Source organism: Burkholderia sp. SJZ089 (assembly GCF_007828315.1).
GTDB lineage: Bacteria > Pseudomonadota > Gammaproteobacteria > Burkholderiales > Burkholderiaceae > Burkholderia > Burkholderia gladioli.
This window is the reverse complement of record NZ_VIUM01000003.1, coordinates 457,120-514,260: the sequence shown is the minus strand read 5'-3', so window position 1 is coordinate 514,260 and position 57,141 is coordinate 457,120. Positions and strand designations below refer to the sequence as shown.

The 57,141-nt window shown below is 71.4% G+C and carries 44 protein-coding genes (2 of these 44 cut by a window edge); 10 read left to right on the top strand and 34 right to left on the bottom strand.

Going from position 1 to position 57,141, the window contains the following annotated elements:
* Positions 1 to 753: the 5' portion of a hydroxymethylglutaryl-CoA reductase, degradative gene (locus FB600_RS08130; RefSeq protein WP_013689226.1), read on the bottom strand. The gene continues 531 nt to the left of window position 1, outside the view; only the first 753 of its 1,284 coding nucleotides appear in the window; the start codon lies at positions 751 to 753; its stop codon lies beyond the left edge, outside the window.
* Positions 754 to 921: 168 nt separating this feature from the next.
* Between FB600_RS08130 and FB600_RS08125 the strand changes: the two genes are divergently transcribed.
* Entirely contained in the window at positions 922 to 2,334 is a 1,413-nt protein-coding gene (locus FB600_RS08125; RefSeq protein WP_096752975.1) for a PLP-dependent aminotransferase family protein, read from the top strand.
* 26 nt (positions 2,335 to 2,360) lie between these two features.
* On the opposite strand, the gene FB600_RS08120 is transcribed toward FB600_RS08125, so the two are convergent.
* Positions 2,361 to 3,275, bottom strand: coding sequence for a helix-turn-helix domain-containing protein (locus tag FB600_RS08120; RefSeq protein ID WP_145756506.1), 915 nt, complete (start codon positions 3,273 to 3,275; stop codon positions 2,361 to 2,363).
* Between the two features lie 166 nt (positions 3,276 to 3,441).
* Here FB600_RS08120 and FB600_RS08115 point away from each other — a divergent pair, with 166 nt between their 5' ends.
* Together FB600_RS08115 and FB600_RS08110 are read left to right on the top strand one after the other, a co-directional pair.
* Positions 3,442 to 3,777, top strand: a complete 336-nt coding sequence (locus FB600_RS08115) for a hypothetical protein (protein WP_145756505.1) — start codon at positions 3,442 to 3,444, stop codon at positions 3,775 to 3,777.
* Positions 3,778 to 3,810: 33 nt separating this feature from the next.
* Positions 3,811 to 5,190, top strand: coding sequence for an SLC13 family permease (locus FB600_RS08110; protein WP_096752426.1), 1,380 nt, complete (start codon positions 3,811 to 3,813; stop codon positions 5,188 to 5,190).
* Between the two features lie 753 nt (positions 5,191 to 5,943).
* On the opposite strand, the gene FB600_RS08105 is transcribed toward FB600_RS08110, so the two are convergent.
* From FB600_RS08105 to FB600_RS08085, 5 genes are all read right to left on the bottom strand, one after another.
* A complete protein-coding gene (locus FB600_RS08105) occupies positions 5,944 to 6,300 on the bottom strand; it encodes an EamA family transporter (RefSeq protein ID WP_145768424.1) in 357 nt (118 codons plus the stop codon).
* Between the two features lie 291 nt (positions 6,301 to 6,591).
* Positions 6,592 to 7,518 (bottom strand): anti-sigma factor family protein, encoded by a 927-nt coding sequence (locus tag FB600_RS08100; protein ID WP_098182481.1) that lies wholly within the window; start codon positions 7,516 to 7,518, stop codon positions 6,592 to 6,594.
* A gap of 265 nt (positions 7,519 to 7,783) precedes the next feature.
* Positions 7,784 to 8,851, bottom strand: coding sequence for a catalase family peroxidase (locus FB600_RS08095; RefSeq protein ID WP_145756503.1), 1,068 nt, complete (start codon positions 8,849 to 8,851; stop codon positions 7,784 to 7,786).
* 120 nt (positions 8,852 to 8,971) lie between these two features.
* Positions 8,972 to 9,922, bottom strand: a complete 951-nt coding sequence (locus FB600_RS08090) for an anti-sigma factor family protein (protein ID WP_145756502.1) — start codon at positions 9,920 to 9,922, stop codon at positions 8,972 to 8,974.
* A complete protein-coding gene (locus FB600_RS08085; protein WP_013689217.1) occupies positions 9,919 to 10,470 on the bottom strand; it encodes an RNA polymerase sigma factor in 552 nt (183 codons plus the stop codon). The genes FB600_RS08090 and FB600_RS08085 overlap by 4 nt, the downstream gene beginning before the upstream one ends.
* 459 nt (positions 10,471 to 10,929) lie before the next feature.
* Here FB600_RS08085 and tssA point away from each other — a divergent pair, with 459 nt between their 5' ends.
* The gene (gene tssA / locus FB600_RS08080; RefSeq protein ID WP_145756501.1) at positions 10,930 to 12,003 is read left to right on the top strand and encodes a type VI secretion system protein TssA; all 1,074 of its coding nucleotides are present in this window, start codon (positions 10,930 to 10,932) and stop codon (positions 12,001 to 12,003) included.
* A 60-nt stretch (positions 12,004 to 12,063) separates the two neighbouring features.
* Here tssA and FB600_RS08075 read toward each other — a convergent pair whose 3' ends face one another.
* The 22 genes from FB600_RS08075 to tssB all read right to left on the bottom strand — a co-directional run bounded on the left by FB600_RS08075 (position 12,064) and on the right by tssB (position 42,239).
* Positions 12,064 to 12,462: a hypothetical protein gene (locus tag FB600_RS08075; RefSeq protein ID WP_145756500.1), complete on the bottom strand. Its 399-nt coding sequence runs from the start codon at positions 12,460 to 12,462 to the stop codon at positions 12,064 to 12,066.
* A 158-nt stretch (positions 12,463 to 12,620) separates the two neighbouring features.
* A complete protein-coding gene (locus FB600_RS08070) occupies positions 12,621 to 15,461 on the bottom strand; it encodes a serine/threonine-protein kinase (protein WP_145756499.1) in 2,841 nt (946 codons plus the stop codon).
* A gap of 10 nt (positions 15,462 to 15,471) precedes the next feature.
* Positions 15,472 to 16,194 carry a PP2C family protein-serine/threonine phosphatase gene (locus tag FB600_RS08065; protein WP_060003990.1) on the bottom strand — a complete coding sequence of 241 codons (723 nt, stop codon included), beginning with the start codon at positions 16,192 to 16,194 and terminating at the stop codon, positions 15,472 to 15,474.
* Positions 16,191 to 17,864, bottom strand: coding sequence for a type VI secretion system-associated protein TagF (tagF, locus tag FB600_RS08060; protein ID WP_145756498.1), 1,674 nt, complete (start codon positions 17,862 to 17,864; stop codon positions 16,191 to 16,193). Before tagF ends, FB600_RS08065 begins: the two co-directional genes overlap by 4 nt.
* Positions 17,861 to 21,466: a type VI secretion system membrane subunit TssM gene (gene tssM / locus FB600_RS08055; protein WP_145756497.1), complete on the bottom strand. Its 3,606-nt coding sequence runs from the start codon at positions 21,464 to 21,466 to the stop codon at positions 17,861 to 17,863. The genes tagF and tssM overlap by 4 nt, the downstream gene beginning before the upstream one ends.
* 4 nt (positions 21,467 to 21,470) lie before the next feature.
* Entirely contained in the window at positions 21,471 to 22,880 is a 1,410-nt protein-coding gene (gene icmH, locus FB600_RS08050; RefSeq protein ID WP_145756496.1) for a type IVB secretion system protein IcmH/DotU, read from the bottom strand.
* Positions 22,877 to 24,214 carry a type VI secretion system baseplate subunit TssK gene (gene tssK, locus FB600_RS08045; protein WP_036033054.1) on the bottom strand — a complete coding sequence of 446 codons (1,338 nt, stop codon included), beginning with the start codon at positions 24,212 to 24,214 and terminating at the stop codon, positions 22,877 to 22,879. The genes icmH and tssK overlap by 4 nt, the downstream gene beginning before the upstream one ends.
* A gap of 68 nt (positions 24,215 to 24,282) precedes the next feature.
* Positions 24,283 to 26,337 carry a type VI secretion system-associated FHA domain protein TagH gene (gene tagH / locus FB600_RS37490; protein ID WP_222432915.1) on the bottom strand — a complete coding sequence of 685 codons (2,055 nt, stop codon included), beginning with the start codon at positions 26,335 to 26,337 and terminating at the stop codon, positions 24,283 to 24,285.
* Positions 26,334 to 26,882: a DUF6931 family protein gene (locus tag FB600_RS08030; protein ID WP_013689207.1), complete on the bottom strand. Its 549-nt coding sequence runs from the start codon at positions 26,880 to 26,882 to the stop codon at positions 26,334 to 26,336. Before FB600_RS08030 ends, tagH (FB600_RS37490) begins: the two co-directional genes overlap by 4 nt.
* A complete protein-coding gene (gene tssI / locus FB600_RS08025) occupies positions 26,879 to 28,765 on the bottom strand; it encodes a type VI secretion system tip protein TssI/VgrG (protein ID WP_145756495.1) in 1,887 nt (628 codons plus the stop codon). The genes FB600_RS08030 and tssI overlap by 4 nt, the downstream gene beginning before the upstream one ends.
* Before the next feature lie 37 nt (positions 28,766 to 28,802).
* Positions 28,803 to 29,024, bottom strand: a complete 222-nt coding sequence (locus FB600_RS08020; RefSeq protein ID WP_036054682.1) for a hypothetical protein — start codon at positions 29,022 to 29,024, stop codon at positions 28,803 to 28,805.
* Positions 29,025 to 29,221: 197 nt separating this feature from the next.
* Positions 29,222 to 30,568 (bottom strand): tetratricopeptide repeat protein, encoded by a 1,347-nt coding sequence (locus FB600_RS08015; RefSeq protein WP_145756494.1) that lies wholly within the window; start codon positions 30,566 to 30,568, stop codon positions 29,222 to 29,224.
* Positions 30,565 to 31,212: a hypothetical protein gene (locus tag FB600_RS08010; RefSeq protein ID WP_145756493.1), complete on the bottom strand. Its 648-nt coding sequence runs from the start codon at positions 31,210 to 31,212 to the stop codon at positions 30,565 to 30,567. Before FB600_RS08010 ends, FB600_RS08015 begins: the two co-directional genes overlap by 4 nt.
* A 33-nt stretch (positions 31,213 to 31,245) precedes the next feature.
* Positions 31,246 to 32,244, bottom strand: a complete 999-nt coding sequence (locus FB600_RS08005; RefSeq protein WP_017921800.1) for a TcdA/TcdB catalytic glycosyltransferase domain-containing protein — start codon at positions 32,242 to 32,244, stop codon at positions 31,246 to 31,248.
* Between the two features lie 116 nt (positions 32,245 to 32,360).
* Positions 32,361 to 35,207 (bottom strand): type VI secretion system ATPase TssH, encoded by a 2,847-nt coding sequence (gene tssH, locus FB600_RS08000; protein WP_145756492.1) that lies wholly within the window; start codon positions 35,205 to 35,207, stop codon positions 32,361 to 32,363.
* A gap of 94 nt (positions 35,208 to 35,301) precedes the next feature.
* On the bottom strand, positions 35,302 to 36,318 hold the full coding sequence (gene tssG, locus FB600_RS07995; RefSeq protein WP_013689202.1) for a type VI secretion system baseplate subunit TssG: 1,017 nt from the start codon (positions 36,316 to 36,318) through the stop codon (positions 35,302 to 35,304).
* On the bottom strand, positions 36,282 to 38,171 hold the full coding sequence (tssF, locus tag FB600_RS07990; RefSeq protein ID WP_145756491.1) for a type VI secretion system baseplate subunit TssF: 1,890 nt from the start codon (positions 38,169 to 38,171) through the stop codon (positions 36,282 to 36,284). Before tssF ends, tssG begins: the two co-directional genes overlap by 37 nt.
* Positions 38,172 to 38,177: 6 nt before the next feature.
* Positions 38,178 to 38,681: a type VI secretion system baseplate subunit TssE gene (tssE, locus tag FB600_RS07985; RefSeq protein WP_036033063.1), complete on the bottom strand. Its 504-nt coding sequence runs from the start codon at positions 38,679 to 38,681 to the stop codon at positions 38,178 to 38,180.
* Positions 38,682 to 38,694: 13 nt separating this feature from the next.
* On the bottom strand, positions 38,695 to 39,516 hold the full coding sequence (locus tag FB600_RS07980; RefSeq protein ID WP_105849359.1) for a type VI secretion system accessory protein TagJ: 822 nt from the start codon (positions 39,514 to 39,516) through the stop codon (positions 38,695 to 38,697).
* A gap of 74 nt (positions 39,517 to 39,590) precedes the next feature.
* Entirely contained in the window at positions 39,591 to 40,082 is a 492-nt protein-coding gene (locus FB600_RS07975) for an Hcp family type VI secretion system effector (protein WP_226285078.1), read from the bottom strand.
* Between the two features lie 133 nt (positions 40,083 to 40,215).
* Complete coding sequence (tssC, locus tag FB600_RS07970; protein WP_025098239.1) at positions 40,216 to 41,709, bottom strand: type VI secretion system contractile sheath large subunit; 1,494 nt, start codon at positions 41,707 to 41,709, stop codon at positions 40,216 to 40,218.
* An 8-nt stretch (positions 41,710 to 41,717) separates the two neighbouring features.
* The gene (gene tssB, locus FB600_RS07965; protein WP_013689196.1) at positions 41,718 to 42,239 is read right to left on the bottom strand and encodes a type VI secretion system contractile sheath small subunit; all 522 of its coding nucleotides are present in this window, start codon (positions 42,237 to 42,239) and stop codon (positions 41,718 to 41,720) included.
* A 419-nt stretch (positions 42,240 to 42,658) separates the two neighbouring features.
* Between tssB and FB600_RS07960 the strand changes: the two genes are divergently transcribed.
* Genes FB600_RS07960 through FB600_RS07950 form a run of 3 tightly spaced genes read left to right on the top strand, consistent with a single transcriptional unit; the run spans position 42,659 to position 45,983 of the window.
* Complete coding sequence (locus FB600_RS07960; protein WP_145756490.1) at positions 42,659 to 43,630, top strand: hypothetical protein; 972 nt, start codon at positions 42,659 to 42,661, stop codon at positions 43,628 to 43,630.
* A complete protein-coding gene (locus FB600_RS07955; RefSeq protein WP_096752408.1) occupies positions 43,627 to 44,547 on the top strand; it encodes a DUF3365 domain-containing protein in 921 nt (306 codons plus the stop codon). Before FB600_RS07960 ends, FB600_RS07955 begins: the two co-directional genes overlap by 4 nt.
* Positions 44,544 to 45,983, top strand: a complete 1,440-nt coding sequence (locus tag FB600_RS07950) for a serine/threonine-protein kinase (protein WP_098151592.1) — start codon at positions 44,544 to 44,546, stop codon at positions 45,981 to 45,983. Before FB600_RS07955 ends, FB600_RS07950 begins: the two co-directional genes overlap by 4 nt.
* Before the next feature lie 102 nt (positions 45,984 to 46,085).
* Here the strand turns inward: FB600_RS07950 and tagH (FB600_RS07945) are convergent, their stop codons facing one another.
* The 4 genes from tagH (FB600_RS07945) to FB600_RS07930 all read right to left on the bottom strand — a co-directional run bounded on the left by tagH (FB600_RS07945) (position 46,086) and on the right by FB600_RS07930 (position 51,066).
* Positions 46,086 to 47,312 (bottom strand): type VI secretion system-associated FHA domain protein TagH, encoded by a 1,227-nt coding sequence (tagH, locus tag FB600_RS07945; protein ID WP_186467851.1) that lies wholly within the window; start codon positions 47,310 to 47,312, stop codon positions 46,086 to 46,088.
* A 147-nt stretch (positions 47,313 to 47,459) separates the two neighbouring features.
* Positions 47,460 to 49,064 carry a hypothetical protein gene (locus FB600_RS07940; protein ID WP_145756488.1) on the bottom strand — a complete coding sequence of 535 codons (1,605 nt, stop codon included), beginning with the start codon at positions 49,062 to 49,064 and terminating at the stop codon, positions 47,460 to 47,462.
* Positions 49,065 to 49,264: 200 nt separating this feature from the next.
* A complete protein-coding gene (locus tag FB600_RS07935) occupies positions 49,265 to 50,098 on the bottom strand; it encodes an alpha/beta hydrolase (RefSeq protein ID WP_096752404.1) in 834 nt (277 codons plus the stop codon).
* Positions 50,099 to 50,121: 23 nt separating this feature from the next.
* Positions 50,122 to 51,066: a dTDP-4-dehydrorhamnose reductase family protein gene (locus FB600_RS07930; protein WP_098151589.1), complete on the bottom strand. Its 945-nt coding sequence runs from the start codon at positions 51,064 to 51,066 to the stop codon at positions 50,122 to 50,124.
* A 252-nt stretch (positions 51,067 to 51,318) separates the two neighbouring features.
* Here FB600_RS07930 and FB600_RS07925 point away from each other — a divergent pair, with 252 nt between their 5' ends.
* The 3 genes from FB600_RS07925 to FB600_RS07915 are packed head-to-tail and all read left to right on the top strand — an operon-like array spanning position 51,319 to position 56,734.
* On the top strand, positions 51,319 to 51,927 hold the full coding sequence (locus FB600_RS07925) for a DUF2760 domain-containing protein (protein ID WP_042284737.1): 609 nt from the start codon (positions 51,319 to 51,321) through the stop codon (positions 51,925 to 51,927).
* Positions 51,924 to 53,774 carry an Hsp70 family protein gene (locus FB600_RS07920; RefSeq protein ID WP_096752401.1) on the top strand — a complete coding sequence of 617 codons (1,851 nt, stop codon included), beginning with the start codon at positions 51,924 to 51,926 and terminating at the stop codon, positions 53,772 to 53,774. Before FB600_RS07925 ends, FB600_RS07920 begins: the two co-directional genes overlap by 4 nt.
* A complete protein-coding gene (locus FB600_RS07915) occupies positions 53,774 to 56,734 on the top strand; it encodes an Hsp70 family protein (RefSeq protein WP_145756487.1) in 2,961 nt (986 codons plus the stop codon). Before FB600_RS07920 ends, FB600_RS07915 begins: the two co-directional genes overlap by 1 nt.
* Before the next feature lie 22 nt (positions 56,735 to 56,756).
* Here the strand turns inward: FB600_RS07915 and FB600_RS07910 are convergent, their stop codons facing one another.
* Positions 56,757 to 57,141, bottom strand: the final stretch of a protein-coding gene (locus FB600_RS07910; RefSeq protein ID WP_098182469.1) for a GAF domain-containing protein. It continues 734 nt past the right edge of the window; only the last 385 of its 1,119 coding nucleotides appear in the window; its start codon lies off the right edge, out of view; it ends in the stop codon at positions 56,757 to 56,759.

Sequence of the window (57,141 nt, the reverse complement as noted above, 5' to 3'; positions counted from 1 at the left end):
GGCGTCGATCACGCCGTCGATCACCGCCTCGCCCGAATACTCGCGCGTGGCCAGCGTGGCCGCCGAGTAGCGCACGTGCGCGCGGGCCAGCCGCAGGTCGGCCAGGTTCGACAGGATGCGCAGCCGCACGGTGCCGCCGGTGAGCGCCTCGATGCGCCCCGCCACCGCCTCGGCCATGGTGTTGACGGTATTGGCGCCCATCGCGTCGCGCACGTCGACGATCAGGTGCGCGACCACCATCGCGCCGCGCGGCGTGTCGGGGAACACCTGCACCTCGATGTCGCGGCAGCCGCCGCCGAGCTTCACCAGCACCGCGTCGCGCGCATTGGCCAGCTCGATCAGTTCGTCCCTGGCGGCCAGGATGGTCTGGCGCGCGCCATAGGGATCGTCGATGCCGAGCACCTGCACCTGGGCGCGCATCAGCGGCCCGGTGCTGGAAGTGCGGAAACCGCCCGCCTCGCGCGCCAGCTTGGCCATGAAGGAGGCGGCCGCGACGATCGAGGGCTCCTCCACCGCCATCGGCACCAGCACGTCCTCGCCGTTGATGCGGAAGTACCCGGCCACCGCCAGCGGCAGCTCGAAGGTGCCGATCACGTTCTCGATCATGCCGTTGGCCACCTCGATCGGCAGCGCGCCGGGCTTGGCCAGCAGCGCGTGCTGCGCGTCGTCGAGGCCGGCGGCCGCGGCGATGCGAGCCAGGCGCTCGGCGGGAGTCAGGGAACGGAAATCGGGCAGGGCGGAATCGATGGGCATCGCGGGCGTCTCCATGTCGGATGGCGCGGCCCCGCGTTTTCCGGTGTTGCGGGGCCGCTTCGAATGGACGAATAATAGGCGCGCTGTACCTTAATGAAAGGTACAGTTCCCCACAACACTCGATGCACTGTACCTGGCACAGTGCGCCGGCCCGACGGAGCGGACGCGATGATACGGCGTGCAGGAACCACCTTGTCCGAGGGGATCGCGGACAATCTCGCCAGACAGATCGAGGAAGGCATCCTGCCGGCCGGCAGCAAGCTGCCCTCGATCAGGGAATACGCCGATGCCTCGGGCTGCTCGAAGAACACGGTGGTCAGCGCCTTCGACATCCTGACCGCCAACGGCCTGATCGAGCCGCGGCGCGGCTCGGGCTTCTTCGTCTGCCGGCGGCCCGGTGCCGGCAGCGGCGCGGCGGCCGCGGCCATCGCCGAGAGCGAGGGCAGCGCCACCACCCTGGACCGCGCGATGGACGTGGTCTGGCTGATGCGCGAGCAGCTGCACGAGAGCGCCAACGTGCTGAACCTGGGCGAGGGATTCCCGCCCGTCGACTGGCTCGCCAAGACGCGCCTGGACCTTTACCACCAGCGCGTGGTGCGCACCGGCGTGGCCTCGCTGTTCCGCTACGGCAGCCGCTACGGCTACCTGCCGCTGCGCCAGTCGCTGCAGCAGAAGCTGGCCGGCTACGAGATCGACGCGCAGCCCGCGCAGATCGTGCTGACGCACGGCGCCAACCAGGCCATCGACATCGTGCTGCGCTACTTCGTGCGGCCCGGCGATGCGGTGCTGGTCGACGATCCCGGCTACTACCCATTGTTCGGCAAGCTCAAGCTGAGCGGCGCGCGCATCGTCGGGATCCCTCGCGAGACCGACGGTCCCTCGATCGCCGCGCTCGAGGCGGCGCTCGCCGAGCATCGCCCGCGGCTGTTCTTCACGCAGTCGGTGGGCCACAACCCCACCGCCACCGACACCAGCGCCGCCAAGGCGCATCGCATCCTGCAACTGGCCGAGGCGCACGACCTGATGCTGGTGGAGGACGACGCGCTGGCCGACCTGAAGCCGCGCACGCTCACGCGCATCGCCACGCTGGACCAGTTGCGCCGCACCATCTACGTGGGCAGCTTCGCGAAATCGGTGTCGGCCGCGCTGCGGGTGGGCTTCCTGGCCTGCGAGGCGGGCCTCGCCAGCGACCTGGCCGACGTCAAGATGCTGATGCACGTGAGCAGCTCGGAATACTGCGAGCGCACGCTCGACGCGATCGTCAGCGACGGCCATTTCCTGCGTCATACGAATTTCCTGCAGGACAAGCTGCGGCGCGCCACCGAGGCCGGCATCCTGGCGCTGCGCCGGCTGGGCGCCGAGATCTTCCGAGAGAGCGAGCAGAGCCTGTATCTGTGGGCCTCGCTGCCGGGCTGGCCCGATTCGATGCAGCTCGCCCAGGCGCTGCTGGAGCGCGGCGTGATCCTCGCGCCCGGCGCCGTGTTCGCGCCCGGCGCGGACCGGCTCTCGGCCTATTGCCGCTTCAACGTGGCCTACCTGGCGGACAAGCGCTTCGTGGCGGCGCTCAAGGCGGTCGGCTGAGCGAAGGCACGCCGACGCCGCCCCACCTACACGCGCTCCAACAGGTCCCGCAGCAGCTTCGCCCCGGCCCGGCCCTTCGCCGCGTCGGCCCACAGCCGGTCGATCATGCGCCGGTACATCGCCACGGCATCGGCCGAGGTGGTAATGGTGGCGATGCCGGTGCGGATGTTCGGCAGCTCGCCGAGCCGGAACGGCGAGACCGCGACCTGCGCCTCGTGCTCGCCCTCGAAGATCTGGAAGGTCTCGTTCGGCAGCGCGTCGGCGACGATGCCGATCCGCACGCCCGCCGTCTCGTCCTCCAGCATCCCGACGATGCGCATCACCTCGCGCCGCGCCGCGAGCTTGCGCTCGAGCTGCACGCCCGGCGGCAGGCCGAGCCGGCCCACCAGCCCGTGATGCAGGAACTGCTCGATCTGGCGCAGCCCGATCAGGCTGGTCACGTCCAGCGGCGTCGCGCGGTACGCGGCCTTGCGCTCGGCGAGGATCGCCATCACCTTCGACAGCGTCTGCGTCCAGGCCGCGTCGGCCAGCGCCGGCGGCACGCTTTCCTCCAGCATGCGCCGCAGCCAACCGGCGTAATCGTCCGAGGTCAGCAGGAACGAGAAGGGATCGAAGTGCGCGACGATGCGCCGTGAGCGCCGCTCGATCTGCCGCATCCGCTCGAAATAGCTGATCGCCGAGTCGTGATACTCGACCTCCACGCCCAGCAGGTTCGCCAGCGACACGCCGAACAGCGTGGCCAGCCGCTCCAGCGTGTCGATCTTGACGATCTCGCCGCGCTCGAGCTTGTAGACGGCCGCGCGCGAGATGTCGAGCCGCTCGGCCAGGTCCTCGCTGCGCAGCTCGGCCGCCATCCGGTAGGCGCGCAGGCGCTCGCCGATGCTGTCGAAATCGAAGCGCGCGCCTCGAAGACGCTTCCTGCGGGGGCCGGCTGCGGGCATGCGGGACCTTGGGGGCTCGGAAAGGAAAACGGCACGATATTACGCGAAAGCGCCGCGCGAAACGCGCCGGCCCGGCTTCCTCGTGCCCCGAAAAACGGCGCTTGCATTCGTCGCCCGCCGCAGTTAGTCTAAATATTTAGACGACAGGCACAAGCAAAGGCAAACCATGAAGCTTTCCGAAGGGGTGCAATGGCTGGCGCGCGAGATCGCCGGTTTCGCCGAGCTGGAGGCCTTCGAGGCCTGCTGCCGCGACGCGGCCGGCAGCGCGGGGCGCGAGGCGGCGGCGCTGCTGTTGATCGCGCGGGCCACGGCGGCCTTCGCCGAGCGGCAGGACGGCGTGGCCGTGCAGGCGGCCACGATGCACGCGTTCCTGACTCGCCTGCATGCCGAGGCGCAACAGCTGAACGAGGCGAGCGAGCGCTCGGACGCGGCCCTGTTCGAGGCCCTGAACCGCTTCGCCGCCAATCTCTCGCGCGCCGATTTTTGTCTCAATTGTCTATAAAAATAGACAACCACCCTTTCCAGCAGGAGTGCCATGCAGGCCAGACTCGCCACCCTGAACACCGGCGCAAACATCGCCCTCGCCCTGCTCGCGGCCGGCCTGGGCGCGATCGCGATGCTGGCCGCACGCGGCACGCTGGCCCCGCACGACGCCCGCATCGTCGCGATCGTGTTCGCCTGCATCGTGCTGTGGGCCACCAACGCGATCGCCAGCCTGTGGATCTCGCTGCTGTTCTTCTTCCTCGCGGCCACCTGCACCCGCGTGCCGGCCGCCACGATCTTCTCGGGCTTCGGGTCCAGCGCGTTCTGGCTGGTGTTCAGCGGCGCGGCGATCGGCTTCGCGCTGAAGGACAGCGGCCTGAGCGCGCGGCTCGGCGGCGCGCTGGCGCGACGCATCGGCGCCGCCTATCCGCGCGCGCTGCTGGCTTTCGCCGTGCTCGGCTTCGCGCTCTCGCTGGTGATGCCCTCGACCTTCGGGCGCATCGCGATCCTGGTGCCGATCGCGCTCGGCTACTGCGAGGCGGTCGGGCTCGGCCCCGAGTCGAACGGCCGGCGCGGCATCCTGCTGCTGGTGATCGTCGGCGCCTATGAGCTGGCCGCCGCGGTGCTGCCGGCCAACCTGCCGAACGTGATCATGGCCGGCATCCTGGAGCAGTCGCATGGGCTGCGGCTGCGTTTCTCCGACTATCTCGCCTGGTTCTTCCCCGCCGGCGCGATCCTGCGCGGCGCCGTGCTGGTGCTCGCGGCCTGGCGGCTGTTTCCCGATCGGATCGACACGGCGGGCGCGGCCGCCACACCGCCGGCCGCGCTGTCGCGCCGCGAATGGCATGCCATGACGCTGCTCGCGATCACGCTGGCGGGCTGGTTCAGCGATGCCTGGCACCACGTCGCACCGGGCTGGATCGGGCTCGGTTTCGCGCTGGTCTATTTCGCGAGTTCGCCCGCCGACGCCCTGGAGCGCTTCACGGCCTCGCTGAAGATGGAGTTGCTGTGGTTCATCGCGGCCATCATCGGCTTGACGGCCCTGGTCGACCAGCTCGGTGCGCGCCTGCCGGGCATGGCCGCGCTCGACGCGCTGCGCGACAGCCCGATGCTCGCTTATGCCGCGCTCAGCGCCTTGTCGATCCTGCTGTGCTTCGCGGTCACCTCGAATGCGGAGCCGGCGCTCTATATACCGATCGCCTCGCAGGCGCTCGCGCAAAGTGTCTACCTGAAGGCCGGCTTGCTGGCGCAGGTGATGGGCTACGCGACCACGGTGCTGCCTTACCAGTCGCCGCCGATCGTGTTCGGCATCGCGCTGGCCACGCTGGAGCGGCGCGCGGCGCTGCGCTATTGCGTGGTGACGGCGGGATTGGGCGTGCTGTGCGTGATCCCGTTCAACGCGCTGTGGTGGCGATGGCTCGGGGTGCTGTGAAGGGAAAGCGGGGATGCCGCGTGTGATCGCGGCGATGGGATGCGTTCCTTCGACGAAGGAACAGGGCAATGCGGGAAAAACGCCGCTGCGCGAAGCAGGCGAGGCTGGCTGCCCTGCCCGCTGCCGTCGCGGCCGATCGTCGAGCGGTTGCCGGTTCGCGCCGCATCCATCGAGAGGATGCTGCCCCGACGGGGACGATCGGCAGCGCGCAAGCTTCGCGCTACCGGCTGGCGCAGGCCATGGCGAGCAAGGCCTGGACTGCGCGGAGCCCGGAACCCGAATTCAGCCCCGGACTCGATACGCGGCTTCGGTACCACGAGGATTCGATACGCCGTCGCAGCCAAACGCCGCGCCGCTCCGTATCGCCCCGCCGGCGGCCGAGCCGCCCGCCATTACATGCGGCGGTGTGCTTCGGCGATCAGTTCGCAGGTACGGACGTGGATTTCCCACGCGCGGGCCAGACCGCTGCGCAGTTGAGTAAACCATTGGACCAGAGCAGGAGTCGATGCAGTCGCAGCTTTCATGATGACCTCAGGGTTAGTGCCTAGGGGAAAACCCGTATTATACGGATCGCTCGCTGCACTGCAACAGGCAATACCCTTTTTGCAACAGATTGGCTGCGGCAGGGCGCCGCAGCCGCCAAGCCAGGCGACGTCTCGCCGGATTGGGCCCGCTTTCTCCTGAAAATGGGGATGAATTGCGCGCCCGGACGGGAAGCGGGCGCGTGGCCCGCGCGCCGCGCATCGGGCCCGCTCAGGCAAACACCGCCGGCGTCACTTTCAGCAGCACCACCCCCACCAGAATCGCCGCGATCCCCAGCCACTGCGCCGCGCTCGGCCGCTCGTGCCGGATCACGAAGCCGAGCAGCACCGTCACCGCGCTGGCCAGCGAACTGAGCACGGTGACGATCGCCACCAGCAGCCCCGCGTCGAGCGCGCCGATGCGCAGCCAGGCGGGATGGAAGGCGAGCACGACGCTCAGCAGCAGCAAGCCGATCGACTGGCTGTAGAACAGCGAGCGCGTCACGCCCACCCGGCGCGCCGCCTGCCCCGCCATGAAGTCGGTACTGCCCCAGCACAGGGCCGAAATCAGCCCCATCAGGATTGCCATGTGGTTGTTCGCTCCGCGCGAGGCGATGACGGCGACGATGGGTGCTTGCCTCGCCATCGCCGTCACCGGATTGGGCCGGCCGCCAGTATCGATTCGCGCGCGCAGCCACGGCAAGCACGCGGCTCGCGAGAAATTCTCACAAGGCCGGCAGCCGCGCGGCAGCGGCGTCCCGGACGAGCGAACGAGAAAAACCCTGTCGCCGTATCGGCGACACGCGCATCAGGAAGGGAAGGAAAACCGACGGGAAGGTGCTGCATCGGCCGCGCGGGGACACGCGGCCGGAACGGAACATCAGCCGAGAAAATCGACGCGCGCCTCGCGCACCGCGAACATCGCATCGACATGGCTGCCGGAGATCTGCCGCGCGATGGCCTCGAGATCGCCTGAATCGGGCTTGCCGATCAGCGCGTAGGACAGCTCGTTCTGGCGCCAGGCCACCACGGTCATGCCGTGCATCTCGTGCTTGGCGATGCCCTGGTCGGGCCGCGCATCCTTCATCACGCACAAGGCGACCGGCACGCCGTGCTCGGGCAGGTAGACGATCTGGACCAGCGGCTTGCCGTCGTAGCGCAGGCGGTCGATGGCCTTGAAGCGCATGCCGGCCATGCTGAGGTCGGGCACGCGCAGGCGGATGCCGTCGTCGCTGCGGATCTCGCCGACGATCTTCGCGGAGACGGCCGGATCGGGCGTCAGGTTCGCGACGGTATCGCGCGTGTAGAGCTGCTGGTAGTCGGCCGCGACGCTGATCCACGGCTTCTTCGCGCCGCTGGCCGCCAAGCTCGGGCCGCTGCCGCCGCCGAAACCGCCGGCCGCGAACTGCTGCACCAGCCCCGCGCAGAACGCGCCGGCCACGAAGGCCGCCGCCAGCCACAGCATCGGGCGATTGCGTCGCGCCGGCAGGGGCACCACCTTGGCCGAGGCCGGCACCGGTTCCTGTTCTTGTCCCTGTTCGCGCGGCTGAGCCTGGGCTGCCGCCGCCGCCGACTGCGCCTGCGCGGCGCTCGCCATCGCCTCGATGCGCAGGCGCAGCGCATCAGGCAACGGCGGCAGCTTCTGCGCGGCGAACGCGTCCTGGTACGGCAGGCGCGACGCACGCAGGCGCGCCACGCTCTCCCGCAGCTCGGACGATTCGGCCAGCGCCTGCTCGACCGATGCCGCGCCGGCCGCATCGAGCTCGCCGTCGGCATACGCGATCAATGTGCTGTCGTCGGGTTTCATGGACGAAGAGGAAACTCAGGTGGGCCCAGATAGACCATTTGTATCGGTAACATCACCGACCGGCCGGTCTTGTTAGCAAACCTCTATGATAACCATAGTTCCGCTTTATGAGCATATCGACAGGGAAGCGGAACAGCTTTCCGACCCTGCCTGCCGGGCCGGTATTCGTAGGACGATCTTCAGCATCGCCAAACAATTTGCATGATGCCCGTTTGCGCGCGTCGCTGCACGCTCGCGGGCGCCGCATCATGCGCCCGGCCCGGCCTCAATGCGCGCGTGCCTCCTCGCGCGTGCGCCGGTCGTAGGATTCGCGATAAGTCGAGGAGCGCGCGGCCAGCAAGGGATCGCGCGAGGGCGCGAGCCCGTCCGGCAGGATGGTCGGATCGAACACGATATCGCGGCAGGGGCCGTCGAGCTGCGCCTGCGCACGCTCGATCACGAAGCTGCCGGCATCGATGCGCAGCCGGCGCGGCGAAGGCGCCCAGGCCTGGGTCGAATCGTCGAGCGGGTCGCCCGGCATCGCCACGTTCAGCATCAGGTGCCAGCGCAGCGGGCCGTTCGCGAGCCGCATCGCCAGGTCGTAGGCGAGGAAATCCGGGTCGCGCTGCTCGCGCAGGTCGACCGGCCGGTACGGCGCCTCGGGCACCACCTCCCAGCGCACATGGCGGCGGATCCGGTGCGCGTCGCTGGTCACGAAGCTGCTGATGCCGTAATAGGTGGCGTTGTCGAAACGCGAGGACGGCGGATGGCGCTCCACGTAGGCGCGAAACGCACGCGCCTCGGGATGGCTGGCGAGGAAGGCCTGCATCCTGGCCGGATCGGCGCGGCCCGTGCGCGGGTCCCGCGCGTCGGCACGCAACTGCTCGTAGAGCGCCTGCGGCGTGCGCACCGCGAAGATCGGCGCCGAGTTCATCGCCAGGCGCCAGTCGGCACCATGCGGCAGGCTCACGCGCAGCGCGAAGCTGCGCACCATGCCGGCGCTGTCGTCCTGCCCCGGATCGCTGCCCGGCATCGACAGGCGCCCCACCACCGGATAACGGCCCGGCGCGAACACGCTGGCGCGCGACAGCAGCTCGCCGCGTCCGTTGCTGTCGAAATGGCCCGTCACGCAGATGCCTTTCGCGTGATTGCGGCGAAAGCCCGGATGCGGGGTGCTGGTGGCCTCGAAGGCGTCGACGATGCGCGCGGCCGTCAAACGTCCGCTGAGCCAGCCGCCGCACCAGGCGAACAAGCCGACCAGCAGGGCCGGCGCGCCGAGCACGAGCGCCCAGCGCCACACCAGCGAGAAGCCGCGCGGCGTCGCGACGCGCGAATCGGAACGAGGGGGCATCATCGATCGCCGGCCGCGAGCGCGACCCGATCGACGCGCGCAGCCGCGCGCGGAAGAACGAAGGAAGCGGCCGGCGCGGCGGCTAGCGCCACGGCCGGCTCCCTCCCGTCGAGGACAGCTTGCTCAGGACGCGGAGCGTTCATGCACCCCGGTATCGGCGGCGCTGATGGTGGTCGACACCTGGCCGTTGTAGAGCTGCTTGCCGAGCGCATCGAGATCGACGTCGCCGGGCGCGGCGATCAGTGCATAACCGAGCTGGCCGCGCCGCCACGACACCACCGACATGCCTTCCACCTGCGCGCTCGAAGGCGCGGCATCGGCCTTGGCCTCCTTCAGCACGCACAATGCGACCGGCTTGCCCTGCTCGGGCAGGTAGACGATCTGCACCAGCGGCTTGTCGTGGAAACGCAGCCGCTGCACGCGCTTGAAGGTCAGGCCCTGGCTGCGCAGATCGGGAATCTGCAAGGCCAGCTTGTCGGCATCATGGATATCGGCGACGGTGGTGGCGGTGGCGCCCATGTCGGGCTGCAGCGCCGCGACGGTGTCGCGCGAATAGAGCTGCTGGTAGCCGGCCGCGGCCTTGATCCAGGGCGTCATGCCGGAATCGTTCGAGGCGGTGAGCAAGCCGCCGCCCGACAGGCGCGGCGCGAACTGCAGGGCCAAGCCGCAGCAGAAGGCGCCGGCCACGAAGGCCACCGCCAGCTTCGGCCAGGAGAAGCTCGGCAGGCTGCGCGTGCGCGGCTTGAGGCGATGCACGTTCGGCCCCAGCGATGCTTCGGAATCCTCGTCATCGGCGTTCGCGGCGGCGGTCGCCTGCGGTGCCGCGACCGACGCGCCCTCGCCGGCCAGGTGGCGGCGAATCAGTTCGTCGACGCTGCGCGTGAGCGATTCCGGCACCGGCGGCAGCGACTGCTGGTCGAAGGCCTCGCCATAAGGCAGTTGCGAGGCGCGCAGCATGGCCACGCGCGAGGCCAGTTCCTCCGAGGCGGCGATCGCCTCCTCGATGCGGGCGTTTTCCTGCGGCGTCAGTTCGCCGTCCACATAGGCCAACAGGCTGGCGTCGTCGATCTTCATCGCGCAGCTCGCTGGTTGGCGGTGGAACGGGGGCTCGCCTCGCGCTGGCCGAACTGCGCGCCGATGGTCTGGCGGGCGCGCGACAGGCGGCTCATGATGGTGCCGATCGGCACGCCGAGCACCTCGGCCGCCTCGGCATAGCTGAGGCCTTCGACGGCCACCAGCAGCATCACGATGCGCTGCGCCTCGGGCAGCCGCTCGACCGCTGCGATGATCTCGCCGTTCATCAAGGTTTCCTCGGGATTGCGCGCGCCCGGATCGGGCACGGTCTCGAGGAAGTTGTCGTCCCATTCCATGCTTGAGCGGCTGCGCACGTTGCGCGAGCGCAGCTCGTTGATCCAGGTGGAATGCACGATGGAGAACATCCAGCTCAGCGGGGAAGTACCGGGCTGCAACTGGTGGGCGCGTTCGAGACCCCGCACGCAGGCGCGCTGGAGCACATCCTCCGCGTCGTGCTGATTCCCGCAAAGGCGCAGGGAGAACGCCCAGAGCCGCGGCAACATGCCCGGCAGCAGACTGGGCAGACTCTCGACATCTGCTGTTGACATGGTTGACTGGCTGAAGACAGGATTGCCGGCTGGCACACCGGGCGAAAACTGGCCGTTTCCGGCTGGTTGACTGGCTCGCGGATTGTACAACGTCCGATTAACGTTTGCTGTTGCAAAACAAAAAGAACGAACTGACAACATAGGCAGTTTCCGTGACATTCGCAAGCGGCATCCATCGTCCCAAAGCCGCGCCGGGCGCGACATCCGCCACGCCAGCCTACGGCCAACTAAACAATTCGATTGCACGACGCCAAACGATCCGGGCCGCCGCGCACCAGGCTGGCGCGGCGATTCGGTTGTAGATACATGAATTCGGCTCAACGCGGCATGGAATGCCGTTTGGCTTTCGACTCGATGACAGAACACGCGATGCGCCGGAATATTCCATCGCCATCGATCGTTCTGCATGGAGCGCCCTGTTTCCGGGGCACCGTCACGCAGGACCGGAGCGAAGCCACCATGACCCATTCCGACTCGACCGACCCGAACCCGCTGCTCGCCGCGATCGACGACGCGGCGCCCACCGGCCCCGATCTCGAATACGACCCCGCCTTCACCGATCTCGAGCGGATCGCCATGCCCACCCCCGAGCGCGCCATGGGCGACAGCCTGAAGGCCGCCCAGGAGCCCGACTGGGACAAGGTCGCGCAAGCGGCCGAGGCGCTGTTCGCGCGCACCAAGGACCTGCGCGTGGCCGTGCACCTGACCGCCGCGCGCACGCGCCGCCAGGGCCTGGCGGGCTGGGCCTCGGGCCTGGCCCTGGTGCGCGAGCTGCTGGAGCGCTACTGGGACGACGTGCATCCCCGGCTCGACGCCGAGGACGACAACGACCCGACCGCGCGCGTCAACGCGGTGATGCCGCTGGGCGACCCGCAGGGCACGCTGGCCTATTTCCGGGTGGTGCCCTTCGTGCAGTCGCCGCGGCTCGGCCGCTTCTCGCTGCGCGACCTGCGCGTGGCGACCGGCGCGATCACCGCCGCGCCCTCGGCCGACGGCTCGCCGCCGCCGACCCTGGTGGACCTGGAAGCCTGCTGCCTCGACTGCCCCGAGGAGCAGTTGCCGGAATCGGCCGCGCTGCTGGCCGCCGCGCAGGATCACGCCAACGCGCTGATTGCCCTGCTGCGCGAGCGGCTCGGCACCGCGAGCCCCGATTTCGGGCTGCTGGCTGCGGATATTGCCGAGCTGAGGAAATTCGTCGATGCCCAGTTGTTGCGCCGCTTTCCCGAGCGCGCCGCCGAGCTGGCCGCCGCCGCGCAGGCGGACGGCGCCGACGGCGAGATACCGGCCGATGTGGCAGCGGCAGCCGCGGCCGTGGCACCGCCGCCCGGCAAGATCTCGGGCCACGACGACGTGATCCGCCGCCTCGACGAGATCTGTGAGTATTACGAACGAATCGAGCCGTCCAGCCCGCTGCCGATCCTGCTCAAGCGCGCGCGGCGCCTGGTCGGCAAGAGCTTCGTCGAGGTCCTGCGGGATATCGCGCCGGGCGGGCTGTCGGAGCTGCAGACGCTGTCGGGGCCCGAGGCCGATTGAGCCAGCGCGCCGGCCGGGCCGGCCGAGGCCCGGCCCGGGCTCGCTTCGCATCGGCCACGCTCAACTCATCATCATGAACCAGTAGACCGCGGCCACCCCGAAGGCCATGCCGAGCAGCACCACCAGCCAGGTGGTCGCGCGCCCGGCATTCGCGGCCCGCGCGCGCCGCTTGCGCGGCAGCTTCGTGGCCGCGGCCGACACCAGGCGCGCCTCGCCGGCGCCGTCGAATTCCTGCGCCGGCACGGTGCGGCGCACCGTATCGCGTCCCGGTTCCCGCCCGATCGCGGCCAAGTCCTCGCCGGCCGTCACCGCCGCCTCCCCCGCGCCCGAGGTATCGCCGAGCGCCTCCAGCACGGCGCGCCGGCGCTGCCGGTAAGCCTGTCGATCGATCTCGCCGTGCCGGTGCATGTCGTCAAGCACACGCAATGCCTGGTTCGCCTGCTGCTCGCGTACGCCCATCGTCCCTTCCCTCATCGCCGGCCGCGCTTCGTCGCGACGCGAGCCAGCCTCGCTCGCGCCGCGCCGCGGCCTGTTGCTTCTCCGGCGGAGTCATCCGCCGATTTGTCCATCGATCCGGCCATCGACTCGGCTACCGATTTGCCCGCCATCGCGCCCGCTCAGCCGCCACTGCCGCTGCTGCCGCCCACCACCTGCGGCTCGGCATCGGAGGCCGCGCCGCCCTGCGCGCGGATCTGCTCCAGCACCGCGCCCAGGCCGCCCTGCGGCAGCGCGGCGCCCGCACCGAGATCGCGTTCGAGCTGCTGCATGCCGGCCGCGTCGGCCGACAAGGCCGCCTGGTAGCGCGCATGCAGGTCCTGGTAGTCGGGATCGGCGAGCGGCTTGCCGCGCGCATCGAGAATCGCCGCCGCCACCAGGTAGCGCTGCGCGGCCGCGCCGAGCCGCGCGTCGCCCGGCACCGCGTCGGCGCCTTGCGAGACCAGCGCGGCCGCGTCGGCCAGCCGGCCGCGCCGCGCCAGCACGCGCGCATTGCCGAGATAGGCGCTGGCCACCAGTTGCGGCGCGGCGCTCGCCAGCACCGCGCTGCCCGGCTGCAGGCTGCGCAGCCGGTTCAGCGCCGCCAGCGCGCGCGGGCCGTCGTTGGCCGAGGCCGCCAGGCGCAGCGCATCCACCTGCGCGGCCGGATCGCTGCTGGCGATCTGCTGGTCGATGCGCTGCTGTTGCAGCAGCATCAGCATGCGGTCGCGCTGCTCGGCCAGCCCCGGCGAATGCGGCGCGTAGCGCAGCCCCACCTCGACCAGGTCGAGCGTCTGGTGCGCCAGCCCCGGATCGCTGACCTGGGCCGCCGCGGTGACGATGCCGTCGGCCAGCGCATCGATCGCCTTGCCGGTCTCGGGCGCGTCGTCGCCCTGCAGCGAGGCCATCGCATTGGCCACGCCGTCCAGCCAGGCCTTGTTGGTCGACGGATTGGCGGCCAGCTCGGCCAGCGCGTGCCGCGCATCGGCCACGTTCATCGCGGCGGCCTGCGGGCCCGGATGCGCGGCGGCCGAGGCCAGCTCGGCGGCCAGTTGATCGCGGCGGCGCTGCAGGCGCGACGAATCGGGGAACAGTTGCAGGCCCAGCGCGATCCGCGCGCGCGCCTCGTCGTACTTGCCCAGGTCGATCGACTGGCCGATCGCGGCGTCGTACTTCAGTTCCAGGCGGTTGCCGCGCAGCAGCGCGCTGCCCGGGTCGAGCAGGCGGATGCGCTGCAGGATGTCGGCGGCGCTGCCGGGCTGGTCCTCGAACAGCGCATCGCGATCGACCGCCTCGTCGAGGCTGCCGCCGAGCCGGGCCAGCATGCCGGTGCGCTCGTCGTCGATCTCCTTGCGGCGCGCGTCGAAGGCCGGCGAGAACAGCTTGAGCTGGTCGCGCAACTGGAACACGTGCTGCACGGCGGCGTAGTCGAAGCGGCCGAGCGGCGGGCTCCAGTAGGCGTCGAGCCGCTCGGCGAGGTAGTGCAGGATCACGTCGCTGCGGGTCAGCACCAGTTGCTGGCGCGCATCGGCGCCGAGCGCGTCGAGCGCGGCCATCGCCTGGTCCTCGCTGGCGTAGTGCTGCGGGTTGCCGTCGGCGAAGCGCTCGATGGTGGTATCGAGCTGGCGCTGCCGGTAATGGCCGTGCAGGGCCACCGCGCCGGCCGCCACCGCCGCCAACGCGAGCAGCGCGACCAGGTAGGGCGCGACGCGCTCGCGCGGCCGGCGCGGACGCAGGCTCTCGACCAGCGCGCCCACCGTCTGCAGCCGCGCGTCGCCCTCGAAGGCCACCGCCTCGGCCAGCGCGCGCGCCTGGCGCCGCGACAGCCCCGGCACCGCGGGCGGCGCGGCGTTTTCGTTCATCGCCAGCTCGGCGCTGCGGCGCTCGAAGGGATGGCGGCCGGTCAGCAGTTCGTAGATCACGCAGCCGAGCGCATAGACGTCGTCGCGCACCGCCGGATCGGCGCCGCGGATCATCTCCAGGCTCGCGTAGGCCGGCGTCAGCGCGCCCAGCGTGCCGGCGTCGAACACCGTCTGGTCGCCGGCCGCGCCCGCGCGCGCGTTGCCGGCGCGGGCGATGCCGAAGTCGAACACCTTGGGCACGCCGTCGCGCGTGACCATCACGTTGCCCGACTTGAAATCGGAATGCACGATGCCGCTCGCGTGGGCACGCTGCAGCGCGCGCGCCATGCCCTCGATCAGCGGCCAGGCCTCGCGAAACGGCATGCCCGACGGCCGCTCGCGGATCAGCGTGCGCAGGTCGGTGCCGTCGATGTACTCCATGGTCATGAAGACGATGGTGCCGTCCTTGTCGAAATCGTAGACATGGACGATGTGATCGTCGGCCAGGCGCTGCGCGCGGCGGGCCTCGCGCTGCAGCGCGATCAGCGAATCGGGATGGCGCCGGAACTCGTCGTTGAGCACCTTCACGGCCACGAAGGGATCGCGGTCGCGCGCCTCGACCTTGCGCTCGTCGCGCGCCAGGTAGACCACCCCCATGCCGCCGCGGCCGAGCTCGCGCTCCAGCAGGAAGCGGCCCTTGAGCAGGGTGCCGACGCTCGCGTGATCGCCGCCCTGGGCGTTCGCCACGCGCTGCCAGCTCTCGCGGCTCAGGCTGTCGGACTGGGTGCTGCCGGCGGCCGGCGCGGGGCGCATCACCACCGTCGCGTCGGCGTCGAAGCCGGTGGTGCCGGTGACGCCGGTGGCGCTGGCGGCGCCCACGGTGCGCAGCGTGCGCACGGTTCGCTCGCCGCGCCCGGGATGGGCGGTCTCGTCATTGGCGGGGCGCGAGGACAGCACCACGGTCAGGTCGCCGTCGGCGGGCACCGCGCGCCCGGCGGTGGTGGTGACCGCGCGCGCGGGGCCGCCGCGCGGCGCGGCCGAGGGCAGCGCCGGCTTGCCGCGGCGCATGGCGCGTTCGACGAAATCGACCAGCCGCTGCCATTGCAGGCGGCCGGCGTTCAGGAGGGCGTGAGGATCGTTCATCGGGAATCTTTCACGGAGCTTCGAGCCGCACGATCACGGCGGAGATGTTGTCGCGCGCGCGGCGCGACATCGACAGTTCGAACAGGCGATCGACGCGCTGCCGGGGCGGGGCCGGCTCGCCGAACAGCACGGCGAGTTCCTCGTCGCCGAGTTCCTTGTTGACGCCGTCCGAGCAGAGCAGGAATTCGGTGCCGGCCCGGCTGCCGGCCACGGCCCAGTCGAGGAACAGCACGTCCTCCACGCCGACCGCGCGCGTGAGCACGCCGGCGCCGGCCGAGGGCGGCGCCGGCAGGCCGCGTACATGGGTGATGTCGACCGGCTGGCCATGCACGTGGTCGCGCGTGAGCTGGGCGAAGCCGCCCTGCTCGCCGACGTAGACGCGGCTGTCGCCGACCCAGCCGCACAGCACGAAGGCCGGATCGTGGATCAGCAGCGCGACGGTCGAGCCGATCACGTCGACCTGCCGCGCGAGCGCCTCGGCGCGCAGCTCGAGATTGACCTGCTGCAGCGCCTCCTCGACCGCGATCGCGAATTCATGAACATCGCCGTCGCGGGTGAGCGCGCCGAGCCGCTCGACGATCAGCGCGCTGGCGTAGTCGCCCGCCGCGTGGCCGCCCAGGCCGTCGGCCACCACCCACAGGCCGAGGTCGTCGCGCACCAGGATCGCGTCCTCGTTGCGGCGTCGCACCTTGCCGGTCTCGGTATGGCCGGCGGAAACATAGGAATGGGTCATGCCTGCACCTCCACCACCGCGAGCGGCCAGCCGGCCGAGGCGCCGGCGAGCCCGGCGTGCGCGGCCAGCGCCTCGCGCGCCGCCTCGCAGCCCGGCAGCGCCAGCGCCGCGGCCAGCGCCTCGCGCGGCAATTGCGTCATGGCGCGCGTGGCCAGCAACAGCAGCCGGTCGCCCGGCGCGAGACGGATCGCGACCGATTCGCAGTCGGGCTCGCCGGCCGCGCCGATGCCCGGCATGTCGAGCCAGGCGTCGCCGAACAGCAGGTCGTCGAATTCGCCGCCGGCGCCGGCCGCGCGCTCGACGAAGGGCGCACTCAGCACGCCTTGCCGCCAATGCCAGACGGCGGCGGCGCCGAAGCGCTGCACCAGGGCCGTGGCACCGTCGAAGCGGGCCACCAGCGCGGCGCCGTTCTCCCGCGTCGCGCCGCCCTCGCGCAGGCGCGCGTGCACGCCCAGCAGCGCGGCGCGGATCGCCTCGGGCGCCGCGGCGCCGGCGGCGGCCGCTTCGCGGATCTTCCGCGCCGCCAGGCGGCGCGTGCCGTCGGGCGGCATGTCGTCGGCGCTGAGCACCAGGGTTCGGCCGTCGTCGAGCCAGATCGCGGCGCTGTCGGCGCCATGATCCGCATCGAGCGGGGCCGCCGTGCCTGGTCCCGCATCCGCGGCGAAAGGCGCCTCGATCGCCTGCGCGCCGATCGAACCATCGGCCAGCGCTTCGGCATGCGCGCGCGGCAAGCCAAGCGGCAGCGAGGCGGCCGGCCGGACGCTCTCCACGGTGGCGTCATCGTCATCGTCGAGCCAGTCCTCGTGGATCGTCGCGGGCGCAACCGCGGCCGGCGCCGCGGGTCCCGTCGGCGCCCAGGATTCGGCGGCGGCGGCATTCGCCAGCCCCGGCGCAGCACCGATCGCATCGAACGCATCGAACGCATCGAACGCATCGAACGCATCGAACGCATCGAACGCATCGACGATGTCGTCGGCGATCCCACCCGGGCGAGCCACGCTTGCGGCCTCGCCCGGCGGCGGCGCGTCGAGCAGCACCGCATGGCTGCGCGGCAGGCCGCGCGTCGCGAACAGGCGCGTGGCGTTGCCGGTCCACCACAGGCACCAGGGCCCGGGGCGCAGGCACAGCTGGCGCCAGGCCTCGGTCAGCATCACGCCGGCGGCGGCCGCGCCCGACATGTCGAGCCGCCATTGCCCGCTGTCCCAGGGCAGCCCGCGCCACAGCGCCGAGAGATCGCCCGCCTCGGCCAGCGGCCGCGGCAGCACGGCCACCCGCGCGTCGAAGGTCTCGACGCTGGCGGCCTCGTGCTGCGCCTGGCGCCAGACGCGTTCGAGCGCGTCGAACCAGTCGCTGTTGCCGAGGATGCGCGCCACGTCGCCCGTGCAGGGCGCGGCCAGCACCATCGGGAAGGCGCGGCCGAGCCGGTCGACAGCGGGCCCGGTCAGGCCGCACCAAGCGCCGCTGCCGCACACCTGCGGCGGCAGCACGAAACGCCAGGCCGGGCCGTTGCGCCAGGCCTCGCCCCAGCGTTCGCCGAGCTCGCGCCGGCCGGTCTCGACCGCGCGCTGGAAATGCCGATCCCAGGCCTCGATGAAATCGACCGGCAGGCGCCGCTTCACGAAATCGCCGGCGCCCGGCAGCTTGCCGTAGAACCCCACGCCGCCGCTCATCGCGGGCACCTGAAGCGACGCACCGCGTCATTGAGGAAGGGGTTGCGCAGGCTGGCGGGCTGGATCGTCAGCTTCACGGGATGGCCGGCGAAATCGTAGCTGGCCGTGAAGCGCAGCTCGCCCTCCTTCTGCAGGCGCCCCGCGTCGAGCGCATGGAACAGCGACCAGTCGCCGTCGAACCTGTAGGGCGTGCCGACCGGGTGGTTGGAGCCGTCGAAGGCGCTGATCACCACATGGCCGGGCTGCGGGCCGGGCCAGCTCATCGAGCTGGAGGCCACGCTGGCGGCATTGGCCGTGAAGTCGTACTTCTGGCCGTCCACCTCCACCACCACGCGCGCGATCGCGGTGTCGAACTGCGGCGCGAGCAGGGTGAAGCCCACGTGCACCTGGGCGCCGCCGCCGAAGTAGAGCTGGCGGATCTCGTCGGCCAGTTGCGCGCCGGCCAGCACGCCGCTCGGGCCCGGCGGCAGGTTCGGCTTCCAGCGCCAGGCGCTGCCGCCGGTGTCGACCCGCGCGGCCAGCGCCGACTTGAAGAAGGCGTCGAAGCGCCCGCCGCCGCCGAACAGCTCGGTGAAGTTCTGCAGGGGGATGTCGGTGGCGCCGCCCGAGGCGAACGGGTAGCGGCCGTCGACGAAGCTCGCGCAGTCGTTGCCGGCCGCCGCGCGGAACTGGTCGGCCAGCGCGGCGCTGCCGCCGCTGGCCACCAGGTCGGCGCTCTTGCCGGTCAGGCCCGAGATCAGCCCCGCCACCTGCGGCGGCAGTTGCTGCGCTTCCTGGCGCGCCGACAGCAGGGCCGGGTTGTTCTGCGCGCTCGGGTCGCTGAGGTCGTTCATGGTCAGCAGGGTCTTGCCGAGCTGGTCGAGCACGCCGATCGTGTGATCGAGCGGCGTGGCGCCGGGCGAGCCCAGGCTCAACTGGTCGATCTGCGCGAAATGCGCCTCGATCGCCGCGCCCGGCTGGCTGCCCGCGTCCTGGCCGCCGCCGTGGTTGCGCGAGGCCAGCGTCACGCCATAGGGCAGCGGCGCGCCGGCCGTGCGCAGCTCGCCGGCCAGCCTGGTGTTGAGCGCGCGGCGCGCGGCGATGTTCTCGCCGATGGTCTTGGCCTGCTCGCCCGCCTCGGCGCCCGAGACACCCGCCACACCGGCCACGCCGCTCGCGCCGTTGGCGCCGGCGGGCCCGCTGCGCAGCAGGTCGCTGGTGTTGTCGCGCACCAGGTTCAGCAGCGCCTTGAGCGGCGAGCTCGGCCCCGACAGCTTCGCGGCCAGCGCGCTGGCATCCTGGATGCTGAGCACCGGCTGCAGCTGCAGATCGCCGAGCAGGCCGTCCCAGTTGCGGATGTAGTCCTGCTCGTAGAGCGTGAGCACCTGCTGCGCGTAACGCGAGCGCGCCAGCGGATCGACGCGGCCCGTGTCGAACACCCAGTAGTCCTTGACGAAGCCGTCCACCGAGCGATCGAGCCCGCCGTTCACCTCGTAGGCGAAATACGGCCGCGTGAACAGCACCGGCAGCGGCTGCGCGAGCGGCGTGCCGCTCTTGCGACGGAACACGTTGCCGAGCAGGCCCAGCGATTCGTCGAGCCGCACCGGCGAGACGCCGGAGCGATCGGCGTCGAGCTTGACGCTGCCGTAGATCAGGGTGGCGAGGTCGGCCGTCTTCAGCGTGGCGCGGGCCTGGTCCACCAGGCCGCTGTCGAGCGACAGCGCGCGCGGCTTCTGCGGATCCTCGACGCGCGCCGTGAAGTGCTTGTCGAGCGCCTTGCGGATCGCCGGATCGTCGGGGAACAGGCGCTGCCATTCCTGGCGCGCCAGCGCGGCCAGCTCGTCGGGCACCAGGTGCTGCGGCTCGCCGAGCATCAGGTAGCCCTTCAGGTAGCCGTACAGCGTCTGCGGATCGTTGGCGCTGTCGGTCAGCCCCTCGCGGAAACGCAGGCCGACGCCAGGCAGCAGGGTGCCGTCGAGCTCGCGCAGGTAGGCGCCGTGCGCCTGCGCATGCAGCGCCCGGCCCTGGAACAGCCCGAAGCGCATCAGCAGCGGCACATGATCGCGATAGCGGCCCGCCGAATCCTGCGTGTCCGAGATCACCTCCAGCCGCGCCAGCGCGCGCGCGAAATAGCTGCGCAGGTCGGGCTGCCCGGCCAGCGTGTCGGCGCCGGGCAGGTCCTTCAGGCTGTCCTGCACCTCGGCCACGTAGGCACGGTTGCGCGCGTAGCTGGTGGCGAAGCCGGCCACCATCAGCACCGTGAACAGGGTGATGCCGGCATAGGCGGCGATCTGGACCAGCAGCTTCTGGCGCTCCAGGCGCGGGTTGGTGCCGGCCAGGCCCGATTCGCGGAACAGCACCTCCTTGAGCAGGCGCTCGACGAAGAAGGTGCGGCGCTGGCTGGTGCCGGGCTGCACGCGCGCGGCATCGACGCCGAAGGTGCGCGCCACCGCGCCGAGCATGCGATCGATCGGCGCGCCTTCCTGCGTGCCCGAGCTGAGGTAGGCGCCGCGCAACAGCGGCGGCGTGCCGTATTCGTTGCGCCCGAAGGTGCCTTCCACGAACTGCCGCGCGATCTCGCGGAACGCGCCGAGCTGCTGCGGAAAGCTCAGCACGGCGGCGCGCCGGCCACGGTCGCGCTCGGCGTGCAGGCGCTCGAGCAGGCGCGTGTTGAGGCGCTCCAGCAGCAGGTCGTATTCGCCCGCGAAGCGGCTGCAGGCGGTGCCGTCGAGGCTGGCCTCGAGCGGGAAGGTCATGCCCCAGACCTGGGCGCGCAGCTCGGGGCCGAGGTCGTCGAAGAACTCGCCGAAGCCCGCCACCAGGTCGCTCTTGGTGAACACCAGGTAGACCGGCACCGGCACCTTCAGGTATTGCGTGAGTTCGTCCAGGCGCCGGCGCACCGCGCGCATGTGCTGCTGGCGCGCGGTTTCGTCGAAGCTCAGCAGGTCCGACACGCTCATCGTCACGATCACGCCGTTCAGCGGCCGGCGGCGGCGATAGCGGCGCAGCAGGGTCAGGAAGGCCTGCCAGGCCGAGGCGTCGGCGGCCGCGTCGGAATCCTGCGTGGTGTAGCGCCCGGCGGTGTCGAGGAACACGGCCTCGTCGGTGAACCACCAGTCGCAGTCGCGCGTGCCGCCGATGCCGCGCAGCGCCTTGTTGCCGAAGCGCTCGGACAGCGGGAAATCGAGCCCGGAATTCTGCAGCAGGGTGCTCTTGCCCGAGCCCGGCGGCCCGATCACCACGTACCAGGGCAGCGCGTAGAGATTGCGGCCGTTGCGGCGCGTGCGGCGCAGCGTGTCGATCGCCTCGCGAAAGCGCTGCTGCAAGGCGGCGCGCTCGGCGCTGCCCGGCTCCTCGGCGGCCAGCTTCGCCTCCTGCCCGGCCAGCTCGCCGGACAGGCGCGCGGTCTTGCGCTGGGCGCGCCATTGCAGCACCAGCAGCACCACCAGCCAGGCCAGCACCAGCGCGAGGATCAGCGCCAGGCGCGCGGCGGGGCTGGCCAGCGGCTGGCGATCGCCGAGGCCGAGATAGGGGCCGCCGAGCCAGATCAGCACGGCGATCAGCGCGAGGCCGACCGCCGAGGCGAACCACCGGGACCGCACCCAGGTTTTCAGCAGGTTCATGGGTTCAGTTCTCCGGGATGTAGAGGATTTCCACGCGGCGATTGCGCGCCCGGTTCTCCGGCAGGCTCGGCGGCGTGGCGATCGGCTGCGAGGAGCCGGCGCCGTTCGCTTCCAGGCGGCGCGGATCGTCCAGGCCCTGGGCCAGGATCGCCAGCGTGTTCTGGGCGCGCGCCGTGGACAGCGCGAAGTTGTCCTTGAACTTCAGCGAGCGGATCGGCTGGTCGTCGGTATGGCCGACCACGATCACGCGGCCCTTCACCTGGTTCAGCGCGGCCGCCACCTGGCGCAGCAGCGGCACCTCGGCCGGTGCGATGTCGGCGCCGCCCGAGGGGAACAGCAGGCCCGCGGCCAGGCGCACCGTGGCGCGGCCGTCGGGCTGCTCGTCGACGGCCAGCGCGCCGGCCTGCTCGAGCGGCGCGAGCAGCGACTTCAGGCGCTTGCCGGCCGGCTTGGGCGCGGCGTTGGCCTGCGGCGGCGGCACGTCCTGCAGGCCGATCGCGGCAAGCTGCGCGCTGACCGGCTCCACCAGGCCGTTCAGGCGCGTGAAGAAGTAGAGGAAGCTGGCCAGCAGGATCACCGCGGCGGCGGCCATCGCCACCCACAGCGGCACGTGGCGCATCACCGGGTTGCGGCGATCCTCCACGCCGCGCCAGTGCGGCGCGAGCTCGGCGGCCGGCGCCTCGCGCAGGCCGCGGATACGGCGGTACAGGTCGTCCTGGATGTCGGCCAGGCGCCCCAGGCCGCCCGGCTCGACCAGGTAGCGCCCGCCGAAGCCGAGCGCCAGGCAGATGTACATCAGCTCGATCAGGTCGAGATGACGCGAGAAGTCGACGCTCAGGCGATCGAGGATCTGGAAGAACTTCGCGCCGCCGTAGGTCTCGCCGTGGAAGGTGACCAGCAGGGTCTTCTGCGCCCAGCCGCTCAGCTCGCCCCAGGGCGCGTTGTTGACGGACTCGTCGAGCATGGTGCAGAGCACGTAGCGCGCGGCCATGATGGTCTGGGTGTTGATGCCGGCGCCCTGCGCGTAGCTCTCGAAGCTGTGCACCTGGGCCACCGCCTGCTCGCGCAGGCGCGCCACGTCGGCCGGCGGCGCGACGCTGTGGCGAAGCTGCACGGTCAGCAGCAGCAGCGGATTGGCCGCGCGCACCAGCGGATTGGCCACGCCGCTCATGAACTCGCCGAGCTCGGCGCGCAGCGCGGGGCGCGGGGCGGAACGCGCGCCGCCCTGCCCGGCCGCCGCCGCATAAGCGCCGCCGGAGATCACCGTCGCGCCGGCATCGACGCCGGTCGCGCGCGGCGCCATGATGCGGGTCGCGTCGTCGGCGCCGGAACCCGAGCCGCTGCTGCCTTGCGGGCGCAGCACGGTGGCATCGACGCGCGACGCGCGATCGTCCCTGCGGTTGTCCTCGCTCATGTGCGCACCGCCCAGAATTGCAGGTCGAGGCCCGCGAAGCCGCTGCCGAAGTGCATGGCGATGCCGCCCGAGGTCTTCAGCATCCGCCACATCGACGAATTGCGGTCGCATTCGAAGTAGAGGAAGCCGGAGGTGTAGGGAAGCTGGCGCGGGGCGACGGCCATCGGCGAGACGCCGATGCCGGGCAGTTGCAGGTTGACCAGGTCGCGGATCTTCTCGACCGGGCCGATCTTCGACTGCGTCGGCAATTGCCGGCGCATGTCCTCGGCCTTCATGTCGGCCTTGGCGGCCAGCACGAAGGTGGCGGTGTCGAGCAGCGTGAGGTCGGGCACCACGCCCACCCACACGCCGTACTTGCGCTGCTGCAGCGGGATCGGCACGGCGCTCTGCTCGAGCACCGCGCTCAGCGCGATGCGCAGCGCCACGATCACCGGCTCGAAGCTCTCGCGCAGCATCTCGTGGCGATACGGCGGGAAGGCCTGCGCGCGCTTGCCCGGCGCCGTGAAGGTGGCCAGCTCGCCGGCCAGCTCGATCAGCAACTGGTAGAGCGCCTCGGGATGCAGCAGCGGCGCGGCGGCCAGGTGCGCCACCAGCGGCTGGTAGCGGTTGATCACCTGCAGCATCAGGAAGTCGGCGATCTCGGCCGCGCCGCCGCGATCGGTCTCGGCCACGCGCCCGGCCAGCGCCTCGCCGCGCTGGTGCAGCAGGCCCAGCAGCTCGGAGAGGAAGGTCACCAGCCGCGCGGCCGCCTCGGTGTTCAGCGCGCTGGGCATGAAGCCCTCGTCGAGCACCACGCGGCGATCGGCACGGCACTCCACCACGCGCGCCACCGGGATCCGCATCAGGCCCTCGGTGGGCTGCGCCTCGGGCACCAGGCGCGCGCTCATGCCGGCCACCTCCAGCGCGGTCAGCCCTTCCATGCTGCCCGAGGCGTCGCGCACCTCGGCCTCGCGCACCCGGTAGCGATACAACTGGTCGCCATCGGCGCCGGGCCAGGCGCTGTCGGGCTGGGTGGCCGAGCGCAGCGGCAAGGTCAGGTGCACCACCTGGTCGCGCCAGTTCGATTCGATGTCGAGCGGCGGCGGCAGCGGATCGTCGCCGGGCATCGCGAACGGCGTGCCGTCGGGGAACACGCCGCGCGCGCGCTTGATGCCGAGCTTGCCGATCGCGAGCAGGTCGCTCTCCAGCTCGAGCTCCTGGAAGCCCCACGCGTGCGGACGCAGCGCGCCGGCGCGCAGCTCCACGTAGCGCTCCAGGTAGCGCTCCTGCTGCTGCATGTGCTGGGGCCGCAGGAACAGGCCCTCGCTCCATACCACTTTATTGCTCTGGGTCATATCGGATCGTCGATCAAGAGTTCTTCATGTCGGGCGCGTCGCGTCGGGCGGCGGCAAGCCGGTTCGTCTCAGGGGCGGCGCTGCTTCAGGCGCGCCAGTTGTTCCTCGTAGGCGCGCGCGAATTCGTCGCCGAACAGGCGCCGGAAGCATTCGTCGGGATTGCGCGTGAGCGCCTCGAACTGCTCCTTGTAGCGCTCCCAGTGGCGCGGGCGGTTGCCGCCCAACGAGAGCCGCCGCCCGCCGCCTTCGGACTCCTGCTCGATGCGCGCCGGATCGAACTGCGCGAGCAGGGACTCGAAGGCCGAGCGCACGCCGGCCAGCATCGCCATCTGGTGGTTGCGGATGTCGTCGGCCGCGTCGGCCAGCGCCGCGCTGCCGGCCAGGAAGCCGCTGTCGGGCGGCGCGAGCAGGCGACGCACGGCCTCGCGCGCGGTGGGCGCGAACTTCAGCGGGTTGTTCTCGGAGCGCTGGATCAGCGTGGCCGGCAGGCGGAAGCTGTTCTTCAGCTCGGCGCGCGCGCGCAGCACGTCCATCATCGCGTCGACGGCGATCTCGAACATCGCCGTGAGGTCGGCGCCGGCCGGTTCGGCGGGCGATGCCGCCTGCGAGCGGGGCGAGGCTTCGGCCGCGCCGAAGGCCACGGGCCGCGCCACCGGCGCCGCCGATTCCGCGGCGGTGGCCGGGGAACGCGTGGACGGCGCGGCGTCGGCGGCCGAGGCCCGCGCGGCGGACGGGGCGGCTTGATCGCGCGCGGCCGGGTTGGCCGGCGCGAGCGGCGGCACCTCGGCGGCATGTGCCGGGATCGGGGCCAGCAGCGAATCGTCATGCTGCAGCGCAGACGACCGAAGCACCGGCGCGGCATCGGCCGCGCGCGCCGGGATCAGGTCCGGCAGCGCATCGTCATGCTGCGGGGCGGCCGGCGCGACAGTCGCCGGGCGCGGCAGCGAGTCGTCCGGACGCGACGGCGACGGCTCCGCCGCGCGCACCGGAATCGCGTCCGACGACGAATCGTTCTGATACCGGGCCGACGACGGCGGCACCGGAGCAGCACCAGCCGCACGCGCGGGGACCGAGCCCAGCAGCGAATCGTCCTCGCGCGAGGCCGACGGCGGAATCACCGGCGCGGCACCGGCCGCCCGCGCCGGGCTCGAACCCGGCCGCGCGTCGTCCTGGTGCGAGGCGCTCGACTGCATCGCAGGCGCGGACTCGGCGGCACGCAGCGGCGCGGGCGCCAGCAAGGAATCGTCCTCGCCCGAAGCAGCGGGCGGAATCGCCGGCGCGGCATTCGACGCGGGCGCGAGCAGCGAATCGTCCCACTGGCGAGCGGACGGCGCGGCCGGCGGCGTGAAGCGGCTGCCGGTGGCGTCCCAATCGTCGGGCAGCAAGGCGCCGGCCGGGCGCGCGCCCGCCACCCGGGGCGGGCGGAATCGATCCGAGGGCGACGGCGTGTGGTTCCAGCCCTGGTCGGCCGGCACCGCGCCCGGCGCCTCGTCGTAATAGGACGAGGGGGCATCGAACAGCGCGAGCGGATCGAGACTCGAACCCGGCACGGCCGCATCGCGCGCGCCGGGGATCAGGCCGTCGGGACGGCCCGCATCGCCCTGCGCATCGAGCGGGCGCGGCGAAAGCAGCGCGCCGAGATCGAGCGGCTCGCGGTTCTCGGCCGACGACGATGACGACGATGACGACAGCGCGGCCGCGCCGGCTGCCGGCACGGCCGGCACCGGCGGAACCCGCGGCGTCGACGTCGAAACCGGTGCCGTCGGCGCGCGATCGGTCCGCGCCTGCCAGTTGCCGCCGGTCTCCCCGCCGAGCCGCACCGCGATCTCGAAGGTGTCGATCTGCAGGCGGTCGCCGTCGCGCAGCGCGGCCGGGTCGCCCTTGCGCAGCGGCGCGCCGTTCAGCAGCATGCCGTTGGTGCTGCGGTCCTCGACGAAGTAGAGCCCGTTCAGGTAGCGGATCAGCGCATGCAGCCGCGACACGCCCTCGGCGCCGAGCACCCAGTCGCAATCGTCGGCGCGGCCGATGCTGCCGTCGCGACGGTCGAAGCGTTGCTCGCGCTGCGCGAGGCGCTCGGCGCGTTCACCCTGCACCGCCAGGGTCAGGCTCGGTTCGGTGCTCATCGAGGTCCTCCATCGGGTCCGTTGGGCGTGCCGAGCAGGCCCAGCGCGTCGCGCACGTACGTCAGGCGTCGCGCGTCGAATCGCGCCGGCACCAGCGCGGCGAGGTAGTTGAGGGCGGCCATCGCCGCGATCGCGCACAGATGCGCGGGCGGCGGCGTGGGCCGCTCGGCACGCGGGTTCAGGTTGCCGCCGGTCCAGCCGGCGGCGGCGGCGGCCCAGGCGCCGATGCCGCGGTAGCGATGCTCGGCGGCGAAGGCCGCGGCGTCGGCGCGATGCGCCTCGGCCGGGTCGCGCACCCAGGCCTCGGCCAGCGCGAGGCCGGCCTGGTCGGGCGCCGCGAGCGTCTCGCCGCGCCCGCACTGGCACACCCAGGCCACCGCGTAGCGATGCGGCAGCAGGCGCGCGAGCAGGCTCAGCGCATCGGCCGCGAGGCCCGCGTCGAGCAGCGCGCGCACCGCCGCGTGCGGGCTCATCGCCGCGTCCAGGCGCGCCATCGCGGGCGCGGCCAGGCGCATCTGGCGGGCGGCGTCGAGAATCGCGCTCACAGGATCATCGGCATGTCGCCGCCCAGGACGGCCGTGGCCGTGCCGATCAACTGCAGGTTGGTCGACTGGATCAGGCAATCGGCCTCGGAGAGGATCTCCATCGCCGCGATCGAACTCATGTTCAGGTTCGCCTTGGAGTTGATCTCCATCGCGATGCCCGACATCAGGGTCACGTTCATCTCGCCGTTGATGGTCAGGTTGGTGCCCTGGATATCGATCTCGCCCGAGCTCTTCATGGTGATGCTGGCCAGCCCGGTGACCAGGCGGATCTGGTTGCCGGCCGTCAGCGTGTAGTTGTGGCCCACCTGCACGTCGTGGTCGTGCTCGGATTCCTCGCGCAGGTCCTTCTGCGCATGCACCAGCACCTGCTCGGCGCCCTTGCGGTCCTCGAAGCGGATCTCGTTGTAGTCCTCGCTGCCGCCGCCCTGGTGGCTGCGGCTCTTCACGCCGCTCTGGGTCTTGTTGTCGGGCAGGCTGTAGGGCGGCATGTTGTCGGCGTTGTAGACGCTGCCGATGATCAGCGGCCGGTCCGGATTGCCGTCCAGGAAGCTGACCACCACCTCCTGCCCGACGCGCGGAATGAACTGCGCGCCCCAGCGCTTGCCGGCCCACAGCTGGGCCACCCGCACCGGGCAGGAATTGTCGGCATGCGGCTTGCCGGGGCGGCTCCAGAAAAACGTCACCTGCACGCGGCCGTATTTGTCGACCGCGATGTCCTCGGGCGTGTCGCCATACACCACCGCCGTCTGCAGCCCGGCGATGCGCGGCCTCGGGGTGGTCTGCGCGGTACGGAACGGCTGGCGGCCGCGGATCGCCTTGAAGCTGCAGCGAAACGGCTCCTCGTCGTCGTCGATGCCGCCGCCGCTCACGTAGTCGGGCTCGACCAGCCGGATCTCGGTCTCGGTGACGAGGTATTCCTGGTTCGCGTCGGCCAGCGGGAAATCCTTGAGGCGGAACAGCACGCCGGTGGCCAGGCCGCAGGCATCGGTGCTGCCCCGGCTGAGCAGCAGCGGCACGTTCAGCGCATCGGCGCGCACCTGCGCGTAACGCTGGCCGTCCGACTGCTTCTGGTCGTAGCCGACGTATTCGTAGGACCAGTCGTACACCTCCAGGCCGCCGACGCTGGTCGCGTCGGCCTGGTCGGTGAGTTCCTCGGAGGCCAGCAGCGAGGCCTTCGGCTTCAGGTAGTCGTAGTCGTCGAGCTGCACGCGCGTGGTGTTGACCTCGCGCGAGGTTTGCCAGTCGCTGATCGAGGCCTTCATGCGCTTGCCGCGCTCGGTGGGCGGCGCATAGGGGATCTGCTCGAAGCTCGGCACCGTGGTGTGCGCGCCGAGCGCGTCGGCCAGCACCATGGTGTGGCTGCCCTCGGCATGCGTGAAGAAGTAGTAGATGCCTTCCTGTTCCATCAGCCGGCTGATGAAGTCGAAATCGCTCTCGCGGTACTGCACGCAGTATTCGCGCGCCGGGTAGCTGCCGCTCAGGCTCGGCTTCACGTCGCTGTAGCCCACGTCGTTGAGCACCGACTGCACGATCTGCGGCACCGTCATGCCGCGATAGATGCGGCAGTCGCGACGGCGCGTCGAGAGCCAGGGCTTGGGCACCAGGGTGAAGCCATAGACCGCGTAGCGCACGCCGTCGATATTGACGAAGCCGCCCTGCTCCGCATCGCGCACGATGCCGTTGAAATAGCGCGTGTAGCCCTGCGGGCTCACCAGCTTGACCGTCATCGGCGTGCCGAGCAGCGCGCGCAGGTCGGCCGAGGCGTTCTTGCTGATCGCCTCGAGCCGGTAGGTGAACAGGCGGCCGAGCGCTTCCTCGGCGCTGAGGTTCGAGAACAGCAGGCTGCTGCCGAGATTGGAGCTGAGCGTGATTGCGTGAGCCATGACGTGATCTGCGTTTCCTCGTTAGGGGGCGGGTCGGCTAGGCATCGGGTTCGACGCGTTCGAGCGCGTGCGCGAGGCACGGCGGGCGGCACGACGGCAGGCGGCTGGCCGCCGCGGCACGCTCGGGATGGGCCGGGCCCGCATCCGGGCTCGCGTGCACGGCATCGCTGGCGGCCTCGCGCCGTTGCCGATGCGCGGCACGCGCGCGGCTCGACGCGTCCAGCGTCCTGCATCCCTTGTCAAATTCGTCTGCCTGCATCGTTCGCCCTCCCGTTCCTGCTGCTTGCATGATTCGCAGGCGCGATTTGCACGCCCTTCGACAAGCAGAACGCCCGGCCACCGCGATCTATTCCTTCATCGGCCAGGGAAAAAATTCGCGACGACAGACAGGGCGGTACGCCATGGCGCACGTTTTTGGTGCGCGCGATGACGCGAGCGTGACGCGCGGCGGCCGGCTCAGTGCGCGCGGCGCGCGCGAACCACGCCGCCGTCGACCCAGCGGCCGGCTTCGCGGCGCAGGGCCTTGGCCTCGAAATGCACCTCGACGAAGCCGGCCCCGGCGAGCACGGCATCGAGGTAGGCGCGGCCGTGCCGATAACGGCCGCTCGGCGACAGCGCATGGCCGGCCGCCTCGCCGGGCAGGGTCTCGACGCTGAACGCGAAATGGCCGCCGGGGCGCAGGGCCGCGTGCGCGGCCGCGAGCAGCGCTTCCAGCGCGCCGAAATACACCAGCGTGTCGGCCGAGACGATCAGGTCCCAGCTTTGCGGATGCGCCTGCAGGAAGGCCGTCAGCTCGGCGTTGACCAGCCTGTCGTAGCCGCCGCGCCGGCGCGCCTGGTCGAGCATGCCTTCCGAGAGGTCGACGCCGCTCAGTTCGCGGGCATGAGCGCGCAACAGCGGCCCGCACAGGCCGGTGCCGCAGCCGGCGTCGAGGATGTCGAGCCCGGCGGCCTCGCCCTCGCGCTCGCCTTCATGCTTCATCGCCAGCACCGGCGCCAGCACGTCGATCAACGCCTGCGGCGCGCGATAACCGAGGTTCTTCACCAGTTGCTCGTCGAAGCTGGCGGCGAAGCCGTCGAACAGCTCGCGCACGTAGTCGTCGCCGGCGCGCGCGGGCGCCTCGGCCGCGCCGCAGGCGGCCAGCATGTGGCGCGGGATCGGATTGTCCTGCTCGCGCGCGGCCCAGTCGCGATAGACGGCCGCCGCTTCCTCGATCCGCTCCAGGCCGTAAAGCGCCATGCCGAGCGCCTCGAGCACGCGCAGTTGGCCGGCATCGAGCGCGAAGGCGCCGCGAAAGTGCTCGACGGCCTGCTCGACGTCGGCGCACTCGCGCGGATGGCTGCACAGGAAGCGGCCGAACTGGTAATGCCCGCGCGCATCGGCCGGCATCCTCGCGAGCCAGGCCTGGTAGGCTTCGCGCGCCTCATCCACGCGCTCCAGCGCCTCCAGCACGATGGCGAGATTGCCGAGCGCCTGCGGATGGTCCGGCGCCAGCGCGAGGGCGCGGCGATAGCAGGCCTCGGCCTCGGCGTGGCGCGCGTGCTCCTTGTGGATGTTGCCGAGGTTGCAATGCGCGTCGGCATGCAGCGGCGTGAGCCTGAGCGCGCGGTCGAGCAGGATCACAGCCTCGTCGCCGCGCCCGCGCTGGTGCAGCAGCACGCCGAGGTAGTGCAGCGCGTCGGGATGCGCGTGCTGCAGCTTCAGCACGCGGCGGTAGAGCGGCTCGGCGGTGTCGAGCTGGCCGTCGCGGTGCGCCGTCATCGCTTGCTGCAACGACTGCGCGAGGCGCGCGGCGCCCTTCATGCCCGCCCCTCGCTCAGCAGCGCCTTCCAGTCGGTCGATAGCTTCGGGTCGTATTTGATCTTCTTCAGCGTCTTCAGGTCGAAGCGGATCGCCAGCAGCAGGTGGCGCACCTTGCCGGTCAGATCGCCCTTCACGAATTCGTTGATCTTGCCGCAGCGCGCGCGGCGCGCATCCTCGCTGTTCGGCGTGCCGGGCTGGCTCGACCCTTCCTTCACGTAGTTTTCCTGAGCCTGCTGGTCGACGCCGAGGTTGACCAGTTGCCGCCAGCGCACCATCACGTCCGCGTTGCTGACGCCCGTGGCCCAATCGACCACCTCGGCGCCGAAGCGCGTCGATTCCTCGCCGAAGCTGCGCGAGTTCGCATCGTTCGGAATCACGGGATGATCGTCCTGCGTGGCATGGAGCCATTTCATCTCGTCGCGATCCAGGATCTCGCGATAGATCGGATAGGAGGTGACGAAGCGCTTGCGCATCATTGCCTCGGCCTCGCTGGCCTTCTGCCGGGCAGCATCGGTATCGCCGCCCGCGCCGCCGATCAGGTTCATATCCTCCTTGCGCGCTGCTTCGTCGTGGCCGACCACGCTGTAGTAGACGCTGGCGATCACCTTGTCGAACGCATTGAAGACGTGGTTGCCCTTGGCCATGATGGTTTCCGTTCGGGTTGGATGTGCCTGGCCTTATTGCAGCCAGTCGTGGAAGTACTTGTCCTGCACGCAGTACATCGGGAAATACCAGTGATCGCGCATCTCCAGCTTGCGCTCGTCGCTGAACTGGGTGACCGCGTCGCCCGACTTCGGCGTGACCGTCGCGCTGCGCGCCGCCTCGAAGCCGCTGCTCTTGCTGGCCACGCTCGGCCCGGTCATGCGGATCGTGCTGGTGCGCACGTCGTTGAAATACAAATCCTGCATCTGCTCGCTGGTACGCATCGAGGTGAAATTCGCGTTGATCAGTTGGCGATAGGACTTCAGGCCCTTGCAGCCGGCATGGCTGGCGATGATCGAATTGCTGACCGGCGGCGGCGTCTGGCCGGAGAAATTGCGGGCCCACCAGCTATCGTCCTTCCATTCGCTCTCCGAGATGCCGTTCCTCCACAGATGGCTGACGGCCGAGAAGCGCGGATAGGACTGGTGGCAGATCAGCGAGCCCAGCGGCGCCACGCAGTCGACGTCGGTATCGACATAGAGGCCGCCTTCCTGGAGCAGGATCTCGATACGCAGCACGTCGCTCGCCGCGCCGAAGTTCGCGCCGCGATCGACCAGTTCCCGCTGGTAGATCGCCGCGTTCTTGCCCATCTTCAGGTCGCGCTGCACCTCGCGCAGCTTGATGCCGTTGGTCGCGCAGAAACTCGCGATCGCGTTGACCTGGGCCAGGCGCTTGCCGCGCAGCACCTCGCCGCGCTGGTTGAAGTGCATCGCCAGGTACTGGATGGTGGCGGTATCGCCGCCGGCGCCGAGATTCCCGGCCATCGCCTTCCAGTCGTCGGGCGTGGCGGTGCCGCCGAGCTGCTCCTTGACCACGCTGCGGCGCTCGCCGGTCAGCAGCTGGTTGGCGTCGAACCACAGATTGATGGTCCAGTCGGGGTTCTGGCGCACGAACGTCTGGATGCAGGCGCGATTGCGCGCCGGAATGTCGCCGCCGATCCAGATGATGTGGACCTGCTTGGGGATAGCCTTCACGTCGAAACTCCTGGTACGGGCTGGCGGCGGACTGGATGCAGCCCGCCCTGAAACCAAACGCGCAGGGCCGGCGGTTTATTCCGCCGCCCGTCCCGCGCGCGGCGGCAGCCCCGCGTTCAAGCCTGGGGCAAGGCCAGCGCCTCCGTGGCGACCGCGCCCGGCACCGGCGCCTGCATGTCGAAGCGATAGGCGAAATCGCCGTGCTCGACGCCCACGCTCACGCGCGCCACCTCGCCGCCGTCGATCATGCGCGTGAGGAACTCGCGGCTGACGGCGGGCAGCATGGTGTTGGTCAGGATCGCGTCGATCATGCGGCCGCCCGATTCGCTCTCGGTGCAGCGGCCCACCACCAGTTGCACCACGGCATCGTCGTAGTCGAAGGGCACGCGGTAGCGCGCCTCGACCCGGCGGCGGATGCGCTCCAGTTGCAGCCTCACGATGCGCCCCAGCATCTCGGCGCTGAGCGGGAAATACGGGATCGCCACCAGGCGGCCCAGCAGCGCGGGCGGGAAGGCCTTCAGGAGCGGCTCGCGCAGCGCCTTGGCGAGGCCCTCGGCATCGGGCATCAGCTCCGGATCGCGGCACAGGCCGGCGATCAGCTCGGTGCCGATATTGGTGGTCAGCAGGATCAGCGTGTTGCGGAAGTTGATCGCGCGGCCCTCGCCGTCCTCCATCACGCCCTTGTCGAACACCTGGAAGAACAGCTCGTGCACGTCCGGATGCGCCTTCTCGACCTCGTCGAGCAACACCACCGAATACGGCTTGCGGCGCACCGCCTCGGTCAGCACGCCGCCCTCGCCGTAACCGACGTAGCCCGGCGGCGCGCCCTTGAGCGTGGAGACGGTATGCGCCTCCTGGAACTCGCTCATGTTGATGGTGATCAGGTTGTGCTCGCCGCCGTACAAGGCCTCGGCCAGCGCCAGCGCGGTCTCGGTCTTGCCCACGCCCGAGGTGCCGGCCAGCATGAACACGCCGATCGGCCGGTCGGGATTGTCGAGCCCGGCGCGCGAGGTCTGGATCCGCTTGGCGATCGCCTCCATCGCATGGTCCTGGCCGATCACGCGCTCGCACATCAGGTTCGCGAGGTTCATCACGGTCTGCAGTTCGCTGCGCAGCATGCGGCCCACCGGGATGCCGGTCCAGTCGGCCACCACCGAGGCGACCGCCTGGTAGTCGACGCTCGGCAGGATCAGCGGGCTCTCGCCCTGCAGCTCGGCAAGCTCGGCCTGCAAGGCACGCAGCTCGGCCAGCACGGCCGCGCGCGCGGCTTCGTCGAGCATGGCGGGCGCCGCGCCGTCGACGGCGGGCTCGAGCGCTGGCGGCGCGGCCTCGACATCGATGGCGCCGGCCTCGGGCGCGCCGAGGCTGCCGGTGCCGTCCACCGGCTGCAGCTCGCCGCGCAGTTGCGCGCGCAACGAGAGGATCCGCTCCACCAGCGCCTTCTCGGCGGCCCAGGCGGCCTCCAGCGTGGCAAGCCGCGCGCGCTGCGCCGCCAGCGCGGTGGCCGCCTGCGTCTCGCGGGCCTCCACCTCGATGCCGATCTGCCGCTCGCGCGCGATGATGGCCTGCTCGGTCTCGAGCGCCTCGATGCGCTTGAGGGTGTCGTCGATCTCGGCCGGCACCGCGTGCTGGCTGATCGCCACGCGCGCGCAGGCGGTGTCGAGCAGGCTGACCGACTTGTCGGGCAACTGGCGTGCCGGGATGTAGCGATGCGAGAGCTTGACGGCGGCCTCCAGCGCCTCGTCGAGCACCTGCACGCGGTGGTGGCGCTCCATCACGCTGGCCACGCCGCGCATCATCAGGACCGCCTTGGCCTCGTCGGGCTCGTCCACCGGCACGGTCTGGAAGCGCCGCGTGAGCGCCGGGTCCTTCTCGATGTGCTTGCGGTACTCGGCCCAGGTGGTGGCACCGATGGTGCGCAGGTTGCCGCGCGCCAGGGCCGGCTTGAGCAGGTTGGCCGCGTCGCCGGTGCCGGCCGCGCCGCCCGCGCCCACCAGCGTGTGCGCCTCGTCGATGAACAGGATCACCGGGCGCGGCGAGGCCTGCACCTCGTCGATCACCTGGCGCAGGCGGTTCTCGAACTCGCCCTTCATGCTCGCGCCGGCCTGCAGCAGGCCGATGTCGAGCGTGCGCACCTGTACGTCCTTGAGCGCGGGCGGCACGTCGCCGCGCGCGATGCGCAGCGCGAAGCCCTCCACCACGGCGGTCTTGCCCACGCCGGCCTCGCCCACCAGCATCGGGTTGTTCTGGCGGCGCCGCATCAGGATGTCGACCACTTGCCGGATCTCGCCGTCGCGGCCGACGATCGGATCGATGCGCCCCTCGCGCGCCTGCGCGGTGAGATCCACGGTGAACTGCTGCAGGGCCTGCTGGCGGCCCATCTGGGCCGGCGCCAGCGCGCCGCTGGCCTCGCCCGGCGCGGCCCCCGCCGCGCCCGCTGCGCCCACTGCGTCGGCGCGGAAGCCGTCGGTGGCGCCCAGGCTGTCCTCGGGCGAGCCGGCCACGATCGCGGCGAACTCGTCGGCCAGCGTCTCGGGCCTGAGCTTGCCGAACTCGGCCGAGACCGCCTGCAGCGCGTGGCGCAGATGGCGCGTGCGCAGCAGGCCGACCAGCAGGTAGCCGGTGCGCACCTGGGCCTCGCCGAACATCAGGGTGGCGAACACCCAGCCGCGCTCGACCGCCTCCTCCACCTCGGAGGACAGGTCGGAGATGGTGGTGCTGCCGCGCGGCAGGCGCTCCAGCGCGGCCGTCACGTCGCGCGCCAGGTTCGAGGGGTTGAGCCCGAAGTGGCGCACGATGCGATGCAGGTCGGAATCCTGCGCCTGCAGGATCTGGTGGATCCAGTGCACCAGCTCCACGTTGGGGTTGCCGCGCAGCTTGCAGAACACGGTGGCGCTTTCGATACCCCGGTAGGCGATCGCGTTGAGCTTGCCGAACAAGGCGCCGCGACTGATCTCGGCCATGATGTCCATCCTGTAGTCAGTGAGGCGGCGCCGGGCCAACGGCGGCCACCGGTTCGAAATGAAAGGCGCGTCGCGCCGTGCTGCGTGCGCCGCGCTAGGCCACCGGCGTCAGCACCACCTGGTCGGCATCGGCCGGCTTGGCGTAGCGCCCCATCCAGGTGTTGAAACCCATGCGGCCCGCCTGCCCGAGGTGGCTGGCGGGCACCTCCTCCTTCTTCAGCACGAGCTGCACATCCCAGCCCTTTTCCTCGCCCGCGTAGAGCTTGACGGCGGCCGTCAGCTCGCGCAGCGCCTCGCCGCCGGGCAGGAAGCGGTTGAACTCGGCCAGCCCGAGCGGGCCGATGCGCAGCCGGAAGCGCTGCTGCGCGCCGCGCACCTGGGCGCCCAGCGTGGCGTTGCGGCCCATCGAGGCCATCGCGCCGCCCATGCGCAGATGCGCGTCCTCGGGCAGGGTCATCCAGCCGACCACAAATTCGAGCACCTGCACCGGCACGCCGAAGTAGTGCTCCAGCAGGCCGCGCAGGCCCTCGGCATTGCGCGCCTGCGGCACCAGCCGCCCGGCGAAGAAGCGCTTGAACTGGTCCGGCAGCGCGTCGCGGTCCTGCAAGCGCGGCGTGGCGATGCCGATCAGCGCGCCGACATAGGTGCGAAAGCGGTCGCTCTCGGGCCGGTCGTACTGCACGGTGGGCTGCGCATCGGCCCAGGCGCGGTAGAACAGGCTCAGCATGCGGTGATGGAACACGTCGGCGAAGGCCGTCAGCGTGGGGTCCTTGGCATTGCGCTCGCGGTCCACCGCGTGTTCGGTGAGGTGCAGCGGCAGCGGCCCCTGCGGCCCGAACAGGCCCAGGAACAGCCCGTGGAGCCGCCCCGGCGCGCCGCCCGTGCCGGGCTCGAAACGCTCGATGCTGCGCGCCGGGAATTCCAGCGTGGCCGCGTGCGCGAGCCGCACCGGGTCCTCGGCCGGCTTGGTCGAGTGGCCCAGGCGCGGGCGGGCCGGGTAGGCGCATTCGAGCCGCCGCATCGCCTCGAAGAATTCGAAGTCGAACGGCCGCTCGCGCAGCGCCGCCTCCAGCGCTACAGGATCGGGCGCTTGCCGGGCGTTGCGGGCCATCGGGCCACCTCGTTGCGTTCTTGGGTGCGCAGCACGGTCTCGGTGAAGGCGTTCAGCGAGACGTAGCGCGCCAGGAAATGCTGCAGCACCGAACCCAGCAGGAAGGCGCTGCTGCCCTCGAAGGCCGAGTCTGCGCAGGTCAGGGTGATCTCCAGGCCGCGCCCGTAGGTGATCGGGCCCGGCACCGGCACGCGGCGCGTCACCGGCCGCGCCGAGGCCTGGCGGATGCCCTCGACCTGGCGGCGCGCGGCCGCGTCGAATTCGTCGTGGTAGAGGCCCAGCATCTCGCGCAGCGAGGCCGCGCCCTGCTCGCCCTCGTCCTCCAGCAGCGACAGGTAGTTCAGCTGCAGATGGCTGATCAGCCGCCAGGCGGTCTCGCCGGTGGCGACCGGCGCGCGCGGCCGGGTCGGGCCCGCCACGCAGCGGATCGAGGCCACCGGCGCGTCGGTGTCGAGCGTGAAATCGGTATAGGACTTGCCCACCGGCATGTGCAGCGGCAGGTCGCGATTGGTGCAGAGCAGGCGCAGGCCGAGCTGGCGCAGCGAGGTGGCGTAAGGCGCATCCTTGCCGTCCACCAGCGCGATGAAGGTCTCGCTGCCCACGTAGCTGGAGCGCGCGCCGTTCTGCTTCTGCCGCGTGGAGAGCAGGCGCGGCTCGCGACGCAGCGTGTAGAAGGCCGCCTGGCCGCCGTGCCAGTTGCGCGAATTGCTGTCGTAGAACGGCAGGAAGCGCTGCTCGGGTTCCTGGCGATCGCCGTAGCCCTGCACTTCCAGCACGCTGTGCACCTCGAAGTCCATCGGCCGCGTGCGGTCGCCGAGGATGTGATATTCGGTGCGCCCGCCCTGCAGGTGGATGCGATCGGCGCGCCGCTCGAACAGGTTGGCCGCCGGCGTGCAGAACAGCCTGAAATTGCCGGCGTCGATCGCGTTGTGCAGGCGCGCCACGCTGCGGTCGAGCCACACCACGATCTCGAACGCCTTGCCGCGCGCGCGAGCCAGCAGCGCGCGCAGGCCGGTGAATTCGACGAAGCGGAAGCGCTCGGGGCAGGCGAAGTATTCCTGCAGCAGCCGGTAGCCGCTGAACGAGCGGCTGCCGTAGGGCAGCATCGCCTGCTCCTCGTCGAAGCCGCTGGCGCGTAACGCGGCCCGCTCGTGATGCAGCTCGACGAATTCGCCCTCGCTGGCCGAGGCGGTGCGCACCGTGTAGCCCAGGCCGTTGGCCAGCAGTTGCTCGTAGAGCAGGGCCGGCAGCTCGTCGGCGCCAGCGAGGTAGACTGGCAGCGTGTCGAGCGCGAGCATCTTCGCCTCGGCACCCGCCAGGGTGCGAAACCGCAGCCGCAGCCCGGCACGCGCGGCGCGCCCCGGCGGCGGTACCAGGCCCGCCGCGGCCAGCGCGGCCGGCGTGTCGAAGTAGCGCGCCTCGGCCAGCTCCAGCGGCCAGAGCCTGACCTCGTGCGCGGTGCGGTATTCGCAGGCGGTGCGCTCGCCGAAGCCGGTCAGGCTGCGCAGCACCGTGTGCCGCGCCACCGCGTGGCCGGCCGGCGGCAGGTCCTCGGCCGTGTCGGGATGCAGCTGCACCACCGCCATCGACGGGATCGGCGACAGGTAATGCGGGTACACCATCTCCAGCAGGTGCTGGGTGAACACCGGGTACTGCGCGTCGAGCTTGAGCTGCACGCGCGCGGCGAGGAAGGCGAAACCCTCCAGCAGGCGTTCGACGTAAGGGTCGGCGCACTCGAAGCCTTCCATGCCGAGGCGGCCGGCGATCTTCGGGTAGGCGCTCGCGAACTCAGCGCCCATCTCGCGCACGTGCTGGAGCTCGCGGTTGTAGTAACGAAGCAGGCGGGGATCCATGGGGCTTCAGCCGAACAGGGGCGAGACGCGGAACTCGCCGGTTTCGAGGTCGACGTCGGTGCGCAGGTAGAGGCCGAGCGGCATCGGCTGGGCCCACATCTCGGCATCGATGCGGAACGACAGCGAGCGGCTGTCCATGCGCGAGGCGTCGGTGCTGACGCTGACCTGCACGGTATCGGCGATCAGGCGCGGCTCGAAGTCGAGCAGCGCGGCGCGGATGCGGCTCTGCAGCTCGCCCGCGTCGATGCCCGACAGCGCGCTGCCGGCCAGGTCGGGAATCCCGAAGTTGAGCACCGAGTTGCCGACCTGCTCGAGGCCGGGCAGGTCCTCGTCCTCCCACTGGCGCGTGCAGTTCAGCAGCGCGGCGATATCGCGCGTCACGCACTCGCGCAGCTTCGCGGCCGTGATCACGCGCGCCTCGCGGCTCTCCTCGGGCTCGTGCGGTGCCAGGTCGGTCAGCCGGTCGAGCAGCGAGGGCTGCAGGCGCTCCTGCGGGGTCAGTTCGGCCATCGCGGCGGGCCCCTCAGCGCGCGCCGAAGGTGATCGAGCGCACGTCGAGCAGCGGATACTCGGCGCGATCGGTCACCAGCATGCGCTGGCCGCGGCCGGTGAAGCAGTCCTCGCCGTGCTCGACCCAGGAGGTGCCCGCGGCCAGCGCCAGGTCGGCGATGCCGGAGCGCTCGCTGCCGGCGTAGCGGCAGGGTACGAAGCCCACCGATTCGGCGCCGCTCGTCCAGGTCAGCTTGACCGGTGCCCAGACCTTGTCGCGCAGGTCGCTGGGTGCCTCGAACTCGAGCGAGCGCAACTGCGAGAACGGCGCCCACACGTAGCCGCTCTTCAGGATCAGCTCCAGGCAGGGGCCGAAGCGCGGATCGGCGTCGGCGATCCACTCGAAGGGCTCGCCGTCGATGCTGCCGGCCACGGTCTCGGCCGTGTCGAAGGCGAGCGCGCGCTGCGCCAGCGTCTCGTCGATGCGGTTCTCGGTCAGCGCGTGCAGCGCGCGGATCAGCGGCGCGTGCCAGGTGGCCGGCTCGCCGGCGATGCCGGGGCACTTGCCGCCGGCCAGCACGGCCGCGCGCTCGTGCTCGCCGCGCAGCGCGAATTCATAGGCGGTCGACATCAGCGTGTTCCGCTCGTCGAGTTCGGCCGCCATCTTCAACTGGTTGGCCGCGCGATCCCATTCGCCCACCAGCGCGAGCAACTGGAACAGGAACACGCGCAGCGAGGCATCGGCGGGTCGGCCGCGGACCTCGGCGGACAGGGCGCTCAGGGCCTCGTCCAGGCGTCCATGGGCAAGCAGCGCCGCGGCGTCGGCCGGGCTGGTGTCGGCAAGGGTTGGGTTCACGTCGGTGTTCCGTTGGACGGGGCAAAGCGGGTTGGGCGGGGCCGGCCGTGCCAGCCCCGTTGCGCATGAGGCGCTTACTGCTTGGCGACCTGCTGGATGTCGTAGGTGAAATCCTTGGTGCCGCCGTTGGCCTTGCCCTCGTCGTCCTGCGGCTGGAACGAGTACTTGAACTTGCCGAAGTGCAGCGTGATGTTCTCGGTCAGGCGCTCGTCGCCGCCGGTGCCGCCGGTCGACACCGAGGTGATCAGCACGCCTTCGCTGAGCTCGATGGTCACGAAGTCGGTCTGCTGGCCGGTGGCGTTGGTCACGTACAGGTAGGCGTTGTCGACGCGCGCTCCGGTACAGCAGGCGTTCAGGATCGCGTTCGAGCAGCTGTCGATGTACTTGGTGACCGTGATGTCCTGGATGTTGGCCTTGCCGCCCGAAGCGTAGCCGGCGCCGGTGTGCAGGTTGCCGGTGTTGCTCACGCCCCACGACCAGGCGATGATCGGCACCTCGTTCTTGTGCTTCGAGTGGTTGGACGCGCCCTGGATCGTGACCGAACCGGAGCCGAATTTCAGGTGCATGTCGAATGCCATAATGACCTCTGCTTGCTAGTAAAGTGCTCGCCGATCCGACGAACTGGGTAAACCGGGGCGCCTCGCCCCGGTAAGGGCTGGGTACCATCGGCCGCGCGCGTCGAGCGCGCGCGGCCCTGTTTCATGCGGCGCGTGCCGAGGGCAGGCGCGAGACCAGGCGCAGCGACACCGTCAGGCCTTCGAGCTGGTAATGCGGCTTGAGGAAGAACTTGGAGGTGTAGTAGCCGGGGTTGTCCTCGACTTCCTCCACCACCACCTGAGCGGCCGCCAGCGGCTTGCGCGCCTTGGTTTCCTCGCTGGAGTTCACCGGGTCGCCGTCGACGTAGTTCATCACCCAGTTCGACAGCCAGTTCTCCATCTGCTCGCGCGTGCTGAACGAGCCGATCTTGTCGCGCACGATGCACTTCAGGTAGTGCGCGAAGCGGCAGCAGGCGAACATGTAGGGCAGGCGCGCCGACAGGTTCGAGTTGGCGGTGGCGGCCGGATCGTCGTATTCCTCGGGCTTGGCCACCGACTGCGCGCCGATGAAGGCGGCCACGTCGGAGTTCTTGCGATGCACCAGCGGCATCAGGCCCATCTTGTCGAGCTCGGCCGAGCGGCGGTCGGTGATCGCGATCTCGGTCGGGCACTTCATGTCCACGCCGCCGTCGTCGCTCGGGAAGGTGTGCACCGGCAGGTTCTCCACCGCGCCGCCCGATTCCACGCCGCGGATCCGCGTGCACCAGCCATAGAGCTTGAACGAGCGATTGATGTTGACCGCCATCGAATAGGCCGCGTTCTGCCAGGTGTACTTGCCCGAGTCGGCGCCTTCGGTGTCTTCCTCGAAATCGAATTCCTCCACCGGGTCCGTCTTCGCGCCGTAGGGCAGGCGTGCCAGCGTGCGCGGCATGGTCAGCGCCAGGTAGCGCGCGTCGTCCATCTCGCGCAGCGAGCGCCAGCCGGCGTAGTCGGGCGTGGTGAAGATCATCGACAGGTCGCGCGGGTTCGCCAGCTCGTTCCAGTTCTCCATGCCGAGCAGGCTGGAATCGGCCGCCGAGATGAAGGGCGCGTGCGAGGCCGCGGCGATCTGCGAGATGCCGCGCAGCAGTTCGACGTCCTGAGGACTGTGGTCGAAGTAGTAATCGCCGATCAGGCAGCCGTAGGGCTCGCCGCCGAGCTGGCCGTATTCTTCCTCGTAGACGCGCTTGAACACCGGGCTCTGGTCCCAGGCCACGCCCTTGAAGCGCTTGAGGTTCTTGGCCAGTTCCTTCTTCGAGATGTTCATCACGCGGATCTTCAGCATCGGATCCGTTTCGGAATTGGTGACCAGGTGATGCAGGCCACGCCAGGCGCCTTCCAGCTTCTGGAATTCGGCGTGGTGCAGCACGTGGTTCAACTGCTCGCTGAGCTTGCGGTCGATCTCGGCCACGTAGGCGTTGATGGTCTGCGTGACGTCGTCCGAGACCACGTTCGAATCGCGCAGCACCTGCTCGGCGAGCGTGCGCACCGCGGCTTCCACTTCCTCCTTGGCGCGCTCGTTCTTGGGCTTGAACTCCTTGTTCAGCAGCGCCGCGAAATCGTTCGCCTCGGCCACCGCGCCCTGCGGCGCGCCTTCGAATTGCTTCTGGCTTTCCATGATCGCCATCACTCCTGTCCGGGTTCGGTGTCGGCGGCCTTGGGCGCCGAGCTCAGCGACTGCAGCAGCGCCGGGTCCTTCAGCGCCTGCGCGATCAGCTTCTCCGCGCCGACCTTGCCGTCGAGATAGGTGCCGAGATTGGCCAGCTGGGTGCGCGCCTCGAGCAGCCTGGCGAGCGAATCCACCTTGCGCGCCACCGCGGCCGGCGAGAAGTCGTCCATGCTCTCGAAGCTGATGTCGACCTCGAGGTTGCCTTCGCCGGTCAGCGTGTTCGGCACCGTGAAGTTGACGCGCGGCTTCATCGACTGCATGCGGCTGTCGAAGTTGTCGACGTCGATCTCGAGCGCCTTGCGCTCCTCGATCGGCGGCAGCTCGCCGGCATTGGCGCCGGACAGGTCCGACATCACGCCCATCACGAACGGGATCTGCACTTTCTTCTGCGCGCCGTACAACTCGACGTCGTACTCGATCTGGACGCGCGGCGCCCGATTGCGCGCAATGAATTTCTGACTGCTCTGCCTCGTTGCCATGCGCTGGTTCCTCTGAGGTGCGTAAGGGTTCAGGAATCCGACGGGTGCCGGGGATGCCGCTGGCTGCCGTCGTCCACGACTACAGAACAGCGCGCCGTCGCGATCTATTCCATGCGGGCCGTGTTTTTCGCGAAGCGCGGCGTGTGCTGCCCGCCGCTGCCGCGACACGTCCGTCGGTGTCGTTGCTGGCCTTAACGCATGAGGCTTCGCGAATATTCCTTGCGCATACCGCAGGAAAACGTTTTGTTACGAATTCGCCGCGCGGCGGTCTTCGCGCACGGAATTCGTGCATGGCGTCATGCGCGCGACACGCCGATCCGGCTTCGTGAAGACAAATCGGAATAAATGGCGGGGGCCGGCCGTTCAGCAGATATCCGGTTTCATTCAAGCGGCGCGCACGACGCGTCGCGGCGCTCTCGATGACACGTTATCCAGTTTTTTTCCATCGGCTTGCCCGCCTCGCGCCGCTCGGCCTGCTGGCCTTCGCCTCGGCGGCGCAGGCCTGGACGCTGGTGCGCGCGGCGGCGCCCGTCACGGTGATACACCAGACAGGGCTGTATCAGGCGCAGCCGGGCCAGCGACTGGCGGTGAACGACATGGTCGAGACGCCCGCCCAGGGCGGCGCGCAGTTGCAGGACGAGAGCGGCCGGGTGGTCGCGCTCGGCCCCGATACGCGCGTGCTGTTCGCCCGGGACGCGCACCTGTCGCTGCTGCGCGGCTGGCTCAAGCTCGCCGACGGCTGCGCGGCGGCCGATTGCGCGGCGCCGGTGGTCGACACCGAAGGCACGCGCTTCACGGCGTTGGACCATGCGGCGCTGGTGATCGCGGCCGCGCCGGCCGGCTATCCCGGCGCCGACGATGCCGATGCGGTATTCGTGGAAAGCGGCTCGGCGCGGCTGCTCGCGCTGGGCGCCGCCGCGCGCGGCAAGCCCGCCCAGGCGAAGCTGGCCACGCATCAGTTCGCCGTGCATGCCCGCGCGGCGGCGGCCATCACCAGCGTGCCGAGCCCCGCGCCCGCCTTCGTCGGCGCGATGCCGGTGGCGTTTCGCGACGCGCTGCGCGCGCTGCCGCCGGCGGCGGTGCCGCCCGCGCCGCCCGCGTCACATGCCGCGCCCGCCAACGCCGCGCATCCCGCCGCCTACGCCGAGCTGGCCGACTGGCTGGTCAGCGCCCTGCCGGCCCGCAATGCGCCCGATACGCGCTTCGCCGAGCGCTTCCGCGCGCGGCTGGCCGATCCAGCCTTCCGCCGCGACGTGAAGCAGCACATCCGCGAACTGCCCGATTGGCACGACCTGGTATTCCCGCCGCCGCCGCGACGGCCCGCCGTCGCGGCGCGCAATCCCGTTCCCGACCCGCCCTCGGCCTATCCCTCGATCCACGTCCGCCCATGAAGCTGTCGCTCGCCATCAAGTTCAATCTCGTGTTCGTCGCGATCTTCGCGATCGGACTGACCGCGGCCGGCATCGTCGCCGACCGCGTGCTGCAACAGCAGGCGCTCGCCGAGACGCGCCACGACGCCGACGTGCTGATGAGCGCGGCCGAGGCGATGCAGGACTACACCGCCAAGCACATCACGCCGCTGCTGTCGACGCAGATCCAGTATTCCTTCGTGCCCGAATCGGTGCCGGCCTTCTCGGCCATCGAGATGCTGAACACCTTGCAGGGCAGCTTCCCGAACTTCTCCTATCGCTCGACCATGCTGAACCCGACCAATCCGCGCGACCGCGCGACCGATTGGGAGTCCGAGGTGATCGCGCACCTGCACGACAAGCCCGCGCTGAAGGAGGTGACGGGCCAGCGGCGCACGCCGGGCGGCGAGCAGCTGCTGTTCCTGGCGCGGCCGACCCGCATCACCGACGCGACCTGCATGCAGTGCCACAGCACGCCCGCGGCCGCGCCGCGCACCATGCTCGACAAGTACGGCCCGGCCAACGGCTTCGGCTGGCAGATGAACCAGGTGATCGGCGCGGAGTTCGTGTCGGTACCGATGTCGGAATCGATCGCGCGCGGGCGCGCGCTGTGGCGCAGCTTCATGGAGGCGCTGACGGTGGTGTTCGTGGTGGTGCTGGTGGTGCTCAACGTGCTGGTGCACTTCCTGGTCACGCGGCGCCTGCAGACGCTGTCGCGCGCGGCCGACGCGGTCAGCCTCGGCAAGCTCGACGACGTCGAGCTGCCGACCCGCGGCGGCGACGAGATCGCCTCGCTGGCGGTGTCCTTCGGGCGCATGCGCACCAGCCTGGTGACGGCCTTCGAGATCCTCGACGAGACCGGCGCGGCGAGCACCGCGCCGAACGGGTCGCGGCCATGACGCGCTTGCCGGAACCGCTGCCGGCCAGCATCGGCCGCTACCGCATCGACAACGTGCTGGGCCGCGGCGCGATGGGCGTGGTCTATCTCGCCACCGATCCGCATATCCAGCGGCCGGTGGCGCTCAAGACCATCCGCGGCGAGCTGCTGCACGCGGCCGAGGCGGGCGGCGAGCCCGGCATCGCCGCCGAGGCCGCGCTGCCGGCGCGCTTCATCAACGAGGCGCGCGCCGCCGGGCGGCTGGTGCATCCGAATATCGTCGGCGTGTTCGACTACGGCGAGGCCGACGGCACGGCCTATATCGCCTTCGAATACGTGCGCGGCGAGACCCTGGCCGCGCGACTCGCCGCGCACGCGCGCCAGGGCACGCGCATGCCGGCGCGCAACGTGCTGGTGTGGTTCGCGCAGCTGCTGGACGCGCTCGCCTACGCGCACGAGCTCGGCGTGATCCATCGCGACATCAAGCCGGCCAACCTGCTGATCGCGCCGCGCGGCGAGTGCAAGATCACCGATTTCGGCATCGCCCAGCTCGATACCGGGCGGCTCACCCAGGTCGGCATGCTGATCGGCACGCCCAGCTACATGTCGCCGGAGCAGGTCTCGGGCGCGCCGATCGACGCGCGCAGCGACCTGTTCTCGGCCGGCGTGGTGCTCTACGAGATGCTGACCGGCCGCTGCCCGTTCGCGGGCTCGTCGGCGGCGGTGATGCGGCAGGTGCTCGACGAGACGCCCGCGCCGCCCTCCAGCCTCGCGCCGGAGCTGCCGCCCGAGCTCGACGCGATGGTGCTGCAGGCGCTGGCCAAGGATCCGGCGCAGCGCCACGCCTCGGCGCAGCACTGGCGCGGCGAAGTGCTGGCCCTGCTGGAGACGCTCGCGGCCAGGCTCGACCCGGACCAGACCATCGTGCTCGCGCCGCTCGCGCAGGCGGCGCTGGCCCCGCCGCCGCCGGCCGCCGAGGCGCGCACGCTGCCGGTCGACTGGTCGCCGGAGTTCCTCGCGCAGTTGGAGCAGCGGCTGGTCACCCATGTCGGACCGGTGGCCTCGCGGCTGGTGCGGCGCGCGGCGGCGCAGGCCACCGATCCGCGCATGCTGGCCGCCGAGCTGGCGCGCCACCTGCCCGACGAGGCCGCGCGCCACGACTTCGATACGCTGCTGCAGCGTCACGCGGCTTCGGGCACGGCCGTCACGCGCGTGATGGCGATGCCGGGGGCGACGCAGGCGGGCAGCGGGGCCGGCCAGGCGCCGGCCGTGGATACGGCGCTGGTCGAGACGGCGGTGCAGCGGCTCGCCACCCATATCGGGCCGATCGCGCGGATCGTGGCGCGCCGCGCGGCGGTCGATGCCGATCTCGCCACCTTCCAGGCGCGGCTGCTGGAGGCCCTGCCGGATTCGGTGGACAAGGCCGCGTTCCTGCGCGGGCTCGACGAGGGTTCGTAGCTGGGGGAAGTGGCGGCGCGGCGTGGTGGTTCGGTGGGCTGGTCGATGCGTCGGGCGGGTACCTGGCCGGTTCGCCGCGCGTCCTGCCGCTCGATGCGTCGATCAGTTCGGCGCTTGCTGGCTCGGGGCGGCGAGCGGCGAGTCGAGCGTGGCCGCGGCCTGTTGCGAAACGCGCGTCCAGTCGCGCGCATATTGCGCGCGCAGGCGTGCCGCGCTGCCGGGCAGCCAGTCGCGCCATCCCGCCGTTTCCGGGTCCAGGCGCGCGGGATCGAGTCCGGCGAGGACCTCGCGCAAGCCGCCGCGCAACGCGAGCTGGCGATCGCGCAACTCGCCGAAGGCGTCGCGCAGCCGATCGCGCGAGGCGCTCGCGGTGGAGGCCGACAGCAGCAGGCGCAAGGCGGTTTCGACATCGCCGCGGTCTCGCAGCGGATCGGCACCGTCGAGTTCCGGCCCTGCCGCCGCGCCGGGCATGTGGCCCGTGCGCAGCGCCGCCATCGCGCCGCCCACCGCATCGCGCAGCAAGGCGCCGGCCAGGCGCGCGACGTCGGTCGCGTTCCGGCCCGCCAGCGATGCCGCGTCGATGCCGAGGCCGTCGCAGAGCGCGACGAGCAGTGTGTCGTGCGCGGTGGGGTCGATGGGTTCAGCGTGACGGGTGGTGGCGGCCTCGACTGATTCGAGCGGCCCCGCCTGCATGGATGGGGCCACCTGCGTGATCGAAGACGCTTGTTGCTGGGTCGGAGCCGCTTGCGGGACTTGCGGGGCTTGCGGGGCTTGCGGGGTCGCGATCACCGGGAGCCGCACCATGGTCGGCGTATCCGGCAACTCGTCGACTGCATCCAGCGCGCCGCTTTCGCCCGGCGCCGCCTGCGCCTGATCCGCCGCGCGCAACTGCGTCACCGCATCGACGAGATCGGCCGCCTCGCGCTCCGGCACGCGCACCATGGTCGGCGCGTCGACCTCCTCCTCTTCGCGTCCCGCCAGCGCCGCGAACACCGTCGCGTCCTCGCCGTGGCTCGCGCCCTCGATCTCGATCACGATCCGGTACACGTCGATCGTCAGCGTATCGCCGTCATGCAGTACCACCTCGCGCGAGACACCCGGGATCCGGCCGTTCACGAGGGTCGGGTTGCTGCCCGAATCGGTCAGCAGGTAATGGCCGTCGCGCCAGTCGATGCGCGCCTGCAGGCGCGAGATGGCACGTCGCGTATCGGCCAGCACCACGCTGCAGTCGGTGCCGCGGCCGAGGGTGGCGCCGGCGCCGTCCACCACGATGCGGCGCGAGCCGGTGGCGTCGTGGACGGACAAGGTCAGGCTGGGAACGGCGGACATGCGGGTTTCCTCGCGAGTGCAGGGGCGGACCATGGACAGCCGGGCGCGGCTGGCAGGCGGAAGACGGCCGCTCGTCGATCACAACACCCGAGGCCCGCGATTTATTCCCGCCGTCTCATGCGCCCGCTGCGAGGCCGCCGCCGCGACTCAGGGCGCGTCGTCGCCCTCGGGCACCGGCGAATGCCGCGGCGGCATCGCCGGCAGCGGATGCAGCGAGTCGGCATCGAGCGGCCGGGGCGCCTCGCCACGCGGGCCCTCTTCCTCCACGCGCTGCATCGAGGGCCGCCGGGCCGGCGCGGGCGGCGCGCCCGAGCCCGGCGAGAAACCGCCCCAGTTACCGAAGGACGGAGGCGGCACCTCGACCGGCAGATCGGTGCCGGGCACCTCGTGCGCTACCGGCGCCGGCCGGGTTCCGCCCGGCGCCAGGCCGGGCAAGGCGGCGCCGCCGCCGATCGCGCCGCGCCGTCCCGGCGGCGCAGGCAGCGGCGGCAAGGGCGCCACATGGGGCTGCGAGTGCCGCCGCCCGCCGAGCTGCCCCACCATCTGCTCGGGCCGCAGGCCGTGGCCCTCGACCGCCGAGGCGCGCCGCGAACCCATCGGCGTGGACGGGCCGCTGCCCGAGCCGGGTATCGACGGGCGTCGCGTGCCTTCCTCGCCCTCCCAGCCCGGCTTGGCCGCGTAACCCATGTCCTTGTTGAAGGCGTTCAGCTCGGCCGGCGTGCGGATCAGGCGCCACTCGCCGCGCACGCAGGCCGCCACCGGCAGCGACGCGGCCGCCACGCGCGGGTCGATCGGCTTGTCCGGCTCGTGGTTGCGCATATGCGCGACGTAGTTGTACTGCGAGCCGTGCTGGACCACCGCCTGCCGCGCGTCGCCGAACGGCCGGCCCTGGTCGACGGCGCCGACCGCGCAATTGAGCGCGGCCACCGTGCGCAGCTCCTCGCCCTGCGCCTGCGGCCCGCGATTGCCGGCCAGGTTGATGGTGTGCAGCGTGTCGTAGTCGCCGGTATACATGCCCTTCACGTAATCGGGCACCTGGTGCAGGGCCACCAGGTCGGGGCCCGGCTTGTCGGCATGGATCGGCAGGTAGTGGTGCTTGCCCTGCTCGTCGGCCACCAGCGGCAGCTCGGCCATGCCGGGATGGTTGCGATCGACGTAGACGCCGTCGAGACGGCCGTTCGTGTAGTGCCCGACGAAACCGTCCAGGTCGTGCTCGCGCATCACGCTCATGCGCGCCTCCACGTCCTCGCCCCCGATGGCCGCGAAGGTGCCGGGCTTGATCGACTTGTGCAGCAGGTCGTGCGGCTTGGGCAGCGCGCCCTGCCCGAGCCGCCTCAGGGTCTCGGCGCCGGCCGGCCGAAAGCTGACGGCGGTGCCGGTCAGGCGCGTCGCCACGCCGAGCGCCTTCAGGTGCTCGGGGCGCACGTAGCTGGCGGCGATCTCCGCCTCGAGCGGCGTGAGCGGCTGCTCGCTCGCGATTCGGGCACTCTGCTCGATCTGCTTCTTCATCGGCTCGGACAGCGCGGCCAGCTGCGGCTGCGACGCGCGCCGCAGCGAGCCGGTCGAGTCGCGCTTGCCGCCCGCGCCCTGCGCGGAGGCGCGTCGCCGCGCGCTCAGCGTGCCGTCGCCGAGGCTGCCCTGGCGCGTCGGCTGGCCGGCGGACGGGCCCGGCGCCGGCAGCGTCTCGTGCTCGGCGGAAAAGGGATTGGCGAAGCTGGGCGGCGGGGCGGGACCGGCAAGAGGCTTGGGCATGGATCGAAAGCGGACGAACGGGGCAGGACGAGACGATGCACGGCGGCGGCGCCATGCGGCTCGCTGATTGTCCACGCACGCCGGCTGGTGCGCGTATCGGATCGGAATCCCTTGTCCGGAATGCGAAGCTCGGGCGCATGAGCGGGCCGCGGGCAGGTATTGCCGCCAACCGGGGCGGCTGAACCCGCGCATCCTTCGCGCTACACGCTGTCGAAACGCGCCATCAAGGCCGTCATCTGCGCACCGCCGGGCTCGGCCAGATCGTCGAGCACCGAGAAGTGCGTGGCCCCCGCCACCGGCAGGTAGGCCACCGGCTGGCCCGCCGCGCGGCAGGCCTCGGCATACTCGCGCGAATGCCGGACCAGCTCGGGCAGCTCGGCCGCGCCGACCGCCACCGTCAGCGGCGCGCCCGCGCCGATGCGGCGCAACGGGCTGTAGCTGTCGACCTCGGCCTCGCTGAGCTGCAGCCGCTCGTTGAGACGGCCGAGGCGGATCGGCTCGAGCTCGACCAGCGCGCTGACCGGCATCGCATGCTGCACCGAGGGATGCGCGCGATGCACCGCCGTCAGGTGGCCGCCGGCCGAATGCCCGCTCAGGCACAGCGCGCGCTCGCGCGTGGCCGGCTCGGCGGCGAGGTGGTCGAGCAGCGCGCCGATCTCGCCGACGATGCGCGCCATGCCTGCCTCGGGCGCGAGCGTGTACTCGGCCAGCACCACGTCGAAGCCATGCGCGAGCGGGCCGGCCGCGACATAGGCGAAATCCTCCTTGTCGCATTTCTGCCAGTAGCCGCCGTGGATGAACACGAACAGCGGCGCGCCCTGGTGGCCGCAGGCGAGATAGTCGTAGCGCTGCCGCGGCGCGGGGCCGTAATGCAGGTCGCGCTCGCTGGCGCCCTGTCCGGCCAGCCGCGCGTAGAGCGCCGCGCTGCGCGCGCGCATGGCGGCATAGACGGCGGGGAAGTCGTCGACGGCGCCGGGGTTGTCGTAGGCCGCGTCGAGCTGGGCGCGCGTCATGCCGCGATAGACGGATTTCATGCGTTCTCCGGGGCGCGGGGGCGTCAGCGGGCGGGGCCGTCGCGCAGCACGGCGCGGATCGCCTCGTCGAAACGCGTGCGCCGGCCGATGCCGAGCGCTTCCAGCCGCGACGAGTCGAGATGGCAGTCGCGCGGGCGCGGCGTGGCGTCCTTCGGCTCGGCCACGGCGATCAGGCGCGGCACGATGCCGAGCGCGGCGGCGATGCGCGTGGCGATCTCGTGCTTGTTCATCGGCTCGTCGCCGGACCATTGGCAGAGGCCCGTCACGGCGGCGCCCGCCGCATGGCGCTCGGCGAGCTGCACGATCACCTCGGCGACGTCGGGCGTCCAGGTGGGATAGCGGGTGGCCCAGGCATCCATCTCGACGGGCGCGGCGCCGTCGCGCGACGAGGCGACGATGGCCGGCACCAGGCTGGTGACGGCCGAATCGGCCCAGTCGATCACCGGCCCGTAGAGCAGCGGCAGGCGCAGCGCGCAGGCGCGCGAGGACGCGGCCAGCAGCGCGGCCTCGCCGTCGGCCTTGCCGCGGCCATAGGCGTTGAGCGGTGACGGCACATCGGTTTCGCGATAGGGCGGCGCGCTGCCGTCGAACACGTAGTCGGTCGACATGGCCAGCGTCCAGGCGCCGATTGCCTCGGCCCGCGCGGCGATCGCGGCCGGCGCGTCGACGTTGAGCGCGCGCGCCGCGGCGGGGTCGCGCTCGCAGACGTCGGGGCGCCGCTCGGCCGCGCAGACGATCACCGCGTCGGGGCGCTGCGTGGCGAAGAAGCGATCGAGCGCGCCGGCATCGAGCACGTCGAGCGGCGTCAGCGCGGCGGGGTCGAGGCCGGCGATGCGCGCGGCGGCCAGCGCGTGGGCGCTGCCGGGGTCGCGCACGGTGGCCAGCAGCTGCCAGTCGCGGCGCGGCACCAGCGCGGCGGCCACCGCGCGGCCCAGCAGGCCGGAAGCGCCGATCAGGGCGAGTTTCATGCGTCGTTCTCCCAGTGGCCCGGCGACCGGGCGGACCGACATTGTGCCGGTTCCACCGTGACGGCGCGACGGCGACGCGCCGAGCATTTTTGAGCGGGGCCGGACCACAACAAGGCAAAATACGGGTTTTTCGAGCCCGTGCCGGGCTCCTTCCTTTCCTGCCGCGCCCCTGAGCCGGCGCGCCCCGAGCGCGCGCCGCCGTGCCGGCAGGGCAGCTCGCGCCTCGCCGCGAGCCCACCGGAGTTGTTTGACATGCCTGAATCGAATCTGTCCTTGCTGGGCCGCCTGTCGGTGGCTATCGGCTCGTTCTTCGCCATCCTCGGCAACGGCAAGCTGGCCGCCGAGGTGCGCGACCTGCGCAATGGCGTCACGCCCGCGGCAGCGCCCGTGGCCCCTGCCGCGCCGCAACCGGCCCCGGCCAAGCCGCAAGCCCCGGCCCCCGTCGCGGCGCAGCCGGCACCGGCGCCCGTGATCGCCGCCGCGAGCCCCGACGCGGCACTGCAATTGCTCGGCCTGCTGCAGAAGAACGCGCGCTTCGTCGATTTCGTCGAGGAAGACATCGCCGCCTATGCCGACGCCGAGATCGGCGCGGCCGCGCGGCTGGTCCACGAAGGCTGCCGCGCCACGCTGCGCGAGCACTTCACGATCCGCCCGGTGCGCGGCGAGGCCGAGGGCGCGCGCGTGACGCTGCCCGCCGGCTTCGACGCCACCGCCAACCGCGTGACCGGCAACGTGGTGGGCGCCGCGCCCTTCACCGGCACGCTGAGCCATCGCGGCTGGCGCGCCGACGAGGTGAAGCTGCCGAAGCTGGTGGCCACGCACGACCTCACGGTGATCGCACCGGCGGAGGTGGAGCTGTGAGCGAGGCACGTTATTCGATCGGCATCGACCTCGGCACCACCCACTGCGCGCTGTCCTACGTGGACCTGGCCGCCAGCGACGGCGACGCGGCCGCGCAGCAGGTGCTGCCGATCGCGCAGCTCAGCTCGCCGGGCGCGGTGGCCTCGCCCGAGCTGCTGCCCTCCTTCCTCTACCTGCCGCACGAAGGCGAACTGGCCGCGGGCGACCTGAGCCTGCCCTGGACCGCGAGCCGCGACTACGCGGTCGGCGAGATGGCGCGCAGCCGCGGCGCCGGCACGCCGATCCGCCTGGTGTCGAGCGCGAAGAGCTGGCTGTGCCACCCCGGCGTGGACCGCCGCGCGGCGATCCTGCCCAACGACGCGCCGCCCGAGGTGGCGCGCGTCTCGCCGCTGGAAGCCTCGGTGCGCTACCTGAACCACCTGCGCGAGGCCTGGGACCACGCGCATCCCGATGCGCCCTTCGCCGCGCAGGACGTGACGGTGACGATCCCCGCCTCGTTCGACCCGGCCGCGCGCGAGCTGACGGCCGAAGCCGCGCAGGCCGCCGGCTACACCCGCATGACCCTGCTGGAAGAGCCGCAGGCCGCCCTCTACAGCTGGATCCAGAAGAGCGGCGGCGGCTGGCGCAAGGACGTCAAGGTCGGCGACATCATCCTGGTGGTGGACGTCGGCGGCGGCACCACCGATCTCTCGCTGATCGCGGTGGTGGAGCGCGAAGGCAATCTCGAGCTGCATCGCGTGGCGGTGGGCGAGCACATCCTGCTCGGCGGCGACAACATGGACCTGGCCTTGGCCCACGTGGTGGCCCGCAAGCTGGCCGCGCAGGGCACCCAGGCCGATCCGTGGCAGTTGCGCGCGCTGACCTACGCCTGCCGCGGCGCCAAGGAGACGCTGCTGTCCGATCGCAGCGTCGAGACCGTGCCGCTGGTGGTGCCCAGCCGCGGCGCCAAGCTGATCGGCGGCTCGATCCGCACCGAGCTGACGCGCGCCGAACTCACGCAGATCCTGCTCGAAGGCTTCTTCCCGCAGGTCGAGGCGAGCGCGCGCCCGGCCGTGCGCACGCGCGCCGGCCTCACGCAGCTGGGCCTGCCCTATGCGCAGGACGCCGGCATCACGCGCCACCTGGCCGCCTTCCTCGGCAAGCAGGTGGGCGCGCTGGCCGAACTCGACGGGCTGCCGGCCGCCGCGCACCACCCCGGCGCGAGCTTCCTGCACCCGAGCGCCGTGCTGTTCAACGGCGGCGTGTTCAAGTCCGAGCTGCTGACCGAGCGCATCCTCGCGATCCTGAACGGCTGGCTGGCCGCCGACGGCGCCGCGCCCGCGCGCCTGCTCGGCGGCGCCGATCTCGACCTCGCGGTGGCGCGCGGCGCGGCCTACTACGGCTACGTCAAGCGCGGCCGTGGCGTGCGGATCCGCGGCGGCACGGCGCGCGCCTACTACGTGGCGATCGAATCGGCGATGCCGGCGATCCCCGGCATGGAGCCGCCGATCTCCGCGCTCTGCGTGGCGCCCTTCGGCATGGAGGAAGGCAGCGACGCGGCCCTGCCCGAGCAGGAATTCGGGCTGGTGGTGGGCGAGCCGGTGCAGTTCCGCTTCTTCGGCTCCTCGGTGCGGCGCCAGGACCAGGTGGGCGACATGCTCGACTACTGGTCGCCGGAGGAACTGCAGGAGCTGGAGGCGATCCAGGCCACCCTGCCCGCCGACGGCCGCACGCCGGGCGAGGTGGTGGCCGTGCGCCTGCATGCGCGCGTGACCGAGGCCGGCACGCTCGAACTCGAGGCCCTGCCGCGCGGCAGCGAGGCGCGCTGGAAGGTGGAATTCGACGTGCGCGGCGGCGTGGACGCCTGATGGCGCGATACCACGTCGGGATCGACCTCGGCACCAGCAACACGGTGGTGGCCTATGTCGAGGCGGGTGGCGCGAACGAGGCGGCGATCCGCGTGTTCGAGATCGAGCAGTTGGTGGGGCCCGGCGAGATCGGCGCGGCGCCGCTGCTGCCGTCCTCGCGCTATCACCCGGCGCCGGGCGAGCTGGCCGCCGAGGCGCTGGCGCTGCCCTGGCCCGCCGGGGAATCGGCGAATCGCGCAACGGATCGCGCCGCCGGGCAGGCCGCCGGCGGCAGCGCGCCACCTGCCGCGCCGTCCCCCGCGCCGTCCCCCGTAATCGGCCGCCTGGCTCGCCAGCTCGGCGCGCAGGTGCCGGGGCGCCTGGTCAGCAGCGCCAAGAGCTGGCTGTCGAACGCCTCGGTCGACCGGCTCGCGCCGATCCTCCCCTGGGGCACGCCCGACGAGGTGGAGAAGGTCTCGCCGGTGGCCGCCAGCGCCTCCTATCTCGCGCATGTGCGCGCCGCCTGGAACCATCGCTTCCCCGAAGCGCCGCTGGAACAACAGGACCTGGTGCTGACCGTGCCCGCCTCGTTCGACGACGGCGCGCGCGCACTCACGCTGGAGGCCGCGCGCGCCGCCGGGCTGCCCGCGCCGCGCCTGCTGGAGGAGCCGCAGGCGGCCTTCTACGACTGGCTCTACCAGCATCGCGACGGGCTCGACGCCGAGCTGGCCGGCTCGCGGCTGGCGCTGGTCTGCGACGTCGGTGGCGGCACCACCGATCTCACCCTGATCCGCGTCGAGACCGACGAGGCAGGTGCCCCGCGCCTGACCCGGATCGGCGTCGGCAATCACCTGATGCTCGGCGGCGACAACATGGATCTCGCGCTCGCGCACCTGGCCGAGAGCCGGCTTGCGGGCAAGGACGGCGGCGGCGGCGCGCGCCTGTCGGCGGCGAGCCTGTCGCAACTGGTCGAGCGCTGCCGCGTCGCCAAGGAGCAACTGCTCGGCGAGGCCGCGCCCGATTCGGTGCCGATCACCCTGCTCGGCGCCGGCTCGAAGCTGATCGGCGGGGCGCGCAGCATCCAGCTCGGCCGCGAGGAGGTCGAGCGGATCGTGGTGGACGGCTTCTTCCCGGCCGGCCGCGCCGACGAGCTGCCGCGCCGCTCGCGCGCGGCGATCGTCGAGTTCGGCCTGCCCTACGCGGCCGATCCGGCCGTCACGCGCCACGTGGCGGCCTTCCTGGCGCGCTTCGCCGCGTCCTCGGACGAAACCGTCGCGCCCGCAAGCAATGCGCCGGCCGCGCCGCTCGCGATGCCCGACACGCTGCTGCTCAACGGCGGCGTGTTCCGCGCCCAGGCGCTTGCCAAGCGGCTCGCCGACACGCTCGGCACCTGGCGCGGCGCGCCGCTCAAGCTGCTCAACAACGACCAGCCCGATATCGCCGTGGCGCGCGGCGCGGTGGCCTATGGGCTGGCGCGCGCGGGCCGCGCGCCGAGGATCGGCGGTGGCGCGCCGCGCAGCTACTTCCTGGTGCTCGACGAGAACGGCGACACGCGCGGCGCCGGCAAGGGCGGCCAGACGGCCCAAGCCGACGAGGCAGACAACTCGGCGGCCGCTGCCACCGCTGCCACCGCTGCCGCCCCCGCGCCGCGCGGCGTCTGCGTGCTGCCGCGCGGCACGCCCGAGGCGCAGGACGTGCGGCTCGACGATCGCACCTTCGCGCTGCGGCTCGGCCATCCCGTGCAGTTCCACCTGGTCTCGACGGTGGCCGAGACGCCCTGGCGGCCCGGCGAGATCGCCGAGCTGTCGGGCGCCGATTTCGTCTGGCTGCCGCCGGTGGCGACCGTGGTGCGCCGGCAGGGCGGCGAACGCCAGCGCGAGCGCAAGGTGCGCCTGACGACGGCGCTGACCGAGCTCGGCACGCTGGAGATGCACTGCGTGGCCACCGACGACGAGACGCAGCGCTGGCAGCTCGAATTCAAGCTCAGGCAGGACGCGCGCGAGGACGGCGGCGAGGCGCTCGACGAGACGCGTCATCCGCGCCTGGACGAGGCGATCGAGTCGATCGAGGCGGTGTTCGGCGCGCCGTCCGCGCGCGTCGACCCGAAGGCCGTGAAGCGCCTGCGCGCGCAACTGGAGCAGACGCTCGGGCCTCGCCAGGACTGGGACCTGGCCCTGCTGCGCGAGCTGTTCGGCGCGCTGTGGGAACGCGCCGGCAAGCGCCGCCGCTCGGCCGACCACGAACGGCTCTGGCTCAACCTGGCCGGCTGGTGCATCCGCCCCGGCTTCGGTCATCCGCTCGACGGCTGGCGCGTCGAGCAGCTCTGGACGCTGTTCGACGACGGCATCCAGCACCTCAACGACGCGCAGGTCTGGTCGGAATGGTGGACGCTGTGGCGCCGCGCGGCGGGCGGCCTGCCGGCCGAGGCGCAGCAGCAGGTGCTGGAGGCGCTGAGCTGGCTGGAGCAGGCCGCCTCGCAGAAGCATCACGGCCTGCCCTTCGATCCCTCGAAGCTCGGCCAGGCCGACATGACGCGCCTGTATGCCTCGCTCGAGCAGATTCCCGCCGAGCGCAAGATCGCCATCGCCGAGGCGCTGCTGGCGAAGCTGGAGCGCGCGCCGGGCAATCGCCAGGACTGGTGGGCGATCGGCCGGCTCGGCGCGCGGCTGCCGTTCCACGGCAGCGCGCACGAGGTGGTGCCGGCCGAAGTCGCCACGCGCTGGCTGGAGGCGATCCTCGCGCTCGACTGGAAGAAGGTGGAGCCGGCCATGTTCGCGGCCGCGCAGATCGCGCGCATGACGGGCGATCGCTCGCGCGACCTGCCCGATGCCGTGCGCGAGACGGTGCTGCGCCGGCTGGAGGCCGCGCATGCCTCGCCGAGCTGGGTGGCGATGGTGCGGGACGTGGTGACGCTGGATAGCGCCGATACCGGGCGCGTGTTCGGCGAGGCGCTGCCGGCGGGCTTGAAGCTGATCGGGTGAGCGGGCGCCGCGCCCGTTGGCCTCAAGCGTCGGCCGCGCGCCAGTGAGCCCGGCGGGTCTGGGTCGCCAGATTGACACGAGCCGAGATCAGGTCCGCCAGCAGCCGGAGCGAGCCCATCTCGGTGTCGCCGGCCTGGCGGGGAACACGGTCGATGACGCATAGCGATCCCAGTGCGTAGCCGTCGTTGTCGCGCAGGGGCGCGCCTGCGTAAAACCTGATCTGCGGCGCCCCCGTGACCAGCGGGTTGTCCTTGAAGCGTGAATCCTGCAAGGAGTCCTTCACCACGAAGGGCTCGCCGAGAATGGTGTAGTTGCAAAATGCCCAGACCCGCGGCGTCTCCCGCACATCGAGCCCATGGTGCGACTTGAACCATTGACGATCCTTGGTCACGAGACTGACCAGCGCG

What these genes read in the sequence shown, in the direction of transcription:
- FB600_RS08125 (WP_096752975.1), top strand. Translation starts at nt 922, where the DNA reads ATGATACGGCGTGCAGGAACCACCTTGTCCGAGGGGATCGCGGACAAT.
- FB600_RS08120 (WP_145756506.1), bottom strand. Translation starts at nt 3,275, where the DNA reads ATGCCCGCAGCCGGCCCCCGCAGGAAGCGTCTTCGAGGCGCGCGCTTC.
- FB600_RS08115 (WP_145756505.1), top strand. Translation starts at nt 3,442, where the DNA reads ATGAAGCTTTCCGAAGGGGTGCAATGGCTGGCGCGCGAGATCGCCGGT.
- FB600_RS08110 (WP_096752426.1), top strand. Translation starts at nt 3,811, where the DNA reads ATGCAGGCCAGACTCGCCACCCTGAACACCGGCGCAAACATCGCCCTC.
- FB600_RS08105 (WP_145768424.1), bottom strand. Translation starts at nt 6,300, where the DNA reads ATGGCAATCCTGATGGGGCTGATTTCGGCCCTGTGCTGGGGCAGTACC.
- FB600_RS08100 (WP_098182481.1), bottom strand. Translation starts at nt 7,518, where the DNA reads ATGAAACCCGACGACAGCACATTGATCGCGTATGCCGACGGCGAGCTC.
- FB600_RS08095 (WP_145756503.1), bottom strand. Translation starts at nt 8,851, where the DNA reads ATGATGCCCCCTCGTTCCGATTCGCGCGTCGCGACGCCGCGCGGCTTC.
- FB600_RS08090 (WP_145756502.1), bottom strand. Translation starts at nt 9,922, where the DNA reads ATGAAGATCGACGACGCCAGCCTGTTGGCCTATGTGGACGGCGAACTG.
- FB600_RS08085 (WP_013689217.1), bottom strand. Translation starts at nt 10,470, where the DNA reads ATGTCAACAGCAGATGTCGAGAGTCTGCCCAGTCTGCTGCCGGGCATG.
- tssA (WP_145756501.1), top strand. Translation starts at nt 10,930, where the DNA reads ATGACCCATTCCGACTCGACCGACCCGAACCCGCTGCTCGCCGCGATC.
- FB600_RS08075 (WP_145756500.1), bottom strand. Translation starts at nt 12,462, where the DNA reads ATGGGCGTACGCGAGCAGCAGGCGAACCAGGCATTGCGTGTGCTTGAC.
- FB600_RS08070 (WP_145756499.1), bottom strand. Translation starts at nt 15,461, where the DNA reads ATGAACGATCCTCACGCCCTCCTGAACGCCGGCCGCCTGCAATGGCAG.
- FB600_RS08065 (WP_060003990.1), bottom strand. Translation starts at nt 16,194, where the DNA reads ATGACCCATTCCTATGTTTCCGCCGGCCATACCGAGACCGGCAAGGTG.
- tagF (WP_145756498.1), bottom strand. Translation starts at nt 17,864, where the DNA reads ATGAGCGGCGGCGTGGGGTTCTACGGCAAGCTGCCGGGCGCCGGCGAT.
- tssM (WP_145756497.1), bottom strand. Translation starts at nt 21,466, where the DNA reads ATGAACCTGCTGAAAACCTGGGTGCGGTCCCGGTGGTTCGCCTCGGCG.
- icmH (WP_145756496.1), bottom strand. Translation starts at nt 22,880, where the DNA reads ATGAGCGAGGACAACCGCAGGGACGATCGCGCGTCGCGCGTCGATGCC.
- tssK (WP_036033054.1), bottom strand. Translation starts at nt 24,214, where the DNA reads ATGACCCAGAGCAATAAAGTGGTATGGAGCGAGGGCCTGTTCCTGCGG.
- tagH (WP_222432915.1), bottom strand. Translation starts at nt 26,337, where the DNA reads ATGAGCACCGAACCGAGCCTGACCCTGGCGGTGCAGGGTGAACGCGCC.
- tssI (WP_145756495.1), bottom strand. Translation starts at nt 28,765, where the DNA reads ATGGCTCACGCAATCACGCTCAGCTCCAATCTCGGCAGCAGCCTGCTG.
- FB600_RS08020 (WP_036054682.1), bottom strand. Translation starts at nt 29,024, where the DNA reads ATGCAGGCAGACGAATTTGACAAGGGATGCAGGACGCTGGACGCGTCG.
- FB600_RS08015 (WP_145756494.1), bottom strand. Translation starts at nt 30,568, where the DNA reads ATGAAGGGCGCCGCGCGCCTCGCGCAGTCGTTGCAGCAAGCGATGACG.
- FB600_RS08010 (WP_145756493.1), bottom strand. Translation starts at nt 31,212, where the DNA reads ATGGCCAAGGGCAACCACGTCTTCAATGCGTTCGACAAGGTGATCGCC.
- tssH (WP_145756492.1), bottom strand. Translation starts at nt 35,207, where the DNA reads ATGGCCGAGATCAGTCGCGGCGCCTTGTTCGGCAAGCTCAACGCGATC.
- tssG (WP_013689202.1), bottom strand. Translation starts at nt 36,318, where the DNA reads ATGGCCCGCAACGCCCGGCAAGCGCCCGATCCTGTAGCGCTGGAGGCG.
- tssF (WP_145756491.1), bottom strand. Translation starts at nt 38,171, where the DNA reads ATGGATCCCCGCCTGCTTCGTTACTACAACCGCGAGCTCCAGCACGTG.
- tssE (WP_036033063.1), bottom strand. Translation starts at nt 38,681, where the DNA reads ATGGCCGAACTGACCCCGCAGGAGCGCCTGCAGCCCTCGCTGCTCGAC.
- FB600_RS07975 (WP_226285078.1), bottom strand. Translation starts at nt 40,082, where the DNA reads ATGCACCTGAAATTCGGCTCCGGTTCGGTCACGATCCAGGGCGCGTCC.
- tssC (WP_025098239.1), bottom strand. Translation starts at nt 41,709, where the DNA reads ATGGAAAGCCAGAAGCAATTCGAAGGCGCGCCGCAGGGCGCGGTGGCC.
- tssB (WP_013689196.1), bottom strand. Translation starts at nt 42,239, where the DNA reads ATGGCAACGAGGCAGAGCAGTCAGAAATTCATTGCGCGCAATCGGGCG.
- FB600_RS07960 (WP_145756490.1), top strand. Translation starts at nt 42,659, where the DNA reads ATGACACGTTATCCAGTTTTTTTCCATCGGCTTGCCCGCCTCGCGCCG.
- FB600_RS07955 (WP_096752408.1), top strand. Translation starts at nt 43,627, where the DNA reads ATGAAGCTGTCGCTCGCCATCAAGTTCAATCTCGTGTTCGTCGCGATC.
- FB600_RS07950 (WP_098151592.1), top strand. Translation starts at nt 44,544, where the DNA reads ATGACGCGCTTGCCGGAACCGCTGCCGGCCAGCATCGGCCGCTACCGC.
- tagH (WP_186467851.1), bottom strand. Translation starts at nt 47,312, where the DNA reads ATGTCCGCCGTTCCCAGCCTGACCTTGTCCGTCCACGACGCCACCGGC.
- FB600_RS07940 (WP_145756488.1), bottom strand. Translation starts at nt 49,064, where the DNA reads ATGCCCAAGCCTCTTGCCGGTCCCGCCCCGCCGCCCAGCTTCGCCAAT.
- FB600_RS07935 (WP_096752404.1), bottom strand. Translation starts at nt 50,098, where the DNA reads ATGAAATCCGTCTATCGCGGCATGACGCGCGCCCAGCTCGACGCGGCC.
- FB600_RS07930 (WP_098151589.1), bottom strand. Translation starts at nt 51,066, where the DNA reads ATGAAACTCGCCCTGATCGGCGCTTCCGGCCTGCTGGGCCGCGCGGTG.
- FB600_RS07925 (WP_042284737.1), top strand. Translation starts at nt 51,319, where the DNA reads ATGCCTGAATCGAATCTGTCCTTGCTGGGCCGCCTGTCGGTGGCTATC.
- FB600_RS07915 (WP_145756487.1), top strand. Translation starts at nt 53,774, where the DNA reads ATGGCGCGATACCACGTCGGGATCGACCTCGGCACCAGCAACACGGTG.